This window comes from Streptomyces guryensis (assembly GCF_021261325.1).
Lineage (GTDB): Bacteria > Actinomycetota > Actinomycetes > Streptomycetales > Streptomycetaceae > Streptomyces > Streptomyces guryensis.
Genome location: NZ_JAJSBI010000022.1, coordinates 1 through 57,671 on the forward strand (window position 1 = coordinate 1; position 57,671 = coordinate 57,671).

Sequence of the window (57,671 nt, forward strand, 5' to 3'; positions counted from 1 at the left end):
GTGAGGGAAACGCCCGGTTACATTCCGAACCCGGAAGCTAAGCCTTACAGCGCCGATGGTACTGCAGGGGGGACCCTGTGGGAGAGTAGGACGCCGCCGAACAAAAATTGAGAAAACCCCCGTACCGTTATCGGTACGGGGGTTTTCTGCATTTCAGGACTTAGGTCTCGGGGCCTTTCATAAGGCCCCTCCTGTTACAGACGTCCCGCCGCCTTCAGTGCCAGATACGCATCTGCCAGGGCTGGCGCCAGTTCATCCGGAGTTTCGTCGACGACCGTGACTCCGGATCGGCGGAGCTGCTCCGCGGTGCGGTGGCGTTCACTTTGGGCCTGGGCGGCGGCTGCAGCGTCGTAGACAGCCTCGGTGTTTCCACGGGCGTTCGCCATACGGGCGATGTATGGGTCCGCTACCGATGCCATCAGAACTGTGTGGCGCTGGGTGAGTTGGGAGAGTACGGGAAGCAGGCCTTCCTCCACAGGCGCCGCGTCGAGGCTCGTGAGCAGCACGATGAGTGAGCGGCGCGGGGCTGTGCGGAGTGCGGTCGCGGTTAGGCCGCGGGCATCGAGTTCGACCAGTTCGGGTTCGAGCGTGGCCATCGCGTTGACCAGGGCCGGGAGGACGTCGCGTGCGGTGCGGCCCTGAACGAGGGCGCGGACCCGGCGGTCGTAGGCGAGCAGGTCCACCCGGTCGCCGGCGCGTGAAGCGAGTGCTGCCAGGAGCAGGGCTGCGTCCAACGAGGCGTCGAGGCGTGGGGCGTCACCCACGCGTCCCGCTGAGGTGCGGCCTGTGTCCAGGACGATCAGGATGCGGCGGTCGCGTTCGGGACGCCACGTGCGCACGGCGACTGTGGACTGACGGGCCGTGGCGCGCCAGTCGATGGAGCGAGTGTCGTCGCCCGGCACGTACTCGCGCAGGCTGTCGAATTCCGTCCCTTCGCCGCGGGTGAGCACGCTGGTGCGGCCGTCGAGCTCGCGGAGGCGGCCGAGTTTCGAGGGCAGGTGCTTGCGGCTGGTGAAGGGCGGCAGGACGCGTACTGTCCAGGGGACCTGGTGGCTGCCTTGGCGCGAGAACAGACCGAGGGGGCCGTAGGAGCGGATGGTCACTCGGTCTGCGTGGCGGTCGCCGCGGCGGCTGGGGCGTAGACGGGTGGTGGCGCGGCGGCGCTCGCCGGCAGGCACGGTCAGGTGGTGGCGCGAAGCCGCTACTTCGGTGCCGGGCTGCCAGCTGCTGGGGGGCCAGGCGTCACGCAGGCGGGCCCGGAGGAGACGGCGCGATGGATTGGTGACGGTGAGGGCCACGTCGGCGGTCTCGCCCAGGCGTACGGACGTGTCGCCGGAGCGGGTCAGGCCGAGGCGCCGTACCGGCGCTGCGAGGGCGAAGTCGCAGGCACAGGCCAGAGCCAGAGGAGCGTTCACGGCGAGGATGCCTGTCCAGCTGGGGTCCCAGATACCGACGGGGAGGGAGCCGAGGGCCGCGAGGAGCGCGGCGCGTCCGGTGAGGGCCATCAGCGGGGGACGGGGACGTGGGTGAGGATCGCGTTGATGACGGAGTCGGCCGTGACGCCTTCCATCTCTGCCTCGGGGCGGAGTTGCACGCGATGGCGAAGGGTGGGGAGGGCCAGGGCCTTGACGTCGTCGGGGATGACGTAGTCGCGGCCCGTGAGCCATGCCCATGCGCGCGAGGTGGCGAGGAGGGCAGTGGCGCCCCGTGGGGAGGCGCCCAGGGCCAGGGACGGTGACTCGCGGGTGGCCCGGCAGATGTCCACCACGTAGGCGGTGATTTCCGGGGAGATGGCCGTCTTGGCGACCGCGGCTCGGGCGGCCTCCAAGTCTTCCTGGCCTGCCACGGGGCGTACGCCGGCGGCGCGCAGGTCGCGCGGATTGAAGCCCTCGGCGTGGCGGGTGAGAACGTCGATCTCGTCCTGGCGGGAGGGCAGAGGGACCGTCAGTTTGAGGAGGAAGCGGTCCAGTTGGGCTTCGGGGAGGGGGTATGTGCCCTCGTACTCGACCGGGTTCTGGGTTGCGGCGACCAGGAAGGGGTCGGGGAGCGGGCGCGGGGTGCCGTCGACCGTGACCTGGCGTTCCTCCATGGCCTCGAGGAGGGACGACTGGGTCTTCGGGGGCGTGCGGTTGATCTCGTCGGCGAGAAGGAGGTTGGTGAAGACAGGGCCGGGCTGGAACGAGAACTCGGCGGTGCGACTGTCGTAGACCAGGGAGCCCGTGACGTCGCTCGGCATCAGGTCGGGGGTGAACTGGACGCGCTTCGTGTCGAGTTCGAGTGCGGAGGCGAGGGCGCGTACGAGCAACGTTTTGGCGACTCCGGGGACTCCTTCAAGTAGTACATGTCCGCGGCAGAGGAGGGCGACGACGAGGCCGGTCACGGCGGGGTCCTGGCCGACCACGGCTTTGGCGATCTCGGCGCGCAAAGCTTCCAGGGAAGCTCGGGCTTTGCCCGGGTCCCCGGTGTGCCTGGCGTTGTCAGTGGTCGGGTCCATCATGGACGGCGTACCTCTCTTTCGAGGGCGTCGAGTTGGTCGGCGAGGGCGACGAGGGCCGTGTCGTCGCTGGGTGGCGGGCCGAAGAGGAGTGAGTGCAGAGCCTGTCCGTCGCCGCGGAGATGGGCGGAGAGGACGGGGAGCAGGGCTTCGGGCGCGTGCGCCTGGGCGGCGGGGAGGCCTACGAGGGGGGCGAGGCGGATGCGGGTGGTGGAACGAAGAGCGGCGGCCGCGCGGTCGCGGGCGTTCGCCTTGCGGTAGAGGCGGGCGCGGCCTTCGACGGTTTCGGAGGCGCGGATCGCCACGGGAAGTTTTTCGGGCACGAGGGGGCCCATTCGGCGTGCCCGCCAGAGGGCGGCGAGGGCTGCCGCGACGAAGAGTTGCAGTGTGCCCCAGAGCCAGCCGGAGGGGAGCAGGTCGAAGAAGCCCTTTTCGCCGCCGGTGTCGGTGGCGGAGTTGTCGGAGAGCGAGGGGAGGTACCAGACCAGATGGGGGCGGGAGCCGAGGAGTTGGAGGGCGAGCGAGGCGTTGCCCTCCTTGTCGAGGTGGTCGTTGAAGAGGATGTCGGGCGCGCCGAGGACGACGGTGTCGCCGTCTCCGGGGGTCTCCGGAATGCGCAGAAGAGTGGCCAGGCGCTCGCTGCGGTAGCACTCGTCGGCGCCGAGGCGTGTGGTGGTGTAGCGGATGCCGCCCGTGTCTGCGGTGCCCGCTCGGCGGGCGGCGGGCAGTTGACAGTCGGGGGAGAGCGTCGAGTCGAAGCTGGTGGCGGGGTCCGCGGTGACGCCGGGGGCAAGCTTCTCGACGGCCGAGCTGCCCGGGGCGATGAGGACGGTGCGGCCACCGGAGCGGGCGATCGCGGAGTGCAGCCGCGTCTGTTGATGGCGCGTCAACAGGTCGGGGAGGGCGACCAGGAGTGTGCTGTTCGGGGCGGCTGCGGCGCGCGCCTCGTCCAGAGTGGTGACTACACGTGTGGACACGCCGCGGTCGGCGAGGAGGTCGGCGACGGCGCGGCTGCCGTAGGGGTCGACCGAGCGTGGGTCGAGTTCGCCGTGCCGCGTGTCGGAGCGGATCACGGCGATCACGACGGCCGCCGTCAGAAGGAGCACGACGGCGAGCGCGATGCCTCGTGCGCGGGTCCACACTTGGCGTGCCGTGGGCGAGGCCGAGGTGGACGGAAGCGTGGCCTCGGCTGTCATCCGGCGGCTCCCTGGCGGGCGTTGTGGGCCGTGCTGGGGCCGCTGCTCGCGAGCTGGGGCTTGGTGCGTTCGAGATCGCGGTCGAGTTCGGCCATGCGGTGGTACGACTGCTCGCTCGCCCTTCGGCCGCCGTATGTCACGTCGTCGAAGTCCCGGGCAGCGGCGTGCAGCCGGGCTCCGTGGTCGGGCAGTGCGTGGCCTGCTTCTGCGGTTGCCTCGTCCGCGGTGCGGCCGGGGCGGATGTCGAGGAGTGCTCGTTCCTCGAGGGAGCGGACGATGCCGCGCATGCGTTCCTGGACGGCTTGGTTCCAGTGGCCTTGGGCGGCGTGTGCGTCGGCGGCGGTGCGATGTTCGGCGGCGCTGCGGGGACGATCGTCGAACAGGACGGCAGACGAAGCGGGTTCACGCCGTGGTGTGCCCAGCCGCCACCACAGCGCGCCCAGCAACGAGAGGACGGTCACGATGACGACGACCAGGCCGAGTGTGCCTCCGGGCGTGGCGGCCGCGGCCGAGCCGAACAACTTGTCGACCCAGTCCCAGAAGGCGTTCAGGGCGCGCTGGAACAGGCTGGGGTCGTTCTCGTGGTACATGCGTTTCGACAGCTCGCGACGGGCTGCCTCACGTGCGGGATCCCGCGGGATCGTCACCGGCGGTTCGTCGCCGGAGTGCGCCAGCGACAGGACGGATGTGTTCCCGGCACGCAGCAGCGCCCGTACGGCCGACGCTGCGGCGCGCGGCAGGGCTGTGGGCACCGCTATGAGAACTCCCCCCGTCATGCTCACCGCATCAGCCCCCCGAGCCGGCGTCGGTGCCGTAGCCCTGGACACCGGCAGCGCGGGCCAGTTCGAGATCGAGGGCTTCGCGGCGGATGCGCTGGTCGATGTAGAGGAGCACGGTGACGCCGGCGTTGATCGGGAACGTGATCATGGAGCCGATCACCGAGCCGACCCCGCTGATGATGAGGAAGGTCCAGCCAAGATTGCTGCCTTCACCGTTGAGGAAGCCGACGACGCCCTCGCCGCCGAGTGCTGCGGCGAGGAACGTGAAGGGGATGACGACGATCGCCGAGATGATGTTCGCGATGATTCCGGCGAGCAACTGGATGCCGAAGACACGCCACCAAGAGCCTCGGACGAGCTTCACGGATCGGCTCATGGACTTCACGACGCCCTGTTTCTCCAGCATCAGTGCGGGCGACGCCAGGGAGAAGCGGATCATCAGCCACAGGGCGACGACGCCGGCGGCGATGCCGCCCAGGACGGCGAGTGCGACACCGCCGTCGGCGTTCCCGAAGACGGCCACGAGGATGCCGGGCAGTGCGCCCGCGAAGACGACGGCGGCGGCGATGAGGGGCAGCAGCAGGATCAGGCCGAACAGCTTCACGACCTGAGGGCGGGCGTCGCGCCAGGCCTCGCCGGTGGTCACGGGGCGGCCGAGGACCGCACGGCTCGTGACGGTGGTGAGCAGAGCGGTCGCGGCGACCGTGGCGATCAGAGAGATCAGGAGGACCGCACCGGAGCTGAGCATGGCCTCGCCCATGGCGCGGGTCAGTTCGCCCGGGGAGGAGCTCGGATCGTCGAGGGCCGCGGTACTGGTGTCGTTCAGCACCAGGCCCTGGAGCAGGATGACGAGGATCTCGGTAACGACCGCGACGGTCAGGGAGATGCCCAGCACCGTGCGCCAGTAGGTGCGCATGGTGGAGACGGCGCCGTCGAGGATCTCGCCCACGCCGAGCGGGCGGAGCGGAATGACGCCCGGTTTGGCGGCGGGAGGAGGGCCGCCCCAGCCGCCACCCCATGCGGGGTGTCCGGGGGTGCCGTAGGCCCGGAAGCCGCCGGGACCGTGGCCGCCTGCGCCGGGGGGCGGCGGGGCGCCCCAGCCGGGGCTTGGTGGCGGGGGCGACGGCGCGGGCGGGCCGGAGCCCGCGGGCCCGGTGGGCGCGGACCACTGGCCGGGTGGCGGCTGCTGCTCGGACCACTGAGAGCCGGCGCTCTGCGGGTCAGCAGCGCCCTGCGGGCCGGGACCGGGCTGGTCCGCGGGCTCCGTGGGGCTGGGCCGGTCAGTGGGGTCGGCAGGCCCGGACGCGCCGGGCTCCTGCCCGTCGGACGGGGCAGATCCGGGCGAGGCCCAGCCCGGAGTGTCTTTCATCGTCGCTCCTTCACGGTGCCCGTCCGCGGTCGCGGCGGCAGGTTGGCAGACATCGTGCCATGGGGTGGTTGCCGAGGTACCGGCCGCGGTATGGGCTGCACACCTTCAATTGTCCGCCGGATACGGGGCAGACTGATCGCATGGCTGATCAGTACGCGCAATCCGGCGAAGACAGCAGGCCGACCGAGATACCGGCGATCCGCTGGGAGGAGCCACCCGAAGGCCCCGTACTGGTGCTGCTCGACCAGACGAGGTTGCCGGCCGAGGAGGTCGAGCGAGTTTGCACGGACGCGCCCGCACTGGTGGAGGCGATCCGGTCGTTGGCCGTGCGCGGGGCGCCGCTGCTCGGCATCGCGGGAGCGTACGGTGTCGCGCTCGCCGCCGCGCGCGGCTTCGACGTGGACGAGGCCGCTTCCGCGCTGGCGGGCGCCCGACCCACTGCGGTGAACCTCGCTGTCGGTGTGCGCAGGGCCCAGGCCGCCTACCGAGCCGAGTTCGCCAGTAGCGGCGACGCCGGACAGGCTGCGGTGGCGGCGCTTGCCGCCGCACGTCGACTGCACAAGGAGGACGCCGAGGCCAGTGCCCGTATGGCCGAGTGCGGGCTGGCGCTCCTGGACGAGCTGCTGCCCGGTGGCGGGCACCGGATCCTCACCCACTGCAACACCGGGTCGCTGGTGTCGGGCGGGGAGGGGACTGCCTTCGCGGTGGCGCTCGCGGCGCACCGCGCAGGGAAGCTGCGGCGGCTGTGGGTGGACGAGACGCGTCCATTGCTGCAGGGCGCTCGTCTGACCGCTTATGAGGCGGCGCGCAGCGGCATGGCGTACACCCTGCTCACCGACAGCGCGGCGGGGTCGCTCTTCGCGGCCGGCGAGGTGGACGCGGTGCTGATCGGGGCGGACCGCATTGCTGCCGACGGTTCGGTGGCCAACAAGATCGGGAGCTATCCGCTCGCGGTGCTCGCGCGGTACCACCATGTGCCGTTCATCGTGGTGGCACCGGTGACGACAGTGGACCTGGACACCCCCGATGGGGCGTCCATCGAGGTCGAGCAGCGGCCCGGCCACGAGGTGACCGAGGTAGCGGCACCTCAGGTGCCGGTGGCGGGAGCGGAGGCAGGAGGCGGGATTGCGGTGGCACCGCTGGGTACCCAGGCGTACAACCCGGCGTTCGATGTGACGCCGCCCGAGCTGGTGACCGCGATCGTCACGGAAGAGGGTGCCGTTTCGCCCGTGACGGCTGAGGTTCTTGCAGAGCTCTGTGCCAGGTCGCGCGAGGTGACGATCAGCTAATGGGGTGATGTCGGCTCGATCGATGCGAACGGGTCCGCTGCCTGCGGTCATCAGCCCGCGGGGCCGGGCTGGGTGGAGCGGTCCGTTCTCACATGCCAGTGCCTCGGACCATCCCGAGCTGCTGCTATGTCTGGCAGCGATCGCAGACGACGGGCTGGAAGTGGGCGGCCGGTCTCAAAGCCCAAGCTCCTCAGTCGGCTGAGGAGCTTGCCGCCGAGGGAGGGGGGCCTCGGCCCGGGATGTGCGACGTGCGGGGCGGCCAGGTGAGCGACGTGGGCAGGCATGCCTTTCGGGAAACCGCTCTTCAGATCCAGCACGGCAGCAGGTCACCTTCGCTCGGGCGAGAGCGCCCTGGGCCGACCGTATGGTCAGGCTCCGCCTACCCTGGGTAGCTGACATCCGTGTCTGACATCGACGTCGCGGGACAGGGGCAGACAGTGACGGTCGAGTACGACTATCGTCACGGGCCAGTGACGCTGCTCACCTGCACCTTCACCACCGTTATGAGAATGGGATGATGTCGTTTATGAAGGGACGAGTCCTTGTCGTCGACGACGACACGGCACTGGCCGAGATGCTCGGCATCGTGCTGCGTGGTGAAGGTTTTGAGCCGTCTTTCGTGGCCGACGGCGACAAGGCGCTGGCCGCATTCCGTGAGAGCAAACCGGACCTGGTGCTGCTCGACCTGATGCTGCCCGGGCGGGACGGCATCGAAGTGTGCCGCCTGATCAGGGCGGAGTCGGGTGTGCCGATCGTGATGCTCACAGCCAAGAGCGACACCGTCGACGTGGTGGTCGGGCTGGAGTCGGGCGCCGACGACTACATCGTGAAGCCGTTCAAGCCCAAGGAACTGGTCGCCCGGATCCGGGCGAGGCTGCGGAGGTCGGAGGAGCCGGCGCCGGAACAACTGGCCATAGGTGACCTGGTCATCGATGTGGCCGGTCACTCCGTGAAGCGGGAGGGGCAGTCGATCGCGCTGACGCCGCTGGAATTCGACCTGCTGGTGGCACTGGCGCGGAAGCCGTGGCAGGTGTTCACGCGTGAGGTGCTGCTCGAACAGGTGTGGGGATACCGGCATGCTGCGGACACCCGGCTTGTGAATGTTCACGTACAGCGGCTGCGCTCCAAGGTCGAGAAGGACCCGGAGCGGCCGGAGATCGTGGTGACCGTCAGGGGCGTCGGCTACAAGGCAGGGCCCAGCTGACATGTCCGGTGACAGTGCCGCTTCGGCGCCGGGGCCGGACAGGGCCGGCGCGGTGCGGCCTGTCGGCCGGAAGACGGCGGGGGCCCGCTGGGGCCGCCTGCTGGAGGGCGGGCTGCTGCAGGGCGGAGTCCAGGGCAGCCCGGTGCTCCGTTTGTTCATGCGCTGGGTCCGGCGGCCGTTGTTGCCCGTCATGCGGCTGTGGCGGCGGAACATCCAGCTCAAGGTCGTCGCCACCACCCTGCTGATGTCTTTGGGCGTGGTGCTGCTGCTCGGATTCGTCGTCATCGGGCAGGTGCGCAACGGGCTGCTGGACGCCAAGGTGAAGGCCTCGCAGAGTCAGGCCACCGGGGGGTTCGCGGTGGCCAAGCAGAAGGCCGACGAAGCAGCGGCCGGGACCAGCGACGACGGCACGGCGGGGGACGCGCGGCAGTCGCAGAACCTCACCTCGTGGATGAGCGACCTCGTGGAGTCCCTGTCCAGTGGTGGCCAGGGCGCCTTCGACGTGGTGACACTGCCCGCGGGTGACGACAACAGCGGCGGCGGGCGCGGGCCGCGTGCTTCCGGGTACGTCGATCCGTCGGCCAGCGTGCCCGAGGACCTGCGCGCGCGGATCAACGGCGACACGACCGCCGCCCAGAGCTACACCCGCATCTTCTACTACAACAACAACGAGTCGCAGCCGGCACTCGTCATCGGCAAGCAGGTCAACGACCCCAACGGTGACCCGTACCAGCTGTACTACCTCTTCCCGCTCACCCAGGAGGAGAAGTCACTGAGCCTGGTCAAGGGCACGCTGGCGACCGCAGGGCTCTTCGTCGTCGTACTGCTCGGGGCCATCGCCTGGCTGGTGGTGCGGCAGGTCGTCACACCCGTGCGGATGGCCGCCGGGATCGCCGAGCGGTTGTCCGCCGGGCGCCTGCAGGAACGTATGAAGGTCACCGGCGAGGACGACATCGCGCGCCTCGGCGAGGCCTTCAACAAGATGGCGCAGAACCTGCAGTTGAAGATCCAGCAACTGGAGGACCTGTCGCGGATGCAGCGGCGGTTCGTCTCGGACGTCTCGCACGAGTTGCGGACACCGCTGACGACCGTCCGGATGGCCGCGGACGTCATCCACGAGGCGCGGGAGGACTTCGACCCGGTCACCGCGCGGTCGGCGGAGCTGCTGGCCGATCAGCTGGACCGGTTCGAGTCGCTGCTCGCCGACCTGCTGGAGATCAGCCGGTTCGACGCGGGCGCGGCGGCCCTGGAGGCGGAGCCGATAGACCTCAGAGAGGTCGTACGGCGCGTCGTCAGCGGTGCCGAGCCGCTCGCCGAGCGCAAGGGCACACACATACGCGTGCTGGGCGACCAGCAGCCCGTCGTCGCCGAGGCGGACGCCCGGCGCCTGGAGCGAGTGCTGCGCAACCTCGTCGTCAACGCCGTGGAGCACGGCGAGGGCAAAGACGTCGTCGTCAAGCTCGCCGCAGCCGGCGGAGCGGTCGCCGTCGCGGTGCGCGACTACGGCGTCGGGCTCAAACCCGGTGAGGCCACGCGCGTGTTCAGCCGCTTCTGGCGAGCGGACCCGGCACGCGCGCGTACCACCGGCGGTACGGGCCTTGGGCTGTCCATCGCCCTGGAGGACGCGCGGCTGCACGGCGGCTGGCTGCAGGCCTGGGGCGAACCAGGCGGCGGCTCGCAGTTCCGGCTGACACTGCCGCGGACCGCGGACGAGCCGCTACGGGGCTCGCCGATACCCCTGGAGCCCAAGGACTCACGGCGCAACCGAGGCCTCAACGACGCCGGGCTGCCGCGCGGGGGCGGGGACAAGGCCGCCACCGTGCCCGTGCAGCCGGTCGCGGACCAGATACCGCCCCTGGCCTCAAGGCTGGCCGGCGGGGCCCCCACAGCCGACCCCACGGCACTGCCCGGGAACGGCGCGCGCGTGGTGCCCCGGCCGGCTTCCGGAGCGAGACGACAGAACGAGACACCCGGCGAGGACGGGGCCGAGGCCTCGAGCCGCCCGGACACCGTGCCGGAGGAGTCGAAGAAGCAAGGGGAGGCATTTCGTGGGCGCTGACCGCGAAGGGAGCGCCGGGCGCAGACCGATACGCGCGGCGGCGTACGCCGCCTGTGGCGTCGTGCTGCTGGCGGGATGCGCCTCGATGCCCGACAGCGGAGACCTGCGCGGCGTCGACTCCACACCGCGACAGGACACCCAGGTGCGGGTCTTCGCCATGCCGCCCCAGGCCGACGCCCAGCCCTCGGACATCGTCTCCGGTTTCCTCGAGGCGTTGACCAGCGACGATCCCAACTATTCGACGGCGCGGCAATACCTGACCAACGCGGCGTCACAGGCATGGAAGCCGGGGCTGTCCAGTACGGTCCTCGCCGACGGACCCGGCATCGACGCCAACCGCCTGGGCGGCCGGGAAGGCGGCGACGACCTCTCGTTCACACTGACCGGCACGAAGGTCGCGCAGGTGGACGAGCAGCAGGCGTACTCGCCCGCCGGCGGGCCCTACGACGCGCCGATGCATCTCACACGCGACAAGAAGACCAAGCAGTGGCGCATCGACAGGCTCCCGCAGGGCGTCGTCATGGGTAAGTCGGACTTCCAGCGCAACTACATGTCTGTCAACAAGTACTACTTCGCCTCGAACGCCGCGGCCGGGGCGACAGCGCAGCCGGCGGCCGTCGCCGATCCCGTGTACGTGCGCCGACGCGTTGACCCCATGACGCAGATGGTCCGCTCGCTCCTCAACGGGCCCACGAGCTGGCTCGATCACGTGGTGCGGACGACTTTCCCCACGGGTACGGCGTTGAAGGACGGCGTCACCACGCTGACGCCCGACGACCAGAACAAGCTGACCGTGCCACTGAACGAGAAGGCCCGCCGGGTCGGTCAGGCCCAGTGCAACGAGATGGCCGCCCAGCTTCTGTTCACGCTTCAGGACCTCACCCCGGCGGTGGACCAGGTCGAGCTGCAGTCCGGCAACTCGCGGCTGTGCTCGCTCCGCGAGGCCGAAGCCGCCGCGGTGCGCGGCTCGGTGCAGCAACCCGGCTACCTGTACTTCATCGACAGCAAGAACCGGCTCGTACGGATAGGCACCGGCAACAACAGCAGCACCAAGGCCGAACCGGTGGCCGGGGCACTAGGTGAGGGCGACAAGGAACTGCGCTCGGTCGCCGTGTCGCGCGACGAGGACAAAGCTGCCGCGGTCGCCGACGACGGCAAGGAGCTGTACGTCGCGTCGCTGGTGTCGGGCGGTTCGCTCGGTGGCCCCGTGCTGACCAGCCGCGGCAAGTCGGAACCGGACCGGCTGACGGCGCCCAGCTGGGATGTGTACGGCGACCTCTGGCTGGCCGACCGCGACCCCGGCAACGCCCGGCTGCTCCTGCTGGAACAGGGCAAGGGCGAGCCGCTCGTGGTGAAGATCCCGGAGCTGGACGGCCGTATCCAGGACGTCCGGGTGGCCGCCGACGGGGTGCGCATAGCGCTCGTGGTGGCGAAGGGCAACAAGAGCTCCGTGCTCATCGGACGGATCGAGCGGCAGCAGGAGGCCGGGGAGGACCGGCCGACTGTTTCGGTGCTCGGACTGCACACCGCGACACCGGAGTTGGGGGACGTCACGGCCATGTCGTGGGCCGGGGACAGCCGGCTCGTGGTGGTCGGGCGTGAACAGGACGGACTGCAGACCATGCGGTACGCGCAGGTCGACGGCTCCACACCGGAGGGACCGGCACCCGCGGCCCTGTCCGGCATCAAGGAGATCACCGCGGCCGAGTCCGACCGGCTGCCACTGGTGGCGTACTCGGAGGACGGGATCGTACGACTGCCGACCGGGGGCCAGTGGCAGAAGGTGACGGACGGGGTGGCGCCGGTTTATCCGGGGTGACGCTCTCGTGCGGGCCGGATTGAGGGACGGCCTTGTCCACAGGGAGTTTTCCACAGGGCTGGCCGGGGGGCTCGGGCGTTGGCAGAGTGGTGGGCATGCGGGGGTGGTGGCAGGACCTCACCGACCTGGTGCTGCCGGCCGAGTGCGGAGGCTGCGGGAGGTCTCGTACGGTGCTGTGCCCGGAGTGCCGTGCCGTCCTGAGCGGGGCCGCGCCGAGCCGGGTGCGGCCGGTGCCGGAGCCGCCCGGTCTGCCCGTGGTACACGCGGCCGCCCGGTACGCCGACGAGGTGCGGGCCACTCTGCTGGCCCACAAGGAACGCGGCGCGCTGGCCCTCGCAGCACCGCTCGGCACGGCACTGGCAGGGGCTGTGCGGGCGGGGCTCAAGGAGTGGGGCGGCCAGGCGGCTGCGGGCGGTGGCGTGCCCGTACTGCTCGTTCCCGTGCCGTCCGCGCGTGCGGCGGTGCGGGCGCGGGGCCACGACCCCGCGCGGCGGATCGCACTCGCGGCGGCGGGTGAGCTGCGGCGGACCGGGACCGCGGCCCGAGTCCTCGCCGTGCTGCGGCAGCGGCGCGCCGTGGCCGACCAGTCGGGGCTCAACTCCCGGCAGCGGCTGGACAATCTCGCGGGCGCCCTGGCAGTGGCTCCCGGCGGTGGCCGGCTGCTTCGCGGCGGTCCGATCGTGCTCGTCGACGACTTGATGACCACCGGCGCATCCCTGGCCGAGGCGGCGCGTGCCGTGCGATCGGCGACGGCGCCGGAAGAAAGGACGGGCGCGTTTGAGGGGAGAGAACAAGAGGCCGCCGCGCAACGGCACTTCTCGGGGCTGGTTTCGTACGACGAAGCAACTACGGCTGTGTACACGGCGGCTGTTTGGGAAGGCACAGGGGAACGAACGGCCGGCTCGGCGGACGAAGCGCACCGTCGTATGCACTCAGTGCCAGGAATGGCGGGCGCGGGCGGCGCAGGTGACGTGGTCTGCGCAGCCGTGGTCGCCGCGCCTCCAGATTCTTTCGAAATAAACCGGAACTGACTGCCAACTTGCATCGTTGCAGGTAATGAGAGGGTCAATTCACCTGAACGGAGGTACGCCGCGGTAGAGGGTGACGACATCCGTCCGGGCGAGATATGTTCGGTTGTGAGAGAAAGGCGCAGGCCACCGCTCTCGTACCCGAATGCCGTGCTGCGGGTTTTTCACAATCACCCGTCGCGGTGGAGTGGAGATCTTGTCCGCGGGGGAGGAGGTGGAAGTCACCGAGTCCGTAGGTTCCGGAGCTCGCCGGAGCCTGGTGCAAAAGGGAGATGCTCCGCCAGTGGAGCGGAGTGATCCGGGAACGGAGTTCTGCGTGGACATCGTCGTCAAGGGCCGCAAGACCGAGGTGCCCGAGCGGTTCCGCAAGCACGTGGCCGAGAAGCTGAAGCTGGAGAAGATCCAGAAGCTCGACGGCAAGGTGATCAGCCTCGACGTCGAGGTGTCCAAGGAGCCCAACCCCCGACAGGCCGACCGTTGTGACCGAGTGGAGATCACGCTCCGCTCCCGCGGTCCGGTGATCCGGGCGGAGGCGGCGGCCAGCGACCCGTACGCGGCGCTCGATCTGGCGGCGGAGAAGCTGGATGCCCGGCTGCGTAAGCAGCACGACAAGCGGTTCTCTCGCCGTGGCGCGCGCAGGATCTCGGCAGCCGAGGTCCCCGACCACGTCCCGGGCGCGGCGACGCTCAACGGGAACGGCCACCCCGTCCACGAGGAGGACCAGGACGGAGTGCCCACCAAGAAGATCGGCTCACTGGAGGTCAAGGGCGAAGGCCCCCTCGTCGTCCGAGAGAAGACCCACGTGGCCTCCCCGATGACCCTCGACCAGGCCCTCTACGAGATGGAACTGGTAGGACACGACTTCTACCTGTTCGTCGACTCCGAGACCAAGGAGCCCAGTGTCGTCTACCGGCGGCACGCCTACGACTACGGCGTCATCCACCTCAGCACCGACCCGATGGTTGCCCAGGCGCAGTCTCCCGCGCCCGGCGGCATCCTGGGCGGCTGACCCGCGCGGCTGACGGCTGAGCCGGTGCCCCTGGAGCGCCCCGTGCGCCCCCAGGGGCACCGGTGTGCGACCCCTTCACGAGCCGCTCTGTCACCGCGTTGTCGCCCAAGCATGGAATCATGGCGGCAATGGCCCAACCGGTGGGCCGTTGCCTTGGGTTGGCGATGGCACAGCACCACAGGCCACAGCCTTCAGGGGGAGGAACGATGGCGGACAGCTTCGGACCGATGCATGACGAGGATGCCGACGGCGGCGTCGTCGGCATGGGCCCGGACGCGGGCTCTCCACGCAAGGAGCCGATCAGAGTCCTTGTCGTGGACGACCACGCCCTCTTCCGCCGGGGCCTGGAGATCGTGCTCGCGGCCGAGGAGGACATCCAGGTCGTGGGGGAGGCCGGGGACGGTGCGGAGGCCGTGGACAAGGCCGCCGACCTGCTGCCGGACATCATCCTGATGGACGTACGGATGCCGAAGCGGGGCGGGATCGAGGCCTGCACCTCCATCAAGGAGGTCGCCCCCAGCGCCAAGATCATCATGCTGACGATCAGCGACGAGGAAGCAGACCTCTACGACGCGATCAAGGCGGGTGCGACCGGTTATCTCCTCAAGGAGATCTCCACGGACGAGGTGGCCACCGCCATTCGCGCGGTGGCCGACGGACAGTCCCAGATCAGCCCGTCGATGGCGTCGAAGCTGCTCACCGAGTTCAAGTCGATGATCCAGCGGACCGACGAGCGCCGTCTCGTGCCCGCGCCGCGGCTGACGGATCGCGAGCTGGAGGTCCTCAAGCTCGTCGCCACGGGAATGAACAACCGGGACATCGCCAAGGAACTGTTCATCTCCGAGAACACCGTGAAGAACCACGTGCGCAACATCCTGGAGAAGCTGCAGCTGCACTCCAGGATGGAGGCGGTGGTCTACGCGATGCGGGAGAAGATCCTCGAGATCCGCTGACGGCCCGGCGACCCCGGTCAGCGCATTGCCGCGATGAGTGCCCGGGTCACCTCCTTGGCGAGCGGCTCATGCAGCTCCGGAGCGTCCACGTGCTCCACGCGCACGCTCGTGCAGCCGACCCAGCTCGCCGCCTCGACCAGCGCCTCCGCCACGGCCGGCACCACCTTTGGGCCGTCCAGGGTCACCTGCCTGGCGACCAGTGTGGCGCCGTCGCGGGCCGGGTCGACACGGCCGACGAGGCGGCCGCCGGCGAGGACCGGCATCGCGAAGTAGCCGTACACCCGCTTCGGCCTGGGGACATAGGCCTCCAGGCGGTGGGTGAAGCCGAAGATCCGCTCCGTGCGCGCCCTCTCCCAGATCAGGGAGTCGAAGGGGGACAGGAGCGTGGTGCGGTGGCGGCCGCGCGGCGGCGTGTCCAGAGCCGCCGGATCGGCCCAGGCCGGTTTGGACCAGCCCTCGACCGTGACCGGGAGCAGGCCCGAGCCGGCGATCACCGCGTCGACCTGCTCGCCCTTGAGGCGGTGGTAGTCGGCGATGTCCGCGCGCGTGCCGACGCCCAGGGACTGGCCGGCCAGGCGGACCAGACGGCGCAGGCACTCCGTGTCATCCAGCTCGTCGTGCAGCAGTGCCTCCGGGATCGCGCGCTCGGCGAGGTCGTAGACGCGCTTCCAGCCGCGGCGCTCCACGCACACCACCTCCCCGTACATCAGCGCCCGCTCCACGGCGACCTTGGCGCCGGACCAGTCCCACCACTCACTGGTGCGCTTGGCGCCGCCCAACTCCGTCGCAGTGAGAGGGCCTTCGGCGCGGAGCTGCTTGATGACCTGGTCGTAGACGCCGTCCGGGAGGGCGTGGTTCCAGTGCGGACGGTTTCGGTAGGCGCGGCGTCGGAAGGCGAAGTGGGGCCACTCCTCGACGGGGAGGATGCACGCGGCGTGCGACCAGTACTCGAAGGCGTGCGGGTCGGTGGAGGACGCCTTCCAGTAGGCGTCCTCCACCTTGCTGCGGCCCACCGCGCCGAGGCGGGCGTACGGGATGAGCTCGTGGGAGCGCGCCAGCACCGAGATCGTGTCCAGCTGGACCGCGCCGAGGTGGCGCAGGACGCCGCGGACTCCGGCCCTGCGGTCGGGTGCGCCGAGGAAGCCCTGGGCGCGGAGGGCGATGCGGCGGGCTTCGTCTGCCGAGAGGTCGGTGGCGGAGGGCGGGGTCGTCATGGTCCGCACGATAGGAGCCGGCACTGACAATGCGGGGTGACCTGCGAATTCGTCACTGGGTGCCCGGTGTTGAGGCGGGTGCGGGGAGATATGGCGCCGTCGACGGCAGCCCCAGGTCCGACGGCAGCAGGGCACCCACCCAGGAGTCCCGGCGCACGCCCTGGTGGATGATCGCGGAGCGCAGGACGCCCTCGACGACGAAGCCGGCGCGCTCCGCCACGGCGCGGGAGGCGGTGTTGCCGACCTCCGCACGCCATTCCACGCGGTCGACAGACAGTTGGGCGTACGCCCAGCGGCAGACCTCGACGACGGCCTCGGTGACATAGCCGTTGCCGCGGTGCTCCTTCGTGCCCCAGAAGCCGATCTCGGCCATGCTCAGCGAATGCATGGTGAGACTGAGCATGCCTACGAGTTCCTCCCCTTCGGGGAGGAACAGCGCGAAGGTGAGTATGGAACCGTTCGCCCAGCCCTTGGGGGCGAGTTCCTGGGTGAAAGTCCGCGCGTGCTCGGCGAGGTAGGGCGACGGAATGGTCGTCCAGCGCTGGATGTCGGGATCCTGGGCGGCGGCGTACACCGCGTCGGTGTCCTGGGGACCGACCGTGCGCAGGAGCAGCCGGGAGGTCGTGAGTGTGACGGGTTCCATCGGCTGATTCTCCTCGGAGGTCCGACGCGGACGCCATCTTTTCGCCGTGCGTGAGCGCGTGATCACAATTCGCGCAATTCGTGGGCTTGATGCGGCACCATCCGCAGGGCCCGTCCGTTGTCCCCTTTGAAGAAGATTTGAAGCGGTGCGCGGCGCCTTCTGCGGTCGTCGTACCGGCAGGCCTCCCGGCTTGGTGGGGTCCTCGCATACGATGGCCGTTGCTCAGCAAGTCAAATGGAAACCGACCGTCCCAGGCCCGACCGGCAAGGAGACCAACCCCCGTGTCCGTCCTCTCGAAGATCATGCGTGCAGGCGAAGGCAAGATCCTGCGCAAGCTGCACCGCATCGCGGACCAGGTCACGTCCATCGAAGAGGATTTCGTCGACCTCTCCGACGCCGAGCTGCGGGCCCTCACCGATGAGTACAAGCAGCGGTATGCCGACGGAGAGAGCCTGGACGACCTGCTTCCCGAAGCGTTCGCCACCGTCCGTGAGGCCGCCAAGCGTGTCCTCGGGCAGCGTCACTACGACGTGCAGATGATGGGTGGCGCAGCCCTCCACCTCGGCTATGTCGCCGAGATGAAGACCGGTGAGGGCAAGACCCTCGTGGGCACGCTGCCCGCGTATCTGAACGCCCTCTCCGGGGACGGCGTTCACCTGATCACGGTCAACGACTACCTGGCCGAGCGCGACTCCGAAATGATGGGCCGCGTCCACAAGTTCCTGGGCCTGACCGTCGGCTGCATCCTCGCCAACATGACGCCGGCCGAGCGCCGCCAGCAGTACGAGTGCGACATCACGTACGGCACGAACAACGAGTTCGGCTTCGACTACCTGCGCGACAACATGGCGTGGTCGAAGGACGAACTGGTGCAGCGCGGCCACAACTTCGCCATCGTCGACGAGGTCGACTCGATCCTCGTCGACGAGGCCCGTACGCCGCTGATCATCTCCGGCCCGGCCGACCAGGCCACCAAGTGGTACGGCGACTTCGCCAAGCTGGTCACCCGCCTGAAGAAGGGCGAGGCGGGCAACCCGCTCAAGGGCGTCGAGGAGACCGGCGACTACGACGTCGACGAGAAGAAGCGCACGGTCGCCATCCACGAGCCGGGCGTCAGCAAGGTCGAGGACTGGCTGGGCATCGACAACCTCTACGAGTCGGTGAACACCCCGCTGGTGGGTTACCTGAACAACGCGATCAAGGCCAAGGAGCTCTTCAAGAAGGACAAGGACTACGTCGTCATCGACGGCGAGGTCATGATCGTCGACGAGCACACCGGCCGTATCCTCGCCGGCCGCCGTTACAACGAGGGCATGCACCAGGCCATCGAGGCGAAGGAAGGGGTGGACATCAAGGACGAGAACCAGACGCTCGCCACGATCACCCTGCAGAACTTCTTCCGTCTCTACGGCAAGCTCTCCGGCATGACCGGTACGGCGATGACCGAGGCCGCCGAGTTCCACCAGATCTACAAGCTCGGCGTCGTCCCGATCCCGACCAACAAGCCGATGATCCGCATGGACCAGTCGGACCTGATCTACCGCACCGAGGTCGCGAAGTTCGAGGCGGTCGTCGACGACATCGCCGAGAAGCACGAGAAGGGCCAGCCGATCCTCGTCGGTACGACGTCGGTCGAGAAGTCCGAATACCTCTCGCAGCAGCTCTCCAAGCGCGGCATCCAGCACGAGGTGCTGAACGCCAAGCAGCACGACCGTGAGGCGACCATCGTCGCCCAGGCCGGACGCAAGGGCGCCGTGACCGTCGCCACCAACATGGCCGGTCGTGGTACCGACATCAAGCTCGGCGGCAACCCCGACGACCTCGCCGAGGCGGAGCTGCGTCAGCGCGGCCTCGACCCCGAGGAGCACATCGAGGAGTGGGCGCACTTCCTGCCCGACGCCCTGGAGCGTGCCGAGAAGGCCGTGAAGGCGGAGTTCGAAGAGGTCAAGGAGCTCGGCGGGCTCTATGTCCTGGGCACCGAGCGGCACGAGTCGCGGCGTATCGACAACCAGCTGCGCGGCCGTTCCGGCCGTCAGGGCGACCCGGGCGAGTCCCGCTTCTACCTCTCGCTCGGCGACGACCTGATGAGGCTCTTCAAGGCCCAGATGGTCGAGCGCGTGATGTCGATGGCGAACGTCCCGGACGACGTGCCGATCGAGAACAAGATGGTCACGCGAGCGATCGCGTCCGCCCAGTCGCAGGTCGAGCAGCAGAACTTCGAGACCCGTAAGAACGTCCTGAAGTACGACGAGGTCCTCAACCGCCAGCGTGAGGTCATCTACGGCGAGCGGCGCCGCGTCCTGGAGGGCGAGGACCTGCAGGAGCAGGTCGTGCACTTCATGGACGACACGATCGACGCGTACATCTCCGCGGAGACCGCCGACGGCTTCGCGGAGGACTGGGACCTCGACCGGCTGTGGGGCGCCTTCAAGCAGCTCTACCCGGTGAAGGTGACCGTCGAGGAGCTGGAGGAGGCGGCCGGCGACCGGGCCGGTCTGACCGCCGAGTGGATCTCCGAGTCCATCAAGGACGACATCCACGAGCAGTACGCCTCGCGCGAGGCGCAGCTCGGCTCCGAGATCATGCGTGAGCTGGAGCGCCGGGTCGTGCTGTCGGTCCTGGACCGCAAGTGGCGCGAGCACCTCTACGAGATGGACTACCTCCAGGAGGGCATCGGCCTGCGCGCGATGGCGCAGAAGGACCCGCTGGTCGAGTACCAGCGCGAGGGCTTCGACATGTTCACCGCGATGATGGAGGGCATCAAGGAGGAGTCCGTCGGCTACCTGTTCAACCTGGAGGTCCAGGTCGAGCAGCAGGTCGAGGAGGTCCCGGTCGAGGACGCCGAGCCGGTCGACATGGAGAAGCAGGACGCGGTGCCGGCGCAGGCGGGCGGCCGCCCGGAGATCCGCGCCAAGGGCCTGGACGCTCCGCAGCGCCGGAACCTGCACTTCTCCGCGCCGACCGTGGACGGCGAGGGCGGCACGATCGAGGGCGACTTCGTCGGTGACGAGGAGCCGGTGCGCTCGGAGGCCGACGGTCTGACGCGCGCGGAGCGGCGCAAGCAGTCGAGGAGCGGGCGCCGCCGTAAGAAGTGAGCAGCTGCGCCGTAGCGGCTTGAAGGGCCGGGTCACCTCAAGGTGGCCCGGCCCTTCGGCGTACGGCGGTGCCGACTGGAGGCAGTGCTGGACCGGTGGCCCTCCGGTCGGCTAGTCGTCACCGGTGGAGCGCGGCGGGCGCGGGCCGCCGAGTTCCACCGCCGTGCAGCGCCAGCGCAGGTCCTGGCCTCGTTCCAGGCGGAAGGCCATGGCCCGCAGCTGGTCGCCGGCGCCGATACGGGCGAAGGCCTCGACGGCACCGGGACGGGCTTCGTAGTAGCCGATGTCGCGGACGACGGGGCGTGTGCCGCGGGTGCGCAGGGGGCCGCGTTCGGCGAGCCAGGCCAGTTCGTCGTAGGCCCGGCCCGCGGTGTGCCGCAGCATCGAGTGGACGGGGCGCTGACCGCTCAGCACCGCGAGGAGAAGGTCGGCGAAGACGTCGGTGGGGCGGGGCTGGAGGACCGGCCGGAGGTGCGCACTGGCGTGGACGGCGGTGCACGGCGGGTGGTCGGCTGTGGTCCCGGCGGCTGGGGCAAGAGCGGTTTCCCCCGGGGCGGGCGCCTTGTCGGGCGGCGCCTGGGTGGTGGCGCGGGCCGCCGCGACGGCAGGTGCGCCCGGAGCCGCAGTGGTGTCGGAGGCGGGCGCCACGGCGGCCTGCCCGCCGGGAGCCGCAGTGACGGTCGCGGTGCCATGGGACGGCGTGGCCGGTCCTGGCGGGAGGCCCGGCGCGTTGAGGGCGGTGGTCAGGCTCCTGGCCGGAGCGGCAGGAGCTGTGGGCGGGCGGTTGTCGGCGGGCCCTGTGACGGTGGAGAGGCCGTCGGCCCGCGAGCCCCGCGGGCGGCCGCCGCCCGCGGCGGTGCGGGCCGGGGTTCCGCCCGGGATGCGGGGCGGAGCGCCGCCGGGGCGGCGGGAGTCGCGGCGGCCGGGAGGGCGGGCGCCGGGCTGGTGCTGCGCCCTGGTCATGATCTTGTGCATGTGCGTCCCCGTTCGGTGAGCCGGGTTGATACCGGTCGGTAACTTGGTGTTGGGGATCTTTTACGGGGCAAGAGGTGGCGACAGCAAGGACACAGGGAGCCGGGTCGGAGTGGTCGGAATCTTCACCTATCAGGGTGATGGAGGGGGTGTAGAACCCCGTGATCACGGGGGTGCGCCGGGTGAATTCCCAGGCCTGAAGTGGACGCCTCCGGGCAGGTGGGCGGGGACTCGAAAGGGGACTCCCGCACGTATCCTGAAGGCCCTCCAGGAGGCGCGTGAACGCGCCCAGCAACCGACCACGAAAGCGGCCAGCCATGCGTGTCTACGTCCCCCTGACCCTCTCCGGTCTCGCCGAGGCGTACAAGACGGGAGAGCTGGGGGCAGGGCCGCTCGTCGCGTACGCCGTCACACCCGCCCTGCGCGAGTGGTACCTCTCCGACGACATCGAGGAACTGGAGTACGCGGCCCTCAACCGCGCCGCGCTGGCCTCCCTCCGGCTGCTGGCCGCGGACCCCGGGGCGGTACGTCGCCGGGTCGTGGTGGCCGTCGACGTGCCCGACAGTGCCGCGTCCGCCGACCCTGACCGGAGTCTCGACCCGGCCGCGCTCGGCGAGGTACGAGTGACCGGGACCGTGGCCCTGGCCAAGGCCGCCGCCGTGCACGTCGACCTCGACGACGCGGAGGAGGCCGTGGCCGCCGCGGCCGGGGCGCTCGGGGCGGCCGACCGCGGGGACGACGACGCACAGTTCGTGGTGGACGGGGCCGAGGACCACGAACTGCTGTGGTACGCGACGCAGGAGATCCCCAACCTGGTCGGGCTCGGGGGCTGAGACTGAGCCCTTCCGGGCCCTCCCCAGTCGGCCCAATGGCGTTCTGACCTGCGGAGCTCTTGATTGTCAGTGGCGGCGGGTACGTTTTTGGCATGGGGAAGCAGACAGGGGCGCACATTGTCTGGGACTGGAACGGGACGCTGTTCCACGACAATGACGCGATCATCGGGGCCACGAACGCGGCCTTCGCCGAGCTGGGTCTTGAGTCGATCACGATGGAGCAGTACCGCGCGCTGTACTGCGTGCCGGTGCCGAAGTTCTACGAGCGGCTCATGGGCCGACTGCCGACGGACGCCGAATGGGAGGTCATGGACGAGACCTTCCACCGGTACTACGCCGAGCACCGGGTGCGCTGCGGGCTGACCGAGGGGGCGACGGAGTTGCTCGCCGGATGGCGGTCGGCGGGCCGCAGCCAGTCCATCCTGAGCATGTACACGCACGACGAACTCGTTCCGCTGGTGCGGGGGTTCGGGATCGAGGCGCACTTCATACGCGTCGACGGGCGGACCGGGCCCTCGGGGGGCAGCAAGGCGGAGCACATGGTGCGGCACCTGGCCTCACTGACCGGAGTGGACCCGGCTCGTACGGTGGTGATCGGCGACGCCGCCGACGATGCGGTGGCCGCGCGGTATGTGGGGGCGCGGGCGGTGCTGTACACCGGCGGGTCGCACGGTCGGGCCAGCCTTGAGGTGGTGGGGGTGCCGGTTGTCGACACTCTGCGGGATGCGGTTGCTGAGGCGGAGCGGTTGGCTGCGTAAGGGGCTGCGGGGCTGAGGCGGTTTCGCGGCGGCCGGTACTGGGGCTGGGCGGGGTGGGTCCGCTTGCCCGCGCCTGCGGGCTGCCGCCTTTCTTCGGGTCGGGATCCGCCCCAGCGGCACGACTGCCCGCAGGGGCACGGAGTGGTCTGCAAGCCCGCAGATGACACGGAGTGGTCTGCAAGCCCGCAGATGACACGGAGTGGTCTGCAAGCCCGCAGACGATACGGAGTGGTCTGCAAGTCCGCAGGCGATGGCATGGGGCGACTGCCCGCTGGCTGGGCCGCAGGGTCAGGTCACCGGTGCCTTCGCTCGCAGTACCGTCAGGAATTCCCGCATCCAGGCCGGGTGGTCAGGCCAGGCGCGGGAGGAGACCAGGGCGCCGTCGACCACTGCCTCGGCGTCCTGGAAGGTGGCGCCGGCGGCCTGCATGTCGGGTTCCAGGGCGGGGTACGCCGTGACGCGGCGGCCGCGCAGGCCGTCGACCGCGGCGGTGAGCAGGGGGCCGTGGCAGATCTGGGCGACCGGCTTGTCCGCGTCGAAGAAGGACTTGCAGATCTTGCGGAGCTCGGGGTCGTTGCGGAGGTACTCGGGGGCACGGCCGCCGGGGATGACGAGAGCGGCGTACTGACCGGGGTCGACCTCGGCGAAGGCGAGGTCGGCGGGCCAGGTGTAGCCGGGCTTCTCGGTGTAGGTGTCGAAGCCGGGTTCGAAGTCGTGGACGACGAACTGGAGCTGCTTGCGGGCGGGGGCCGCGATATGGACGTCGTAGCCCTCCTCGCGGAGGCGCTGGTAGGGGTACAGGACCTCGAGTGACTCTGCTGCGTCGCCGGTGACGATGAGGATTTTCGCGGTCATGTCGGGCGGCTCCCCTCGGGCGGGCATGCGCTGTCAAGGGCAACGTGCCTCCTGGGGGTGGTTTTGCCAAGGGGGCCGGTCGTTCAGGAGCAAGGGGGATCAGATGAGGGGTCCGTGTCGTCGGCCCGCACGACTGTGGGGCCTTTGCCCCTGTGCAGAGTGTCAAAGTTCCACCCCCGGTTTTGTACACATACGGCTCATGACGGGCCCCCCGTACTGAGCGATAGCCTTGTGGCGTGATCAGCGCGATAGTTCGCGGGGGCACCGTTGCCCCTGCCCTGCGCCCGGTGTGCACGGACCATCTCCGTGACCGGGCGGCGGTCGCTGGTCTTCGCGGGCAGGAGGGGGCCGGAAGGGCTCCCGGGATGCCATTCACCCCCTGGACGCGGGCGCTGCGGAGAGCAGCGTCACACCCTCGGGGCAGCTCAAATATGGCTCATATCTGCCCGCTCATCTCACCTTGCGGCATAGCGTCGAAGCAGACCGGAGAACCCGGGCCGTGGCGTCGAGCCGCAGGGGAAGAGACCGTACTTCCTTCTACGTCACGCAACGGCGCGCGACAGGAGCCAGAGGACAATGCAGACCAAGCTGGACGAAGCCAAGGCCGAGCTGCTCGAGAGGGCCGCCCGGGTAGCTGAGAACAGCCCGGTCGGGGGGCACCTACCGACCGGGACGACGGACGAGAGTACTCCTGACCGGGACACCGTGCTCGCGTTCCTCCAGCGCTACTACCTGCACACCGCCCCGGAGGACCTCAACGGCCGCGACCCGGTCGACATCTTCGGAGCCGCGCTCTCGCACTACCGGCTGGCCGAGAACCGCCCCCAGGGCACGGCCAGCGTGCGGGTCCACACGCCCACGGTGGAGGAGAACGGGTGGACGTGCAGCCACTCAGTCGTCGAGGTCGTCACCGACGACATGCCCTTCCTCGTCGACTCCGTCACCAATGAGCTGACGCGACAGGGACGTGGCATCCACGTCGTCATCCACCCGCAGATCACCGTCCGCCGCGATGTCACCGGCAGGCTCATCGAGGTGCTCGGCGCGCAGCCCGGCGTCGACCTGCCGCACGACGCGCACACCGAGTCCTGGATCCACGTCGAGATCGACCGTGAGACCGACCGGGACGACCTCAAGCAGATCACCGCCGACCTGCTGCGCGTGCTGTCCGACGTCCGCGAGACCGTCGAGGACTGGGACAAGATGCGGGACGCGGCGCTGCGCATGGCCGACGAGCTGCCCAAGGAGCCCGTCGCCACCGACCTGCGCGAGCAGGACATCGAGGAGGCCCGCGAGCTGCTGCGCTGGCTGTCCACCGATCACTTCACCTTCCTCGGCTACCGCGAGTACCAGCTGCGCGAGGACGACTCGCTGGCCGCCGTGCCCGGCACCGGCCTCGGCATCCTGCGCTCCGACCCGCAGCACGCCGGGGACGACAGCCACCCGGTGAGCCCGTCCTTCGAGCGGCTGCCCGCCGACGCCCGCGCCAAGGCCCGCGAGCACAAGCTCCTGGTCCTGACCAAGGCGAACAGCCGTGCCACCGTGCACCGGCCCTCGTACCTGGACTACATCGGGGTCAAGAAGTTCGACGCGGACGGCAACGTCGTCGGCGAGCGCCGCTTCCTCGGTCTGTTCTCCTCCGCCGCCTACACCGAGTCGGTGCGCCGGGTCCCGGTCATCCGCCGCAAGGTCGAGGAGGTCCTGGAGCGCGCCGGCTTCTCGCCCAACAGCCACGACGGGCGCGACCTGCTGCAGATCCTGGAGACGTACCCGCGCGACGAGCTCTTCCAGACGCCGGCCGACGAACTCGAGTCCATCGCCACCTCCGTGCTGTACCTGCAGGAGCGCAGGCGGCTGCGCCTCTACCTGCGGCAGGACGAGTACGGGCGCTACTACTCCGCCCTCGTCTACCTCCCGCGCGACCGGTACACCACCGGCGTCCGGCTCAGGATCATCGACATCCTGAAGGAGGAACTCGGCGGAACCAGCGTCGACTTCACGGCCTGGAACACCGAGTCGATCCTGTCCCGCCTGCACTTCGTGGTCCGGGTCCCGCAGGGCACCGAGCTGCCGCAGCTGTCCGACGCCGACAAGGACCGTATCGAGGCCCGCCTGGTGGAGGCCGCCCGCTCCTGGGCCGACGGCTTCGCCGAGGCGCTGAACGCCGAGTGCGGCGAGGAGCGCGCCGCCGAACTGCTGCGCCGCTACAACAACGCCTTCCCCGAGGGCTACAAGGCCGACCACACCCCGCGTGCCGCGGTCGCCGACCTCGTCCACCTCGAGCAGCTCAGCGAGGCACAGGCCCACAGCGGCCAGGACTTCTCCCTCAGCCTGTACGAGCCGGTCGGCGCCGCCCCCGAGGAGCGCCGGTTCAAGATCTACCGCAAGGGCGAGGCCGTCTCCCTGTCCGCCGTGCTGCCGGTCCTCAGCCGGCTCGGTGTCGAGGTGACGGACGAGCGGCCGTACGAGCTGCGCTGCTCGGACCGCACCACCGCCTGGATCTACGACTTCGGCCTGCGCATGCCCAAGTTGCAGAACGGCAGCGGCGACTACCTCGGCGACGACGCCCGCGAGCGCGTCCAGGAGGCCTTCGCCGCCACCTGGACCGGCCAGGCGGAGAACGACGGCTTCAACGCCCTGGTGCTGAGCGCCGGGCTGAGCTGGCGGCAGGCGATGGTGCTGCGGGCGTACGCCAAGTACCTGCGGCAGGCCGGTTCCACCTTCAGCCAGGACTACATGGAGGACACCCTCCGCAACAACGTCCACACCACCCGGCTGCTCGTCTCGCTGTTCGAGGCGCGGATGTCGCCGGACCGGCAGCGGGCCGGGCGCGAGATCGTCGACGCGCTCCTCGAAGAGGTCGACGCGGCCCTCGACCAGGTGGCCTCCCTCGACGAGGACCGGATCCTGCGGTCCTTCCTGACCGTCATCAAGGCGACCCTCCGTACGAACTTCTTCCAGGAGGCGGCGGGCGGCAGGCCGCACGCGTACGTGTCCATGAAGTTCGACCCGCAGGCGATCCCCGATCTCCCGGCGCCGCGCCCGGCGTACGAGATCTGGGTGTACTCGCCGCGCGTGGAGGGCGTGCACCTGCGCTTCGGCAAGGTCGCGCGCGGAGGCCTGCGCTGGTCCGACCGGCGTGAGGACTTCCGCACCGAGATCCTCGGCCTGGTCAAGGCGCAGATGGTGAAGAACACCGTCATCGTGCCGGTCGGCGCCAAGGGCGGATTCGTCGCCAAGCAGCTGCCGGACCCGAGCCTGGACCGGGACGCGTGGCTGGCCGAGGGCATCGCCAGCTACAAGACGTTCATCTCGGCGCTGCTCGACATCACCGACAACATGGTGGCCGGCGAGGTCGTGCCCCCGGCGGACGTCGTGCGGCACGACGAGGACGACACCTACCTCGTGGTCGCCGCCGACAAGGGCACCGCGACCTTCTCGGACATCGCCAACGGGGTCGCTCAGACGTACAACTTCTGGCTCGGCGACGCCTTCGCCTCCGGTGGCTCGGCCGGCTACGACCACAAGGGCATGGGCATCACCGCCCGCGGCGCCTGGGAGTCCGTCAAGCGGCACTTCCGGGAGCTGGGCGTCGACACGCAGAGCGAGGACTTCACCGTCGTCGGCATCGGCGACATGTCCGGTGACGTGTTCGGCAACGGCATGCTGCTGAGCGAGCACATCCGCCTGGTCGCCGCCTTCGACCACCGGCACATCTTCATCGACCCGAACCCGGTCGCGGAGACGTCGTACGCCGAGCGGCGTCGGATCTTCGAGCTGCCGCGCTCCAGCTGGGCCGACTACAACACCGAGCTCATCTCCGCGGGCGGTGGCGTGTTCCCGCGTACCGCCAAGGCCATCCAGCTCAACTCGCACATCCGCGAGGCCCTCGGCATCGAGGGCAAGGTCTCCAAGATGACCCCGGCCGACCTGATGAAGACCATCCTCCAGGCCCCGGTGGACCTGCTGTGGAACGGCGGCATCGGTACGTATGTGAAGGCCAGCACGGAGAGCCAGGCGGACGTCGGCGACAAGGCCAACGACCCGATCCGGGTCGACGGCGCAGACCTGCGGGTCAAGGTCGTGGGCGAGGGCGGCAACCTGGGCCTGACCCAGCTCGGCCGGATCGAGTTCGCACGGCAGGGCGGCAAGATCAACACGGACGCGATCGACAACAGCGCGGGCGTGGACACCTCCGACCACGAGGTGAACATCAAGATCCTGCTCAACGGCCTGGTCGCCGACGGTGACATGACCGTCAAGCAGCGCAACAAGCTGCTCGCCGAGATGACCGACGAGGTCGGCGCGCTGGTCCTGCGCAACAACTACGCGCAGAACACGGCGATCGCCAACGCGCTGGCCCAGTCCAAGGACATGCTCCACGCCCAGCAGCGGTTCATCCGCCACCTGGTGCGCGAGGGCCACCTGGACCGGGCGCTGGAGTTCCTCCCCACCGACCGTCAGATCCGCGAGCGCCTCAACTCCGGCCAGGGCCTCACCAGCCCGGAGACCGCCGTCCTGCTGGCGTACACGAAGATCACGGTCGCCGAGGAGCTGCTGCACACCTCGCTGCCGGACGACGCGTATCTGCGCGGTCTGCTGCACGCGTACTTCCCGACGGCGCTGCGCGAGCAGTTCGCCGACCGCATCGACGGCCACCCGCTGCACCGTGAGATCACCACGACCGTCCTGGTCAACGACACGGTCAACACGGGCGGTACGACCTATCTGCACCGGCTGCGCGAGGAGACCGGCGCCTCGCTGGAGGAGATCGTGCGGGCGCAGACCGCGGCGCGGGCGATCTTCTGCTCGGCACCGGTGTGGGACGCGGTCGAGGACCTGGACAACCACGTCGAGGCCGCTGTGCAGACCCGGATCCGGCTGCACTCGCGCCGCCTGGTGGAGCGCGGCACGCGCTGGCTGCTCAACAACCGGCCGCAGCCGCTGCAGCTCGCCGAGACGGTCTCGTTCTTCGCCGAGCGTGTCGAGCAGGTCTGGCAGCAGCTCACCAAGCTGCTGCGCGGAGCGGACCTCGAGTGGTGGCAGCAGATCCACGACGAGCTGACCGGCGCCGGCGTCCCGGACGAGCTCGCCACCCGGGTGGCCGGGTTCTCCTCCGCCTTCCCGGCGCTCGACATCGTCTCGGTGGCCGACCGCATGGGCAAGGAGCCGCTGGACGTCGCCGAGGTCTACTACGACCTCGCCGACCGTCTGCACATCACCCAGCTCATGGACCGCATCATCGAGCTGCCGCGCGCCGACCGCTGGCAGTCCATGGCCCGCGCCTCCATCCGTGAGGACCTGTACGCGGCCCACGCGGCGCTGACCGCGGACGTCCTGGCGGTGGGCAACGGCACCTCGACTCCCGAGCAGCGCTTCAAGGCCTGGGAGGAGAAGAACGCGGCGATCCTGGGGCGGGCGCGCACGACCCTGGAGGAGATCCAGAGTTCGGAGACGTTCGACCTGGCCAACCTGTCGGTGGCGATGCGCACGATGCGGACGCTGCTGCGGACGCACTCGTAGCGGGCGGTACGAAAGCGAGGTGCCCCGAGCCGACCGGCTCGGGGCACCTCGCTTTCGTGGCGGTGGTCAGGCCGCCTTCGGCTTGTCCGCCCCGCCGGTGAACTCCTCGTAGGCCTGCATGACCTCTTCGGTCGGGCCGTCCATGCGCAGTTCGCCGCGCTCCAGCCACAGCACGCGTTCGCAGGTGTCGCGGATCGACTTGTTGTTGTGGCTGACCAGGAACACCGTGCCCGCCTGCTCGCGCAGTTCGCGGATGCGTTTCTCGGAGCGCTTCTGGAAGGACCGGTCGCCGGTGGCGAGCGCCTCGTCGATGAGGAGCACGTCGTGGTCCTTGGCGGCGGCGATGGAGAAGCGCAGGCGGGCGCCCATGCCGGAGGAGTACGTCCGCATGGGGAGGGTGATGAAGTCGCCCTTCTCGTTGATGCCGGAGAAGTCGACGATGCCCTCGTAGCGGTCCCTGATCTCCTCGCGGGACATGCCCATGGCGAGGCCGCCGAGGTAGACGTTCTTCTCGCCGGTCAGGTCGCCCATCAGGGCCGCGTTGACGCCGAGGAGAGAAGGCTGGCCGTCGGTGTAGATGCTGCCGTTCTCCACCGGCAGCAGGCCCGCGACCGCCTTCAGCAGCGTCGACTTGCCGGAACCGTTGGTGCCGATCAGACCGACCGCCTCGCCCTTGTACGCGACGAAGGACACGTTCTTGACGGCGTGCACCGTGCGTACGCCGGCCGCCTTCTCGGCCTGCTGGCGGCGCAGCATGCGGTTGAGGGCGGCGGTCGCGGAGCCGCGCCCCGCGCCGGTGCCGTTGACCCGGTAGACGATGTCGACACCGTCGGCGACGACGGTGGGGATGCGTTCGATGCTGTGCTCAGCCACGGCCGTACGTCTCCTCAGCCTTCCAGAAGTAGATGAAGCCGCCGACTCCGGCGAGCAGGGCCCAGCCGGCCGCGTACAACCACACATGGTGCGGCAACTGCTTGGCGTGGAAGCTGTCGATCAGCGCGAAGCGCATGAGGTCGATGTAGACGGCGGCCGGCTGGGCCTGGAGCACCGGCTCCACCCAGTGCGGCAGGCCGCTGTGCTTGCCGGCCAGCTTGTCGATGCTCCACATCACACCGGACACATACATCCAGGTGCGCAGGACGAAGGGCATCAGCTGGGCGATGTCCGGGGTCTTGGCGCCCATCCGGGCCATGATCAACGACATGCCGGTGTTGAAGGTGAACTGCAGGACCAGCGCCGGGAACGCCAGCAACCAGGAGAACGCGACCGGCACCCCGAAGCAGAGCAGGATGACGACCAGCGCGGCCATCGAGAACAGCAGCTGCTGCAGCTGCTGGAGACAGAAGGAGATCGGCAGCGCGGCCCGCGGGAAGTGCAGCGCCCGGACCAGGCCGAGGTTGCCGGAGATCGCGCGGGTGCCCGCCATGATCGAGCTCTGCGTGAACGTCCAGATGAACACGCCCGTGACCAGGAACGGGATGTAGTCCGGCACGTGCCGCTTGGTGCCGAGCAGGACACCGAAGATGAAGTAGTACACCGCAGCGTTCAGCAGCGGGGTCATGACCTGCCAGACCTGACCGAGCTTCGCCTGGGCGTACTGTGCGGTGAGCTTGGCCGTCGCGAACGCCGTGATGAAGTGGCGCCGGGCCCACAGCTGCCGCACGTACTCGGGCAGGGAGGGGCGGGCACCGCTGACCGAGAGGCCGTGGCGGGCGGCGAGGGCCGCGAGGTCGTCGTCGGCCGGGGCCGGCGTCGGGGGCGGTGTGTCGAGGACCTGGCTCACATCCGCTGCTTTCACTCGGGGGGAGGGGGTGCGGGCGGCCGGCCCGTTGTCCGGCGTTTCCTTACATTTCTCTTACGTCGGGACGGGACCGTATCGTCGCAACGCGAGCGTAGGCCGCATTGGCGTCGGAACGCAACCGTTTCGTCGTGACGTGTTCGTCGGTTGGGTCGTCGGAGCGACACCGTTTCGCCGCAACGCCTCCGCGTCAGGACGGAACCGTTTCGTCGCAACGCCCTATGCTGGTCCGCATGACGACGAACGCCGAGGAGCCCCAGACGCGTCCGCGCCGCCGGCCCCCTGCCGGGGCGGCCGTACTCCGGGAGGATGTGACGGAAGCCATCCGCGCGGCCGTCTTCGAGGAGCTCGCGGCGGTCGGCTATGCGCGGATGTCCATCGAGGGGATCGCGCGCCGCGCGGGCGTCGGCAAGACCGCGGTCTACCGCCGCTGGCGGTCCAAGCTGCACCTGGTCCTCGACGTCGTCTCCGCGATCGCGGTGATGGGCCTGCCGACGCCGGACACCGGTTCGCTGGAGGGTGACCTGCGGCTGCTGTACGAGGTCACCTCGCGCGCCCTGCGGCACCCGGTGGCCTCGCAGATCATCCCGGACCTGCAGGCCGAGGCGGCTCGCAACCCGGAGATCGCCGAGGCGATGCAGAAGACCCTGCGCGAGGGGCAGGAAGGTGTAGCGCTCAAGATCATCGTGACGGCGGCGCAGCGTGGTGAGGTCAGCGGGGAGCTCGACGAGGACCTGGCGCTCGACCTGATCTCCGGGCCGCTCTACTGGCGCTCGGTGGTGATCCGCAGCCCGAAGCTGCCGAAGGGGTACCTGGGGGCGTTGGCGCGGGCCACCGCGGAGGCCCTCAAGGCACTGTGAGTATGCTGCGGTCCCCGGCCGCCGGTGGCCGAAAGGCGGCCCGAGTCGCCGCTGGTGGTGAGCGGGTCTGACGCGGAACTGCCGTGAGAGTCGTGATCGCCGAGGACAACGCCCTGCTACCTGAGGGCCTGGTCCTCCTGCTGACGTCCGCAGGGCACGAGGTCGTGGCCGTCGTCGGCACCGGGCCCGAGGTCCTGCCCGCCCTCCTGGAGCACCGTCCCGACGCCGCCGTGCTCGATGTGCGCATGCCGCCCGGCTTCCGTGACGAGGGTCTGCGCGCGGCGCTCGAGGCACGCGCCCGGATCCCCGGGCTGCCGGTGCTGGTGCTCTCGCAGTACGTCGAGGAGTCGTACGCCGCAGAACTGCTGACCGGGGGCGCGAGCGGGCTCGGCTGTCTGCTGAAGGACCGGGTCGGCCGGGTCGACGAGTTCCTCGACGCGCTGGAGCGGGTGGCTGCCGGCGGTACGGCGCTCGACCCCGAGGTCGTCACCGAACTCCTCACCCGCCGCAGGGGCTCGCCGCTCGACTCGCTCACGCCACGCGAGCGAGAGGTCCTGGTGCTGATGGCCGAGGGTCATGACAACGCGACCATCGCCGAGACCCTCGTCGTCACGGAACGCGCGGTCCACAAGCACATCGGCGACATCTTCCCCAAACTGGGCCTGCCGCCGAGCGACAGCGGCCACCGCCGGGTGCTGGCCGTACTGACGTATCTGAACAACCAGTGGCTTCAGGCGCCCGGTGACCTCTGTCTGCGGGCGCGTCGTCGCGTCGTAGCCGGTCGCGCCCGGGTGGCGGAGCCGTGAATCGACACGGTCCCGCGCCCCTTCAGGGCTGGCACCCCCGCGCGGTGCCTAGCCCCGCGCAGGGCTGGCACCCCCGCGCGGTGCCTAGCCCCGCGCCGCCCCCGGATGCACCCGTACCCAGCCCTCCCAGGCCGACGTGATCATGTCCTGGACGTCGTGTTTGGGCTTCCAGCCGAGTTCGGTGGTCGCGCGGTCGGCTGAGGCGACGACTCGGGACGGGTCGCCCGGGCGGCGAGGGGTCACCGTCGGGGGGCGGTCGTAGCCGGTGATCGCGTTGATGTGGTCGATCATTTCGCGGACGGAGACGCCCTCGCCGCGGCCGATGTTGAGGGTGAGGTGGCGGCCCGGTGAGGACTGGAGCGTGCGGGCGGCTGCCACGTGGGCTTCGGCCAGGTCCACCACGTGGATGTAGTCGCGGACGCAGGTCCCGTCGGGGGTTTCGTAGTCGTCGCCGAAGATGCGCGGGGGTGCGTCGGCGGTGAGCTTCTCGAAGACCATGGGGATCAGGTTGTGGACGCCGGTGTCCGCGAGTTCGGGGCTCGCGGCGCCCGCCACGTTGAAGTAGCGCAGGGAGGCGGTGGAGAGGGCTGTCGCGCGAGCCGTCGCGCGGACCATCCATTCGCCGACCAGTTTCGTCTCGCCGTACGGCGACATGGGCAGGCAGGGCGTCTGCTCCGTGACCAGGGACTCGTCCGGCATGCCGTACACCGCCGCGGAGGACGAGAACACGAAGGACGGCACGCCGGCCGTCGTCACCGCCTCCAGGAGGACGCGCAGGCCCTCGACGTTCTCCCGGTAGTAGTGCAGGGGCAGGTCCATCGACTCGCCCACCTGCTTCTTCGCCGCCAGGTGGATGACTCCGCTGACGTCGTGGATCGCCAGGGCGCGCGCGACCCGCTCGCCGTCCAGCGTCGATCCCACCACCAGCTGCACGCCACGCGGGACGCGTTCGGCGATGCCCGTCGACAGGTCGTCGTACACCACGGTCCGCTCGCCCGCGTCGATCATCGCCCGGACGACGTGCGCCCCGATGTAACCGGCGCCGCCGGTGATCAGCCAGGTCATGTGCGGCCGTCCCCTTCGTCATGTGGCCCGTGGTGGTGCGTGACAGTGAAGCAGGCAAGTGGTGCAGTGCCGCGCCGGCAACGGCTTCCTATGCCCCGGAGTGCTCGGGAAGGCGGTGGGCGACCGGGCCCGGTTCGCGCGCGGGCGCCGCAGCCACGGGCGCGGGGCGGGTGGAGCGCCACAGTCGGATGAGCGACAGCACGGCGGCCGCGGCGAGCAGCCCGTTGCGGGCGAGCATCAGCGCGCAGCCCGGCCAGGTGCAGGCGATGACCTGGCTGTAGAAGAGCGGATAGGCGACGGTGCTGAGCGCGGTCGCGGCCAGCACCAGGGCGGCCACCGGGCGCTGCACGGTGTGCCGCGAGGTCAGGCACACGGCGGCCAGGCCCAGCAGCCAGATCATGTACTGCGGGCTGATCACCCGGCTGGTGACGGTGAACAGCAGGACGGCGCTCAGCGCCGCGTCGTACGGCGTCGCGGGCGTCCAGCGCCGGGCCCGCAGCCGCCACAGGAGCAGCAGTGCGAAGGCGACCGCCGTGAGCGCGAGGCAGACGTGTGCGACGGTCCGCACGTGCGGACCCGTGAACTCCATGGCGCCGTACTGGTAGCGGACCTGCCCCGACCACCCGGCGTGCGTCGCGAGGGCGAGCGCCGTGCCGCCGAGCGACTCGATCTGCACGCCTCGCCCGCCCTGTTGCCGCAGGAAGTCGAAGGGGTTGGCGAACAGCGCCGCGAGGACCGCGAGCGAGCCCGCCCCGGTGACGGCGGCCCACGCCCACGCCGAACGCGTCGTACGCCCCCTCGGTGTGCCCAGCAGCACCAGCGCCGGCCACACCTTCACCAGGGCGCCGAGCGCCGCGAACACCCCGCCCGCGCGCGTGGAGCGCGGCAACGTCAACAGGGAGATGACGGCGAAGGCTGTCACCTGTACGTCGTAGCGGGCGAGCGGGACGTGCAGGAGGAGCGGGAGGCCGCCCACCCACATCGCGGCCCCCAGGAGCGTGCGGCCGGGGCGGTTGCCCGCGATGGCCAGCGCCAGCGTGATCGCCGCGTCGGCGGCGAGGGTGAGGACGACGAACGCCTGGAAGTACGTCAGGCCCGGCAGCAGCGCGGGCGACAGCAGCACGGGGCCGGCGCCCGGCGGGTACTGCCACAGCGGGTCGTGGGCGGGGAAGGCGCCGTGCACGAGGATGCCGTACCAGTCGTGGTACAGGTGCCACACCTCCCGTGCGACCGAGCCCCCGCCGAGCCGGGGCGCCGCGTTGTGCGCGAGCAGCCACAGCATCAGCGCGCGCGTGGCGAGCCAGGCGGCGGTGAGGGCGAGGAGTCGGCGTTTTCCGGTGGTGGTCGTCACGGCTTTCGGCACGGTGGTCGTCACGGCGTTCATCACGGCGGATCGTAAGCCGGGCGAATGGTGTATGGCTGTTAATACACCGTCAATGCTCGGTAAGAGCCCGCCCACCGCACAAAATCAGCCGTGTGCTGAGCGAGGACGCGGGGCGGGCGAACCGTCGGTGGATGCGTGCGGAGATCGTCGCCGTGGCGGTTCCCGCCGCCGTCATACTCGCGATCGGTCTGTGGGGACTCGACCGCGGCGGCATGTGGGGCGACGAGAGCGTCACCTTCCTGGTCGGGCGGCGCACGGTGCCGCAGATCTGGCAACTGCTGCACGGTCTGGACGCCGTGCACGGCCTGTACTACCTGTTCATGCACGTCGTCCTCGCCGTCCACCCCGGTGAGGTCGTCCTCCGGCTCCCGTCCGTGTTCGGGGCCGCCGTGACCGCCGGCCTGGTCGCGGCTCTCGGTGTACGGCTGGTGCGGCCGCGGGTCGGGCTGTGGGCCGGGCTGCTGTACGCGATCACCCCGTTGACCGGCCACTACGCACAGGAAGGGCGCTCGTACGCACTCGTCGCGGCGGGTGTGGCGGCGGCGACACTGCTGCTGGTGCGGGCGGTGGAGGGGCGCTCGCGGCGCGTCTGGTGGTGGTACGGGGGTGTCCTCGCCGTGACCTGTCTGCTGCACGAACTGGTGGTGCTGGTGCTGTGCGCGCATGCCCTGACGCTGGTGCTCATGCGGGTGCGGAGAGGCGTATGGCTGGGCTGGGCGCGGGCGGCGGGGGTGGTGGGGGTCGTTCTGCTGCCCCTGGTGTGGGTGTCGCAGGAGCAGTCGGGGCAGGTGGGGTGGCTGGTGACGCCGGGCTGGGACCAGGCGGGACTGCTGGTGCGGGACTTCGCCGTCGGCCCGGACGGGTTGGTGTTCTGGGTGTCCGTCGCGCTGATGGCGCTGGGGCTCGGGGCGGGCCGGCTGGCGGCGGTGGCGCTCCCGCTGCTCGTGCTGCCGCCGGCGCTCCTGATCGCCGTGTCGCAGATCCGGCCGCTGTTCCACGAGCGGTATGTGCTGTACGCGTTGGCGGGGGCGCCGTTGTTGGCCGCCGCGGGCGCCGACTGGGTGGCCGGGGTTGTGGGGCGCCTGCGGCTGGGCGGTCGTCGTGTGCCCGCCCGCCCCCACTCTCGGCTTCGTCCGAGCGGGGGGACCCCCATCGCCCTGCGGAACGACTGCCCACACGACGACCGCCAGTGGTCCGGGCGCCGCCTGCCGTACGGCCGGCTCGGCACCCTCACCGGTGTACTGGCCGTCGCCCTCGCCTTCGTCCAGTGCCTTCCCCTCTACCGGCAGGACCGCTCCCCGGCACACCGCCCCGAGAACCTCGGTGCCGTCGCCGCCCGCGCCGCCCGTGACATCCGTCCGGGCGATCCGGTGCTGTTCCTGCCGTCGAACTGGCGGCTCACCGCACTGACGTATCCGAAGGCGTTCCGCAGGGCCCGGGACATCGCGCTGCGGGAGTCAGGGCCCCGGTCCGGGACGCTGAGCGGCATCGAGACCACCCCGGCGGAGCTGCGCCGCAAGCTGGCCGGCGTGGACCGGGTCTGGGTCGTCGGCCAGTCGAGGCTGCTGAGCTCGGGGCTGCTGCCGGCCGATCCGACCGAGCGCGTCAAACTCGCGGTGGTGGAGGAGCAGTTCATCGCCCGGGAGAGATATGTCAGCGGCCGGGTGACCTTCCTCCTCTACGTCCGCCGCCCCGCCGTCTCCGTCTCCGCCGCCGTGGCCGCGTCCAGCGCCGTGGTGAGTTCGTCGAGCCGGGACCGCAGCTGACGGATCTCGTCGACGTCGAAGCCCGTCGCCGCGACGATCCGGCGCGGCACCTGAACCGCCTGATCGCGCAGGGCGGCGCCCTCCTCGGTCAGCCGTACCTCCACCGAGCGCTCGTCGCGGGTGCTGCGCTCACGCCGTACCAGACCGGCCGTCTCAAGCCGCTTGAGCAGCGGGGACAGGGTGCCGGAGTCGAGGCGCAGATGCTCGCCCAGCTTCTTGACCGGCAGATCGCCGTGCTCCCACAGGAGCAGCATCACCAGGTACTGGGGATACGTGAGCCCGAGGTCCTTGAGGATCACGCGGTAGACGCCGCCGAAGGCGCGCGAGGCGGCGTTCAGGGAGAAGCAGATCTGCTGGTCGAGGCGGAGCCAGTCGGTGGTCGGGGTGTCGGGCGCGGTGGTCATGCGTCCAGGATAGCTCTTTGCGGGCCATTTAGTTGTGCGCAATTGAATTGTGTGCTCTACTTATGGCCGTGAGGCGGCCGCCAGAAGGGCCGCCGGAACACGACTTCGAGAGGGATGGTCATCCATGGACGCGCTCTACACCGCTGTCGCCACCGCCACCCACGGCCGTGACGGTCGCGCCTTCACCAACGACGGCAAGGTCGACGTCAAGCTCGCGCCGCCGGTGGAGCTGGGCGGCAACGGCGAGGGCACCAACCCCGAGCAGCTGTTCGCCGCCGGTTACGCGGCCTGCTTCGGCAGCGCCCTCGGTCTCGTCGGCCGCCAGGCGAAGGTCGACGTCAGCGACGCCGCGGTCACCGCCGAGGTGGGCATAGGCAAGCAGGGCGAGGGCTTCGCGCTCAAGGTCACCCTCCGCATCGAGCTGCCGGACACCGTGGACGAGGCGACCGGCCGCAAGCTGGTCGAGACCGCCCACCAGGTGTGCCCGTACTCCAACGCGACCCGCGGCAACATCGACGTCGACCTCGTCATCGAGTAGTCGGACAGCCGAGCAGCCGAGCAGTCGGGGTAACCGTCAGTTCAGCGAGTGAGCCCGCTCCGTCGCAGGAGCGGGCACCGCCGGGGCCGTTCGCGGCTCCGGCGTCTTCTCGCCCAGCAGCACCGTCCGTACGACCCGCTCGGCGGCCCGTCCGTCGTCGAACTCGCAGAACCGCTCCCGGAAGGCGGTCCTGAGGCCCGCCGACTCCTCGTCCTGCCAGGTGTCCGAGGCGAACAGCCACGCCAGTTCCCGGTAGGAACGCGACACATGGCCCGGCGCCTCGGCGGTGATGTCGAAGTAGGCGCCCCGGCTCGCCGCGTACGCGCCCCAGTCGTCGGCGTGGACCACGATCGGCCGGTCCAGGTTGGCGTAGTCGAACATCAGGGCCGAGTAGTCGGTGACCAGCACGTCGGATGCGAGCATCAGGTCCTCGACATGCGGCTCGTCCGTCGCGTCGACGAGCACGCCGCGCGCGTGCAGATCGGCGAGACCGAGCCCGCGCGCCGTGCCGGTGGCGAGGGTGGGGTGCAGACGGACGACGAGGGTGTGCCCGCCACCGAGGTCCGCGGCGAACCGCGCCAGGTCGATCCGGTCGACATGCCCGCCCCGGCGGTAGTCGCGGCGGGTCGGCGCATACAGCACGACCGTGTTCCCGGCCGGGATCCCGAGCCGCGCACGGACGGCCGCGCCGTGCTCCGCAGGCTGCTCGACCAGCACGTCGTTGCGTGGACTGCCCGTCCGCAGCGAGGTGAAGTGGCAGGGGTAGGCCCGGTCCCACACCAGCTCGGAGTGGCGGTTGGCGACCAGGCTCAGATCCCAGCGGTCGGCGCGGTGCAGCATCTTCGGCACACTGAAGCCGTGCCGGGCGCCGGGCTTGTCCAGCAGGTCGGCGCCCATGTACTTGAGCGGCGTGCCCTGGTGGGTGTGCACATGGACCTGGCCGGGGCGTTTGACCAGGGAGCCGGGCCAGTTGACGTTGTTCACCCAGTACGTGGCCCGCGCCATGACCGCGTGGTACTCCCGCGAGCCCGGCGTCACATGGTCGATGCCGGGCGGCACCGAGTCCACCGCGTCCTCCCGGACCACCCACACACCGCGGATGTGCGGCGCGAGTTCGCGGGCCTTGGCGTGGATGGCGGCCGGGTCACCGTGCACCCCCGCGTGATGGCCGGCCGAGTAGACGGCCAGCCGCGGATCGAGCGGAAGCCTCGACTGGGCCACGTACCAGGCGCGCTGGGCCGCCGCCGACGCCCTGCCCACCGTCCGCCGCTTGCCCGCTCCGGCGATCCTGCGCAGACCGCGGGCCCCGCGCAGTGCCGCGTACGAGACGTAGGGCGAGGACGCCAGGAGCCGCATCTCGGTGCCGCGCGGACCGTCCGGCGGGATGAAGTCCTCGGGGCAGTGCGTGCGGTGGAAGGAGCGCATCTCGCGGTAGAAGGCCGAGCGGTCCGACGGGGTCACCCGGTCCTCGCGGGCGATCACGAACAGCATGTGGTCCAGGGCCCGTTCGAAGAGCAGGGGGCGCGCCCAGGCGAGGTCGTCGCGCTCCTCCAGGAACGCGAACAGGCCCTCGTACTGCGGGAAGATGTCGAAGTGCCGGCGCCCCGGCGTCCTGGTGATCGCGCCCTGCCGGCGCTGCCGGTACTCGACGCCGATCCGGTTGAGACAGGCGATGCGGTCGGCCAGCACCATCGAGCGGTAGGTGACCGGCGCGTCCTCGTACAGGCCGGGCGCGTACTGCAGTCCGTGCTCCTGGAAGAAGGCCCTCCGGTACGCCTTGTTCCAGGCGACCAGGAACAGATGGGCGTACTGCGGGCTCTCGCGGAGGCTGAAGACGTCCTGGCCGGCGGCAGCCAGCAGGGGGGAGGCGTCGCTCGGGCCGCCCCGGCCCCACCAGTGGGTGCGCACGTGGTCGAAGACCAGGATGTCCGGGTCCTCGGCCGACTTCAGCCGGTCGGCGACCGCGGCCAGCAGGCCCGGTGTGTAGTGGTCGTCGCTGTCGAGGAAGAGGACGTAGTCGCCGCGCGCCTCGGCCAGCCCGGCGTTGCGGGCCCGGCCGAGGCCGACGTTCTCGGGCAGGTGCAGCACCCGCACCCGCTCGTCGCGCTCCGCGTACTCGTCGAGGATCGCGCCGCAGCCGTCGGGCGAGCGGTCGTCGACGGCGATCACCTCGAAGTCGGGGTACGACTGTCCGAGCACCGAGTCGATGCACTCGCGCAGGAAGCCCTGCACCTTGAAGACGGGGACGATGATGCTGAAGCGGGGCACGGGTTTCAGTTCCTCACAAGGGCGGGGACCGGGGCCGGGGTGCGCTCGGCGAGCGGGATCACGGGCGGGATCGACTCGGGCGGCTCGCCCAGCAGCACCCGGCGCACGACGCGCTCGGCGGCGCGTCCGTCGTCGAACTGGCAGAACCGCTCACGGAAGGCGGCCCGTGCCGCGGTGGACTCCTCTCCCGCCCAGGAGCCGTCGCGGAAGACGCGGGCCAGTTCGCCGGGCGTGCGGGTCACCGGCCCCGGCGGGTGCTCCATCAGGTCGAAGTAGACGCCCCGGGTCTCCCGGTAGACGTCCCAGTCGTCCGCGTAGACCACGACGGGCCGGTCCAGGTTGGCGTAGTCGAACATGATCGACGAGTAGTCGGTGATCAGCGCGTCCGCGGCCAGGCACACGTCCTCGGAGGAGCGGTGCGCGGTCACGTCGATGATCCGGCCCGTACTCCGCGCCCCGCCCTGGTCGTAGAAGTAGTGGGCGCGCAGCAGCACGACCACGTCCTCACCGGCCTCCTCGCAGAAGGCCTCCAGGTCCAGGCCCGTCTCGAAGCCCGTGTGGTAGTCGCGGTGGGTGGGCGCGTACAGGACGGCCGTCTTCCCCTCGGGGATCCCCAGCTCCCGCCGGATACGGGCCACGTCGTCCGCCGTCGCCGTGTAATAGACGTCGTTGCGCGGATAGCCGTACTCCAGCGTCTCGTGCGCGGCAGGGTAGGCCCGCTCCCACATCTCGGTGGAGTGGCGGTTGGAGGTGAGGTTGTAGTCCCAGCGGTCGATACGGGCCAGCAGCTTGGCGAAGCTGCCGGTCGCCGAGGCCACCACGGGGTACGTCGACTGGTCGACGCCCATCTTCTTCAGCGGCGTGCCGTGCTGGGTCGACAGATGCACGCTGCCGCGGCGCTTGACGACGGCGTCCGCGAAGTTGGCGTTGTTGACGAGGTACTTTGCGGCGGCCAGCACGTCCCAGTACTTCGTGCTGCCGATGACCGCGTACTCGATGCCGTCCGGCATGGTGTGTTCCTGATCCGGCTCGACGAGGAACACCGAGCGCAGATGCGGGGCGAGTTCGCGGGCCTTGGCGTGGATCGCGGCCGGGTTGCAGGCATAGCCGCGGCCCCAGTAGGCGCAGTAGACGACGAGGTTGGGGTCCAGCGGGCGGCGCAGGTTCCGCGCGTACCGCAGGCGGGTGCGCACCATGTGGGGGCGCGGCAGACGCTCGGCCGCCTTCGCCGCCGCCTGGTTGGCCTCCCGCAGGGCACGGAACGCCGTGTACGCCCCGGCCGCCAGCAGCCGGTGCTGCAGTCCCAGGCTCCCGGGCGGCGTCCGGTGGCCGACGGGACGGTGCCGGCGGTACAGCCTGCTCGCCAGCCGGAAGAAGGCACGGCGCCTGCCGGACAGCCGCCGGGGATGGGCGGCGGTCTTCAGTACGGCCGCGAAGAGCTGCTCGAACAGGGGGCCCGACCGGTCGCAGGGCAGGTCCAGTTCGGCGGCGCGGGTCAGCACCAGATCGGTCTGGGCGAGGAGTTCGAGGTGGTGCTCCCCGGGCAGGGCGAGCCGGCTGCCCTGTCTGCGCACCAGATGCCGTACGACGACCTGGCGCAGCACCGCGGCCTTCTCGGCCGCCAGGGTGACCAGGCCGCCGAAGCCCACATCGGTGAAGTGGCCCTCGGGGAAACCGATGTGCTGTTCGACCAGGAAGGCCCTTCGGTAGGCCGCGCTCCACGCCGGGAGCTGCACGCCCGTCAGCTGGGGCACCTGCTCGGGGGAGAAGGCACCCGCAGGTGTCCTCGGCAGGAGCAGCGCGGCCGGATTGGTCGGCTCGCCCTCCCACCAGGGGACGCGCTCGTGCTCGATGTACAGCACGTCCACGTCACCCGTCTCGGCCAGGCGGGCGTCCAGCGCCGCCAGGGCACCGGGCACGAAGGTGTCGTCGCAGTCGAGGAACAGCAGATAGGTGCCGGTCGCCGCCCGCATCCCGGTGTTGCGCGCCCCGGACAGACCGGCCGTGGGGGGCGAGTGCACCGGGGTCACCCGGGAGTCCCGCTCGGCGTATCCGTCGACGACGTCCGCCGCGGGCGTCTCGGGGCCGTCGCAGACCGGGATCAGCTCGAAGTCGCCGAAGGACTGCGCGAGCACGGAGTCCAGCGCCTGGGACAGCCGGCCTGCCACCCCATGGGACGGGACGATGATGCTGAAGCGGGGCATGCTGCTCTTTCTGTCGGTGTTCTTGCGGGGACCCGTGTACCTCTCAGCGGAGGCGTCCCGGCCGCCCGGTGGGACGCCACGTGGACGGCCGGCTCGGTGTGGGCCGCGACGGGCTGGAGGGCATGCGAACTCCCCGGGGTGAGAACGGCGTTCAGAGGCTGTCGGTGACGGTCAGCGGACCACCGGGTTGCGGCACGCTGGCTTGCGGGGAGCGCGCGAGGGCCGCCGCCGCGGAGGGCACGGGGTGGCGCTCGGCGAGCGGGGTCACCGGCGGCAGGTCGGTCTCGCCCAGCACGACACGGCGTACGACACGCTCGGCTGCGCGTCCGTCGTCGTACGGGCAGAAGCGCTCGCGGAAGGCGGTCCGCAGCTGGATGGAGCGGGAGCCGCGCCAGTGGCCGGTGGCGAAGATGTCGACCAGCTCGTCCTCGCTGCGGGCGACCGCGCCCGGCGGGAGGGCACGCACGTCGAAGTAGGTGCCGCGGGCCGCCTCGTACGCCGCCCGGTCGTCGTCGGTGGCGTGGATCACGATCGGGCGGTCCAGGCCCGCGTAGTCGAACATCAGCGACGAGTAGTCGGTGAGCAGGACGTCCGAGGCCAGGCAGAGGGACTCGACGCCCGGGTGGCCGGTCACGTCGATGATCCGGGCGCTGCGCGGGACGGGGCCGTGGGTGCGGGCGAGGACGACGTAGCGGGGGCCCAGGCGGCGCAGGACGCGTTCCAGGTCCAGCGGGGAGCGCTGGGTGCGGCGGTGGTCGCGGTGGGCGGGGGCGTAGAGGATCGCGACGCTGTCCTCGGGGATGCCGAGGGACTCGCGCAGCCGGGCGACGTCGTTCGACGTGGCCTTCTGGAACACGTCGCCGCGCGGGGAGCCGTATTCGAGCGTGGTGTAGCCGCCCGGGTAGACCCGCTCCCAGGTGAGGGTGGAGTGGCGGTTCGCCGACAGGACGTAGTCCCACTTGTCGACGTCGTCGAGGAGCCCTTCGAAGTCCAGGTCACGCGCTGCGGCCGGGCGCTCCTGGAGGTCGAGGCCCATGTGCCCGAGCGGGGTGCCCGCCAGGGTCTGGACCAGGATCTGCCGGCGGCGCTTGACCAGGCGGGGCTCGAAGCCGGTGTTGCTGACGAGGTACTTGGAACGGGCCAGGGCCGTCCAGTAGGCGGCCGTGTCGGGGCGGCCGAGCCAGGCCGTGCGGATGTGCGGCGCGAAGGTGCGGAAGGCCTCCTCCAGGGCGCCCGGGTTGCAGCCGTGCTCGCGGCCGTCGTACGCGGTGAAGACGGCGCGGTCGGTGCGCAGCGGCAGCCGCAGCTGGATGCGGTAGTGCAGACGCAGCGCGGTCGCCCTGGCGGAGCGCAGGAGTTTGACGGAGAGCTTGACCGTCCTGCGGCGCAGGGCCGCCGCCAGTTGCAGTGAGCGGTAGGTCCGGTGCAGGCCCCAGCGGACCAGGGCGTGGCGGAGGCGGGAGCCCAGCGGGACGGGCGGGCCGGGGACGCGGTAACGGCGGTAGTGGGCGCGGGCCCTGCGCAGGAACTCGGCGTGCGAGCCGCGCGGCAGCCGGTCGCGGCGGGCGAACACCTTCGTCACGTGATCGATCATGCGGCGGAACAACACCGGTCGCCAGCGGGCGAGTTGGGGGTGCGTGTCGAGGAACGCGAAGACACGGTCGTACTGGTCGAAGAGGTCGAAGTGCTTACGGCTGGTGGTGCCGAGGATGTTGCCCTGGCGGCGCTGCCGGTAGTGCACGCACACCCGGTCGAGCGTCGTGATGGACTCGGCGGCCATCAGTACCGGGAACGTCCACGGGGTGTCCTCGTAGTAGCCGGGCGGAAAGGTGAAGCCCTCGCGCTCGACGAACTCCCGCCGGTACGCCTTGTTCCAGGCCACCATCAGCAGCTTCAGCAGGCCCGGGCGGTCCTCCAGACGGAAGGGGGCCGCGCCCTGCTCGGTGAGCTGGTCCGCGACGACATTGCGGACCGTTTCGCCCGACCAGTACGTGCGCGCGTAGTCGTAGACGACGACGTCCGGCTCGCCCGTCTCCTTCAGGCGGTCGGCGATGGCGCGCAGGGCGTGCGGGGTGAGGGTGTCGTCGCCGTCCAGGAAGACCAGGTAGTCGCCGCTCGCCCGCTCCAGGCCGGCGTTGCGGGCGCGGCCCAGGCCTTGGTTCTCGCTCAGGTGCAGGGGCTGGACGCGCGGGTCGCGGGCCGCGAACTCGTCGATGATCTCGCCGCTTCCGTCCGGCGAGCAGTCGTCGACCGCGATCAGTTCGAGATCGGGATACGACTGCGACAGCACCGATTCCAGGCATTCGTGCAGATACGCCTGAACCTTGTACGCGGGGACGATGACACTGAACCTGGGCAAGGCACATCCATGGGGTCGGCGCGGACGACGGGGCCTTGCCCGGGAACGGCCGATGGAGTGACTTGGTTACGGTGCCTGCGGCATACGGGGGATCCTGGGTGAACGGAAGGGGGCGGGACCGTAACGCCCCACCCCCTCCATCACGTTGTCTCCCAGGGCTATTTGACGGCTCCCGCCATCACTCCGGAGACGAACTGCCGCTGGAACGCGAAGAACACCACCAGCGGGATCACCATCGAGATGAACGCGCCGGGTGCCAGTACGTCGATGTTGTTGCCGAACTGCCGTACCTGCTGCTGCAGGGCGACCGTCAGCGGCTGCGACTCCGCGTTCGAGAACACCAGCGCCACCAGCATGTCGTTCCACACCCACAGGAACTGGAAGATGCCGAGGGACGCGATCGCCGGCGCGCCCAGCGGCATGACGACCGTGAGGAACAGCCGGGTCTCGCCGGCGCCGTCCAGCCGTGCCGCCTCCAGGAGTTCACGCGGGATCTCGGCGAAGAAGTTCCTGAGCAGGAAGATGGCGAACGGCAGTCCGAAACCGACGTGGAAGAGGACCACGCCGATGATGTCGCCGAAGATCCCGATCCTGCCGAAGAGATCGGCGAGCGGGATCAGGGCCACCTGGACCGGCACGACCAGCAGCGCCACCACGACCAGGAACCACCAGTCACGGCCCTTGAAGTCCATCCAGGCGAAGGCGTATCCGGCCATCGCGCCGAGGATCACCACGAGGAGGGTGGCCGGCACCGTGATCCAGATGGTGTTGAACAGTGCGTGGGTGATCGCGTCCTTCTCCAGGAGCGACTGGTAGCTCCTGGCGGTCAGTTGGCTCGGCGCGGTGAACACCTTCCACCAGCCCGAGGTGGCGATGTCGGTCGGGTCGCGGAACGACGAGACCAGCAGGCCGAAGGTGGGCACCAGCCAGAACAGGGCGACCAGGATCAGGAAGATCCGCATCACCCCGCCCGCCGCGCCGCTCGCCACCCGCGTGGCGACGGAGCGCTTGGCGCGCACGGTCGTGTCGAGGGCGGTCACCGCTGACGCTCCTTCCTCAGCCGGCGGATGTTCACGAACATCACCGGCAGCACGAGCAGCAGCAGGATGACGCCGATCGCGCTGCCCACGCCCTCGTTGCCGCCGCCGCCGAAGGACGACAGGAACAGCTGCAGGGCAAGGACGTTGGCGTCGTCCTGACTGGGTTGCGGGGCGATGATGTAGACTAGGTCGAAGATCTTCATCACGTTGATCATCAGCGTGATCAGGACGACGACCAGAACGGGTGCGAGCAGGGGGACCGTGACCCTTCTGAACACCTGCCACTCGTTGGCCCCGTCCACCCGGGCCGCCTCCAGCAGGTTGCGGTCCACGCCCGCCAGGCCCGCCGCGATCAGCACCATCGCGAAGCCCGCCCACATCCACACGTACGCGCCGATGATGGCCGGGGTGACCAGCGTCGGGCCGAGCCAGTCGATGCCGTTGTACGGAGCCGAGAAGTTCGAGGCGGGCAGCCGCAGTCGGGCCCCGTCGGCCTTCGCCGGGAGGGTGAAGGTGCCGTCGGCGCCGCTCTTGGCGGAGGCGACCACCTTGCCGCCCTTCACGGCCTCCACCTTGACGCCCTTCAGCGCCTTCTCACCCGGGTCGACCTTGCCCTTCGTGCCGCCGCCGCCCAGCTTGAAGTCCAGCCAGACGGTGCCGGTGACGCCCGAACCGCTCGCCGCCCGCGCGTTCTCGGGGGTGCCGGGCAGCCTGTTGGGCGCGATGCCGACCAGGGGCAGCAGGGCCGGGGTGCCCGCGTGCACGGTGCCGGTCGTCGTGAACGCGCCACCGCCGGACGGCTTGAGATCGGTCGCCGTCTCGTTCGGCCGTGCGCCCGGATACACCGACGACGACACGAAGGTGTCGTGGATGGACTTGGCGACCGCGTTTGCGGCGCCCAGATGGGGGTCCTGCTCGTAGACCAGCCGGAAGATGATCCCGGCCGCGAGCATCGAGATCGCCATCGGCATGAAGACGATCAGCTTGAACGCCGTTCCCCAGCGCACCCGTTCGGTCATCACGGCGAAGATCAGACCGAGCGCCGTGACGAGTGCGGGCGCGACCGCGACCCAGATCGCGGTGTTGCGTACGGCGGTCAGAGTGGCGTCGTTGCTGAAGATGTCGCCGTAGTTCTTCAGCCCGACGAAACCGGAGCCGTCGGCGTCGTAGAGACTGCGCCAGACCGAGTACCCGATCGGGTAGACCACGAGCGCCCCGAGGAGCACGAACGCGGGCAGCAGGAACAGCACCGCCACCCACAGCCGTGTCCCCGTGACGCTCTTGCGCGGCGAGACGGAGGGCGTCGGCAGTGCGCCGGCGCCCCCCGTCGAGTTCGCTACGGACGTCATGGCCGCGCCGTCAGCCGGCCGCGTACGCCTTGGCCGCGTCGGCCTCCAGCTTCTGCTGGGCGCCGGCGACGTCCTTCGGGTTCCTCAGGAAGTCCTGCAGGTCCTTCCACTCGCCGATGCCGGCCGTGCCGCCGAAGGCGGCCGGTGCCTGGTCGGACATGTCGAAGCGGAAGTTGTCACCGGCCGCGAGCAGCTGCTTGGCGATCTGGGCGGTGATCGCGTCCTTGTACTTGGACTGGTCCATCTCCTTGTTCGGGGAGAGGATGCCGCCCTGCGCCGCCCAGATCTCCGCCGCGTCGGTGGAGGCCAGGAACGTCAGCAGCGCCTGGGCGCCCTTGTTGTCCTTCAGCGCCACGGCCACGTCACCGCCGCTGACCACGGGGGCCTGGGAGCCGACCGCCGGGAACGGGAACACCTTCGCGTCCGTGCCCAGCTTCGCCTTGGTGTCGCCGTTGATGTTCGCGGCCACGAAGTCGCCCTCGAAGACCATCGCCGCCGGGGTGGAGCCGGAGAAGGTCTGTGTGACCGACTTCGGGAACTCCGTGTTCAGCGCGCCCTTGGTGCCGCCCGCGATCAGGTCGTTCTTGCCCCAGAGCTGGGCGAGCGTGGTGAGCGCGTCCTTGACGGACGGGTCGGTCCACTTGATCTTGTGCGCGGCCAGCTGGTCGTACTTCTCGGGGCCCGCCTGGGAGAGGTAGACGTTCTCGAACCAGTCGGTGAGCGTCCAGCCGTCCGCGCCGCCGACCGACACGGCGGGCGAGCCGGCGTCGGAGAGTGTCTGCGCGGTGCTGAGGAAGTCCTTCCACGTCTTCGGCGCCTGCGTGATGCCCGCCGCCTCGAAGGCCTTGGTGTTGTACCAGACCAGGGACTTGTTGGCGGCCTTGGCGTAGACGCCGTACTGCTTGCCCTTCCAGGCACCGAGGTCGCCCCAGCCCTTGCTGAAGTTCTTCTCCAACTGGGCCTTGGCGTCGGCGCCGAGCGGCTTGAGCCAGCCCTTGTCCGCGAACTGGTGTAGCACGCCGACCTGGGGGAGGAACGCGACGTCCGGCGGCTGGCCGCCCTGGATCTTGGTACCGAGGAACGTGGAGGTGTTGTTGCCCGTCGGCACGAAGTTGACCTTGGCGCCCGTGCGCTTCTTGAACTCGTCCATGACCTTCATGAAGTTGTCCTGCTCGGCGCCGGTCCAGACGGCGGCCACCTCCAGCGTCTGGCCGTTCAGTTTGGGCAGCTTGACGGAGCCTGAGCTCCCCGAGCTGCCACCGTCGTTGCTGCTCTTGTTGCCGCCCCCGCCGCAGCCCGTGAGTGCCAGCGCGAGTGCTGCCGCCAGGAGGGCGGCTGCGGGTTTGGCGGCCCTGCGTGTCCGGTTCTTGCTGCTCGTGCTGCGCATCACTGCCCCGTTCTCCGTTCTTCGTCGAACGTCGAGCGCTGTCCCGTGTGATCTGGTCTACGCCCGCGGGAATGGGTCGGCAAGTGTGCGTCCCGTGTCAACCGGGGATTCGTGACCGCGTCGTGACCGGGTGTTCGGCGTTGGTGCGACCGTTGCTGGGGCTGCCGCCCCCGGACCTCCGCTGTCGGCCTGAACGGCCTCGTCCTCAAACGCCGGACGGGCTGGTTCTGCCCAGCGGAGCTAAAGCAGTGAAGGCACTTCCGTCGCCGAGACCTCCCGTGCTGCTCGCTCCAGGGCGCTGGCCAGTAGGGCCAGGTCCGTCGGGCCGTTGCCCAGTTCTCGTACGGGTCGGCGGGTCGGGGGGTCGCCCATGCGCTGCCAGTCCAGGGGGACGACCGTGGGGCGGAGTGTTGCCGTGCGGGGGATACGGCCCGTCACGCGACCGCCCTGGAAGGGGGTTGCCCTGCCGTCGGGCCGGGTCAGGCTGCCGCGGCCCGGTGCCGGTTCGTCGGGACCGGCGCCCGGGGCGTCGAGGGTCACCCGGAGGGTGGCCTTCCGGGCCGGTTCCGTGTCCGTCGTACGGCCGCCGGGGGTCGTCGCGGCCACCAGGTGGACGCCGAGCCGCTCGCCCTCGCGGGCCACCGCCTCCAGCGCCCGCATGACGGAACCCGCGGCCGGGCGGCCGGGTGAGCCGAGTGCGGGGGAGACCAGGGCGTCCAGGTCGTCCACGACGACCACGAGCCGGGGGAGAGGCGGTGCCGCTTCGGTCTGCCGGCGCGCCGCTCCCGGACGCAGTCGCATCGTCGAGCTGGGCGGGGACTCCAGGTCGCCGTTGGCGTTCGTGCCGGTCGCCCGCTGGGACACCATCCGGCCGGACAGCTCCCGGCCCGTGTGCCACTCGGCGAACGCGGCGTGGCCCAGCAGCTCGGCCCGGCGCTTCAGCTCGGCGCTCAGGGCCTGCGCGAACTCCCGCATGCGGACGGGGTCGTTGGCGGTGAGGTGGGTCGTGACGTGCGGGACGTCCGTGCAGACCCGCAGGCCCTCGCCGCTTCCGGAGGGGGTGCCGCCGGAACCCACGCCGTCCCGGCCGTCCATCAGGACGATGCCCAGCCGGTCGGGGCGCTCGGCCGCGGCCAGCGAGGCGACCACGGCCCGCAGCAGCTCCGTACGTCCGCTGCCCGCCGGGCCCTCGATCAGCAGATGCGGGCCGTCGGCCGCGAGGTCCGCGCTGACCGGGCCGCGCGGACCGGCGCCGAGCACGGCCCAGGCCCGTCCGCCGAGCGATTCCGTGTCGTCCGCCGCGTCAGCCCAACGCGCCATCAGCGACGCCGGGGTGGCCCTCGCGAGCCCCAACTCGTCCAGCAGCCGCGCCGCTTGGGGCAGGGGCACGGACACACGTGCCTGCCGCCCCGTCCCGGAACCGTCCGTCCTGAGCGGCGCCAGCGCCCGCGCGAACCGCTCGGCCCAGGCGGGCGAGACGGCGTCCACGGCGGCCACGGTGCCGGGACCTATGGGGCCGGGGTGCGGGTGGTGTGCGGTGGCACCCGTCAGCGGGGCGGCTGCCGGGGTTATCGATGTGGGCATGGGCATCGTGTGCGTGTCGGTCGGTGCCGGCGCTTCCATGCGGTCGGCCGGGTCCGCCGCGGTCGGAGGCCGGTCCGCGGCCCCGCTTCCGGGGGTTCCGGGACCGGTGCGCGCCACCCGCATCAGCCGCAGAGCCGTCGCCACGTCCCCGCTCAGCAGCGCGACCGCGCCGCAGTCCCGGAACGCGGGTGCCACGGCGCACGCCGTCTCGTACGTCTCCGTCACCGGCGACGCGGGCGACGCCGAGACGGTCTCGGCGAGGCACACGACATGTATCCCTGCCCGCGGCCCCTCCAGAGCCAGCCGCGCCACCGCCTCCCGCACGGCGGCGCCCCCGGGGTCGCCGTCCACGACGACCACGGTGTACGGCCCGGCGAAGCCGTCCGCGTCCTCCGCGCCGTCGTCGCCACGCGCCCATGAGGGGCGCCGGGCGGCACTGCGGGCCTGTGAGTGGCCGCCGGACGGGCGTGCCGTCGGCCCTGTGCCGTTCCTTGCCTCCGTCTGCTGGTCCTCAAGGCGCCGGAGCAGCTCGTCGGTGCGGGTCGTGGCCTGCTCGCGGTCGTAGGCGAGGAGGAGGCGGCAGTCCTGGCCGTGGCCGGGGCTGAGGTGGGGGAGCCAGCCGAGCCAGGACCACTCGGCGGTGCGCTCCTCCAGCGGGCGGGAGCGGTCCGCGGCGATCAGGACGATCTCCAGGGCTTCGGGGGAGTGCAGCGCGGCGAGCTGGGCCAGCACCGCGCGGGCCAGCCCGGACAGCCGGGTGCGCGGGCCGGCCAGGCCCAGCGCCCCGGCCTCGCGCAGATCCGCGGTCACCGGCACCGCGGGCAGCAGTCCGGAGCCGTCGGGTGCCTTCCGGTCCGCCGTGCCGAGCCGCACCGTGAGCGCCTCCGGGTGCCCCGGCCCGCGCTCCCACAGCCGTGGGCCCGGGCCGAGCGCCGTCAGCAGCAGCGCCGCCGGGTCGGGCCAGGCCTCCGGGAGCTGGGGACCGGGGTGGGGGGCGGGCCCCGCCGTCGGGTCCGGGGTGTCGTCCTCGTCGTACACGTCATGCTCCGCCGCGGCCTGCTCGCCGCGGCCGCCGGCCAGCCGCCGCGCCCAGGCCGAGAGGCCCCCGCGCCTGCGCAGGCCCTGCGGTACGTCGGTCCCGCGGAGCGGGGTCCCCTTGCGGCTGCCCGTGCCGGGGGCGTCGATGTCGTCAGGTGCGGCGGACGCGTCCCATGCGACCGCGCCGAAGCGGCCCGCACGGGGGTCCCCCCGGTCGGGCGAAGCCGAGAGGGGGGGAGTGCCGCCGCTCGGTTCGGATGCTCTTGGGGCCTTCATCTCCATCCGCGGCGCCCCGCCCTGCTCGGGCACCAGCGGGGGTTCGGCGGAGTCGTGTCCCTGGGGAGCGGGCGCCCCGCGCGACGGAGTGGTGCCGGGGCCGCCGCCGTCGGCTACACGCGCGTGGGGCGTTGTTCCGGGCGCCGAGGCGCCGCTCGCCGGGGCCGCCGGTGTCCCGTCGGCGGTCTCCGCTTCGCGCTCGCCGCCGGAGGCCACCCGTACATGCCCCTCGCCGTCCGGAGCCGTCGGCACCCGGGCCCCCGGCCCTCCGGCCGGTACCACCCGCAGGGCCGACTCCCCGATACGGAGCAGTGCGCCCGGGTTGAAGCGCACCGGGCGGGTGCTCAGGCGGGTGCCGTCCAGGGTCGTGCCGTTCGTGGAGTCGAGGTCGGCGACCGAGACCTGGCCGTCCGCGGCGACCGTGACCGCGCAGTGCAGACGGGAGACGTCCGGGTCGTCGAGCGGGACGTCGGCGTCGGCGGAGCGGCCGATGCGGATCTCGCCGCCGTGCAGGAGGTGGACGCCGCCCGCGTCAGGACCCGCGATCACATGCAGCTGGGTCGGGGCGTCGTCCAGCTCCGGGTGGGGCTCGGGCTCGGCCGGGGCGCCCAGGGAGAGCACCGCGCCGTCGATCAACGGGGGCTCGCCGAGCGTGCAGCGGCGGTCGTCCAGGCGCTCCGCGCCCGCGTACAGCACCACCGCGCCGCCCGAGGCGCTCGCCTCACCCGCGACCGCCGAGGCCAGCGCCGACGCCACCGCGGCCAGGGCCGTGCCGGCGGGCGCCGTGACCAGCACGTCACAGCTCGCGGTGCGGCGGCCCGCACGGTCGGGCGGTCCCAGCGGGTCTACGACGGTCAGCCGGATCTGCATCGCCGTCAGCGGTCCCTTCTGCGCGGGTCTGCGCGGGCGCGGACTACCCCCACCCCACACGAGCACATCGGCCAGTACTGGTACTCCAGGCATCCTCGCACCTGCCACTGACAACACGCCCGTCCCTCGGGGGCAAGTGATCTTGATTGGTCGGCTCTGCCCGCAAAAGTGCCTGACAGATGACACAGCGCAGACCGCTTGAGATCAGTCACGCCCGCTTCGGGCAACCGGCGGACCAAGTCGAGCGTCTTTCCTTCGAACATGCACGGGGAGGCGTACGTAAGACGCTGGGACGGCGACAGGTCGGTGCCGCACACAGCGGCACTACAGTGGGTCGGAACGGTAAGCAAGCAGCAGGGAGCACATGACGTGCGGCCGGTAGGCAGCAAGTATCTGCTCGAGGAGCCGCTCGGTCGCGGCGCCACGGGCACCGTCTGGCGGGCCCGCCAGCGAGAGACCGCGGGGGCCGAGGCAGCCGTGCCCGGTCAGCCCGGCGAGACCGTTGCGATCAAGGTCCTGAAGGAAGAGCTCGCGAACGACGCCGACATCGTGATGCGCTTCCTCAGGGAGCGCTCCGTGCTGCTGCGGCTGACCCACCCGAACATCGTCCGGGTCCGCGACCTGGTGGTCGAGGGTGATCTGCTGGCGCTGGTCATGGACCTCGTCGAAGGCCCCGACCTGCACCGCTACCTGCGCGAGAACGGCCCCTTCAGCCCCGTCGCCGCGGCTCTGCTCACCGCCCAGATCGCCGACGCGCTCGCCGCCAGCCACGCCGACGGCGTCGTCCACCGCGACCTGAAGCCGGCCAACGTCCTGCTCAAGCAGGGCGGCGGCCAGATGCACCCGATGCTCACCGACTTCGGCATCGCCCGGCTGGCCGACTCCCCGGGCCTGACCCGCACCCACGAGTTCGTCGGCACGCCCGCGTACGTGGCGCCGGAGTCCGCCGAGGGCCGCCCGCAGACCTCCGCCGTCGACATCTACGGCGCCGGCATCCTGATGTACGAGCTGGTGACCGGCCGTCCCCCGTTCGGCGGCGGATCGGCCCTGGAAGTACTGCACCAGCACCTCAGCGCCGAGCCGCGCCGCCCGTCCACGGTTCCGGACCCGCTCTGGACGGTCATAGAGCGCTGCCTGAGCAAGAACCCGGACGAAAGGCCCAGCGCCGAGAACCTCGCGCGCGCCCTGCGGGTCGTCGCCGAGGGTGTCGGTGTGCACGCGAACGCCGCGCAGATCGCCGCCGCGGAGGCCGTCGGCACCCTGCTGGCCCCCGACCCGATGCCGGCCGCCGTCCCCGGTTCGGCCGACCCCACGCAGGTCCTGCAGCACGGCGCGGGCTCGTACGACCCGAACGCGGCGACCAGCTTCCTGCCGCACACCGGCGGGCCGGGCCCGGCGGGCGCCGCCGACCCCACCGCCGTACTCCCGAACACCGGGGCCGCGGACCCCACCGCCGTCATGCCGCCGGTGCCCCAGGGGCAGCCGGGGCAGCAGCCCGAGCAGCCGCACCCCTGGCAGAACCAGCTGCGCGCCGCCCGCGACCGCAACGAGCAGACACAGGTCCAGCAGTACCTCAACCCCGGCGAGGACCCGCTGCGCCGCCGCCCCCAGCGGCAGGTCGCCCGCCCGCAGCAGCAGCGGGCCCAGCAGCAGCCACCGCAGCAGGCGTACGGCTATCCGCAGCAGCAACAGCCGCAGCAGTACTCCCCGCCGCAGCACCAGCAGCCTCAGCGGTACGCGCCTCCGCAGCAGCCCCAGCAGCCCGCGCGGGAGCCCCGGCAGCCGCGGCAGCGCAGCGCCAACCGGATGAAGATCCCCGGGCTCGGCTGTCTGAAGGGCTGCCTGTTCACGATCGTCATCCTGTTCGTCGCGGGCTGGCTGGTCTGGGAGCTGAGCCCGCTCCAGGACTGGCTGCATACGTCCAGGGGTTACTGGCAGCAGCTGGCCCATATGTACAACACCGTGAGCGGCTGGATCGGGAAAATCGGCGACCTCGTCGGCAGCAAAGGCGGCAACTGAGCAGCGGGCTTGGTGATTTGTCGACACCTGGCGGGTGATTTCCGTCTCTGCGGTGAAGGTTGGCTCCTCGGACGCGTAGTTTTAGCGACACACGCGTCCCGTAGGAGCAGTCTTGGCACGGAAGATCGGCAGCCGGTACACCGCCAACCAGATCCTGGGGCGGGGCAGCGCCGGCACGGTGTGGCTGGGTGAGGGGCCGGAGGGCCCCGTCGCCATCAAGCTGCTGCGCGAGGACCTGGCCTCCGACCAGGAACTCGTCGGCCGCTTCGTGCAGGAGCGCACGGCGCTGCTCGGTCTCGACCACCCGAACGTCGTCTCCGTACGCGATCTGGTGGTGGACGGCAACGACCTCGCACTGGTCATGGACCTGGTACGCGGCACCGACCTGCGCACCCGCCTCGACCGTGAGCGCCGGCTCGCGCCCGCGGCGGCGGTGGCGATCGTGGCCGACGTCGCGGACGGCCTCGCGGCAGCGCACGCGGCGGGCGTCGTGCACCGCGACGTCAAACCGGAGAACGTGCTCCTCGACATGCAGGGCCCACTGGGCCCCGGCGGCTCCCACCCGGCCCTCCTGACCGACTTCGGCGTGGCGAAGCTCATCGACTCCCCGCGCCGCACCCGCGCGACGAAGATCATCGGTACGCCGGACTACCTGGCCCCGGAGATCGTCGAGGGCCTGCCCCCGCGCGCGGCTGTCGACATCTACGCCCTCGCGACGGTCCTCTACGAGCTGCTGGCCGGCTTCACCCCGTTCGGCGGCGGACACCCGGGTGCGGTGCTGCGCCGTCACGTCACGGAGACGGTGGTCCCGCTCCCCGGCATCCCGGACGAACTCTGGCAGCTCCTCGTACAGTGCCTGGCCAAGGCACCGGCCTCCCGGCTGCGCGCCTCGGAGCTGGGCGCCCGGCTGCGGGAACTGCTGCCGCTGGTCGCGGGGATGCCGCCCCTGGACGTGGACGAGCCGGACACGGAGCCGACGGAGGAGTCGGAGACGACGGCCGGGGAGGCCGCGGCTCCGGTCCGTGAACGGGTACGGCGTGGCGCGGTCCCCCTGGTACCGGGCGCGAAGCCGGCCGACTCCAACCGGGACACGCATACGTCGATGAGGGTCCCGGCACCGGACGAGCTGGCGGGGGGTGCCCGCGGGACGGCCCGGGTGCCGCGGGCGGCGGGCGCACCGCGGCCCGGGTCCGCCAGGCACCGCGCCGTGACGCGTCGGCGCCGGGTGGTGCTGGGGACGGCCGCGGCGGTACTGGTGGCGGCGGCCGGGGTGGGGACGTGGCTGGCGACTTCGGGGGACGACGCGGGGGCGACACCGCAGGACTCGAAGCACTCGGCACCGGCTTCGCCGTGAGCGGGGTTGTGCTGGTGCCCGGCGTCTGTCCCGGCCTGGGGTCGGTTCGCCCGCCCGGGCGTGCGGGTTGCCGCTGCGCGCGCCCGTGCCGCCCCTAGCGGCACGACTGCCCGCGGCTACGGCGCCGTAGCCGGACACGCACCGCTTGGCGGAGCCGTTACGCTGGAGGCGTGGCAGTCGTCGATGTATCCGAAGAGCTCAAGTCCCTCTCCTCGACCATGGAGTCGATCGAGGCCGTTCTGGACCTCGACAAGCTGAGGGCAGACATCGCCGTGCTCGAGGAGCAGGCGGCCGCGCCGTCCCTGTGGGACAACCCGGACGAGGCGCAGAAGATCACCAGCAAGCTGAGCCACCTGCAGGCCGAGGTCAGGAAGGCCGAGGCGCTGCGCGGGCGGATCGACGATCTCGCCGTGCTCTTCGAGATGGCCGAGGAGGAGGACGACCCGGACACCCGCGCCGAGGCCGAGTCCGAGCTCGCCTCCGTCAAGAAGGCGCTGGACGAGATGGAGGTCCGGACGCTGCTGAGCGGCGAGTACGACTCCCGTGAGGCGCTCGTCAACATCCGCGCCGAGGCCGGTGGCGTCGACGCCGCCGACTTCGCGGAGAAGCTCCAGCGGATGTACCTGCGCTGGGCCGAGGGCAAGGGCTACAAGACCGAGCTCATCGAGACGTCGTACGCCGAAGAGGCCGGCATCAAGTCGACCACCTTCGCCGTGCAGGCGCCGTACGCCTACGGGACGCTCTCCGTGGAGCAGGGCACGCACCGGCTCGTCCGGATCTCGCCGTTCGACAACCAGGGCCGCCGTCAGACCTCCTTCGCGGGCGTCGAGATCCTGCCCGTGGTCGAGCAGACCGACCACATCGAGATCGACGAGTCCGAGCTGCGTGTGGACGTGTACCGGTCCTCCGGGCCCGGCGGACAGGGCGTCAACACCACCGACTCCGCGGTGCGCCTGACCCACCTCCCCACCGGCATCGTCGTCTCCTGTCAGAACGAGCGGTCGCAGATCCAGAACAAGGCGACCGCCATGAACGTTCTCCAGGCGAAGCTGCTGGAGCGGCAACGCCAGGAGGAGCGGGCCAAGATGGACGCTCTCAAGGACGGCGGCAGCTCCTGGGGCAACCAGATGCGTTCGTACGTCCTGCACCCGTACCAGATGGTCAAGGACCTGCGCACCGAATTCGAGGTCGGCAACCCCGAGGCCGTGTTCAACGGTGAGATCGACGGCTTCATCGAGGCCGGAATTCGCTGGCGCAAGCAGCAGGAGAAGTAACCGCGCCGAGTGCCTTTGTCGACTTGGTAACTGCCGCCCCACGGGCGGCAGTTGCTGTTTGTCTGGGTTTTACATCACACTCACAGGTTCCAACTCGATGTAAACAAGACGCAAGTGGACATTGCGCACGCAACGCCCTTGACGTTGCTTTGAAAAATGGGAAGGGTAAAGCGCGGCATGCGTATCTCTGGGGCGCATGTGAACCGGGGGATTTTGCAGCGCAGTCACCTCCGTCGATCACGGCCCCCGAGCGCCGCCCAACTGACGAGCAGCTACTGGGGGTAGCAAACACATGACGAAGAAGACGCGGATCCGTGTCGCGCGGATCGCCGCGGGTGCCGTGATCGCCGCCGGCGCCTCGCTGACGGCTGCGGGTGTCGCATCCGCGGACGACTGCGGGATCCTGGGCATCTGCATCACGCCGGCACCGACCGACCCGGTGCCGACCGACCCGGCCCCGACGGACCCGGCCCCGACCGGCCTTCCGACGGACCCGGCCCCGACGGACCCCGCTCCGACGGACCCGGCCCCGACGGACCCGGCCCCGACCGACCCGGCCCCGACCGACCCGGCCCCGACCACTCCGCCCACCGGCAACCCGACCGACCCGGGCAACGGGAACGGCAATGGGAATGGCAACGGGAACGGCCACGGCCACGGGAACAACGGTGGTGGCAACTCCAACACCAACCCCGACGGCAACTCCGGTACCTCCACCCAGGACCAGGGCTCCTCGGTCCTCACCGACACCGGCTCGAACGCCTCGGCCCAGACCAAGGGCAACGGTCAGCAGCTCGCCGAGACCGGTGCCGGCCAGACGGCCTTCCTGATCGTCGGTGCCGCCACCATGATCGCCGGTGGCGTCGGCTTCCGCATTCTGCCGCGCCTCGTGGGCGGCCGTGGCGGTGCGGCTGCCTGACGGTGGCCGTGCGCACA

General features: G+C 70.7%; 40 protein-coding genes, 1 rRNA gene and 1 pseudogene. 20 read left to right on the top strand and 22 right to left on the bottom strand.

The genetic code is table 11. The annotated features are described in order from the left end of the window. A 5S ribosomal RNA gene (rrf, locus tag LJ657_RS33790) occupies positions 1–102 on the top strand; the annotation flags it as partial. 92 nt (positions 103–194) lie between these two features. On the opposite strand, the gene LJ657_RS33795 is transcribed toward rrf, so the two are convergent. From LJ657_RS33795 to LJ657_RS49130, 6 genes and pseudogenes are all read right to left on the bottom strand, one after another. Then, a complete protein-coding gene (locus LJ657_RS33795) occupies positions 195–1,505 on the bottom strand; it encodes a DUF58 domain-containing protein (protein WP_232652724.1) in 1,311 nt (436 codons plus the stop codon). Then, on the bottom strand, positions 1,505–2,494 hold the full coding sequence (locus tag LJ657_RS33800; protein ID WP_232652725.1) for an AAA family ATPase: 990 nt from the start codon (positions 2,492–2,494) through the stop codon (positions 1,505–1,507). Before LJ657_RS33800 ends, LJ657_RS33795 begins: the two co-directional genes overlap by 1 nt. Beyond that, positions 2,494–3,690 (bottom strand): DUF4350 domain-containing protein, encoded by a 1,197-nt coding sequence (locus tag LJ657_RS33805; RefSeq protein WP_232652726.1) that lies wholly within the window; start codon positions 3,688–3,690, stop codon positions 2,494–2,496. The genes LJ657_RS33800 and LJ657_RS33805 overlap by 1 nt, the downstream gene beginning before the upstream one ends. Further along, positions 3,687–4,472, bottom strand: coding sequence for a DUF4129 domain-containing protein (locus tag LJ657_RS33810; protein WP_232652727.1), 786 nt, complete (start codon positions 4,470–4,472; stop codon positions 3,687–3,689). Before LJ657_RS33810 ends, LJ657_RS33805 begins: the two co-directional genes overlap by 4 nt. A gap of 4 nt (positions 4,473–4,476) precedes the next feature. Next, positions 4,477–5,229, bottom strand: a complete 753-nt coding sequence (locus tag LJ657_RS49400; protein ID WP_443735571.1) for a DUF7847 domain-containing protein — start codon at positions 5,227–5,229, stop codon at positions 4,477–4,479. Then, positions 5,198–5,389, bottom strand: a pseudogene (locus LJ657_RS49130) (hypothetical protein); the annotation flags it as partial. The pseudogene LJ657_RS49130 and the gene LJ657_RS49400, both read right to left, overlap by 32 nt. 589 nt (positions 5,390–5,978) lie before the next feature. Between LJ657_RS49130 and mtnA the strand changes: the two are divergent. From mtnA to LJ657_RS33850, 7 genes are all read left to right on the top strand, one after another. Beyond that, positions 5,979–7,127 carry an S-methyl-5-thioribose-1-phosphate isomerase gene (gene mtnA, locus LJ657_RS33820; protein WP_232652729.1) on the top strand — a complete coding sequence of 383 codons (1,149 nt, stop codon included), beginning with the start codon at positions 5,979–5,981 and terminating at the stop codon, positions 7,125–7,127. Between the two features lie 514 nt (positions 7,128–7,641). Next, on the top strand, positions 7,642–8,331 hold the full coding sequence (gene mtrA / locus LJ657_RS33825) for a two-component system response regulator MtrA (RefSeq protein WP_016438163.1): 690 nt from the start codon (positions 7,642–7,644) through the stop codon (positions 8,329–8,331). Position 8,332: 1 nt separating this feature from the next. Continuing rightward, complete coding sequence (gene mtrB / locus LJ657_RS33830; protein WP_232652730.1) at positions 8,333–10,390, top strand: MtrAB system histidine kinase MtrB; 2,058 nt, start codon at positions 8,333–8,335, stop codon at positions 10,388–10,390. After that, a complete protein-coding gene (locus LJ657_RS33835; protein ID WP_232652731.1) occupies positions 10,380–12,209 on the top strand; it encodes an LpqB family beta-propeller domain-containing protein in 1,830 nt (609 codons plus the stop codon). Before mtrB ends, LJ657_RS33835 begins: the two co-directional genes overlap by 11 nt. A 95-nt stretch (positions 12,210–12,304) precedes the next feature. After that, positions 12,305–13,240, top strand: coding sequence for a ComF family protein (locus tag LJ657_RS33840; protein WP_232652732.1), 936 nt, complete (start codon positions 12,305–12,307; stop codon positions 13,238–13,240). A gap of 313 nt (positions 13,241–13,553) precedes the next feature. Beyond that, entirely contained in the window at positions 13,554–14,246 is a 693-nt protein-coding gene (gene hpf, locus LJ657_RS33845) for a ribosome hibernation-promoting factor, HPF/YfiA family (protein ID WP_232652733.1), read from the top strand. 206 nt (positions 14,247–14,452) lie between these two features. After that, the gene (locus LJ657_RS33850; RefSeq protein ID WP_232652734.1) at positions 14,453–15,199 is read left to right on the top strand and encodes a response regulator; all 747 of its coding nucleotides are present in this window, start codon (positions 14,453–14,455) and stop codon (positions 15,197–15,199) included. A 17-nt stretch (positions 15,200–15,216) separates the two neighbouring features. Here the strand turns inward: LJ657_RS33850 and LJ657_RS33855 are convergent, their stop codons facing one another. Further along, positions 15,217–16,413 carry a winged helix-turn-helix domain-containing protein gene (locus LJ657_RS33855; RefSeq protein WP_232652735.1) on the bottom strand — a complete coding sequence of 399 codons (1,197 nt, stop codon included), beginning with the start codon at positions 16,411–16,413 and terminating at the stop codon, positions 15,217–15,219. A gap of 52 nt (positions 16,414–16,465) precedes the next feature. Further along, positions 16,466–17,056 carry a GNAT family N-acetyltransferase gene (locus LJ657_RS33860; protein WP_232652736.1) on the bottom strand — a complete coding sequence of 197 codons (591 nt, stop codon included), beginning with the start codon at positions 17,054–17,056 and terminating at the stop codon, positions 16,466–16,468. Positions 17,057–17,337: 281 nt separating this feature from the next. On the opposite strand from LJ657_RS33860, the gene secA reads away from it, so the two are divergent. Beyond that, positions 17,338–20,151, top strand: coding sequence for a preprotein translocase subunit SecA (secA, locus tag LJ657_RS33865; protein WP_232652737.1), 2,814 nt, complete (start codon positions 17,338–17,340; stop codon positions 20,149–20,151). A 111-nt stretch (positions 20,152–20,262) separates the two neighbouring features. Here the strand turns inward: secA and LJ657_RS33870 are convergent, their stop codons facing one another. Further along, a complete protein-coding gene (locus LJ657_RS33870; protein ID WP_232652738.1) occupies positions 20,263–21,126 on the bottom strand; it encodes an Rv3235 family protein in 864 nt (287 codons plus the stop codon). Between the two features lie 314 nt (positions 21,127–21,440). Between LJ657_RS33870 and LJ657_RS33875 the strand changes: the two genes are divergently transcribed. Both LJ657_RS33875 and LJ657_RS33880 read left to right on the top strand, forming a co-directional pair. Next, on the top strand, positions 21,441–21,956 hold the full coding sequence (locus LJ657_RS33875; protein ID WP_232652739.1) for a DUF6912 family protein: 516 nt from the start codon (positions 21,441–21,443) through the stop codon (positions 21,954–21,956). A 92-nt stretch (positions 21,957–22,048) separates the two neighbouring features. Next, the gene (locus tag LJ657_RS33880; protein WP_232652740.1) at positions 22,049–22,714 is read left to right on the top strand and encodes an HAD family hydrolase; all 666 of its coding nucleotides are present in this window, start codon (positions 22,049–22,051) and stop codon (positions 22,712–22,714) included. A gap of 288 nt (positions 22,715–23,002) precedes the next feature. Here LJ657_RS33880 and LJ657_RS33885 read toward each other — a convergent pair whose 3' ends face one another. Further along, on the bottom strand, positions 23,003–23,569 hold the full coding sequence (locus LJ657_RS33885) for a DJ-1/PfpI family protein (RefSeq protein WP_232652741.1): 567 nt from the start codon (positions 23,567–23,569) through the stop codon (positions 23,003–23,005). A 576-nt stretch (positions 23,570–24,145) separates the two neighbouring features. Between LJ657_RS33885 and LJ657_RS33890 the strand changes: the two genes are divergently transcribed. Next, on the top strand, positions 24,146–29,092 hold the full coding sequence (locus tag LJ657_RS33890) for an NAD-glutamate dehydrogenase (protein WP_232652742.1): 4,947 nt from the start codon (positions 24,146–24,148) through the stop codon (positions 29,090–29,092). Between the two features lie 66 nt (positions 29,093–29,158). On the opposite strand, the gene LJ657_RS33895 is transcribed toward LJ657_RS33890, so the two are convergent. Continuing rightward, positions 29,159–29,983, bottom strand: a complete 825-nt coding sequence (locus LJ657_RS33895; protein WP_269787252.1) for an ABC transporter ATP-binding protein — start codon at positions 29,981–29,983, stop codon at positions 29,159–29,161. Next, positions 29,958–30,875, bottom strand: a complete 918-nt coding sequence (locus tag LJ657_RS33900) for an ABC transporter permease (RefSeq protein ID WP_232652744.1) — start codon at positions 30,873–30,875, stop codon at positions 29,958–29,960. The genes LJ657_RS33895 and LJ657_RS33900 overlap by 26 nt, the downstream gene beginning before the upstream one ends. Positions 30,876–31,123: 248 nt before the next feature. On the opposite strand from LJ657_RS33900, the gene LJ657_RS33905 reads away from it, so the two are divergent. Beyond that, positions 31,124–31,750 (top strand): TetR/AcrR family transcriptional regulator, encoded by a 627-nt coding sequence (locus LJ657_RS33905; protein WP_232652745.1) that lies wholly within the window; start codon positions 31,124–31,126, stop codon positions 31,748–31,750. An 83-nt stretch (positions 31,751–31,833) separates the two neighbouring features. Further along, entirely contained in the window at positions 31,834–32,556 is a 723-nt protein-coding gene (locus tag LJ657_RS33910) for a response regulator (protein WP_232652746.1), read from the top strand. 84 nt (positions 32,557–32,640) lie between these two features. On the opposite strand, the gene galE is transcribed toward LJ657_RS33910, so the two are convergent. Together galE and LJ657_RS33920 are read right to left on the bottom strand one after the other, a co-directional pair. Beyond that, on the bottom strand, positions 32,641–33,621 hold the full coding sequence (gene galE / locus LJ657_RS33915; RefSeq protein ID WP_232652747.1) for a UDP-glucose 4-epimerase GalE: 981 nt from the start codon (positions 33,619–33,621) through the stop codon (positions 32,641–32,643). Positions 33,622–33,709: 88 nt separating this feature from the next. Further along, entirely contained in the window at positions 33,710–35,005 is a 1,296-nt protein-coding gene (locus tag LJ657_RS33920) for a glycosyltransferase family 87 protein (protein WP_232652748.1), read from the bottom strand. Positions 35,006–35,097: 92 nt separating this feature from the next. On the opposite strand from LJ657_RS33920, the gene LJ657_RS33925 reads away from it, so the two are divergent. Beyond that, positions 35,098–36,771 carry a glycosyltransferase family 39 protein gene (locus LJ657_RS33925; protein ID WP_308117103.1) on the top strand — a complete coding sequence of 558 codons (1,674 nt, stop codon included), beginning with the start codon at positions 35,098–35,100 and terminating at the stop codon, positions 36,769–36,771. Here LJ657_RS33925 and LJ657_RS33930 read toward each other — a convergent pair. After that, the gene (locus LJ657_RS33930; RefSeq protein WP_232652749.1) at positions 36,684–37,175 is read right to left on the bottom strand and encodes a MarR family winged helix-turn-helix transcriptional regulator; all 492 of its coding nucleotides are present in this window, start codon (positions 37,173–37,175) and stop codon (positions 36,684–36,686) included. The genes LJ657_RS33925 and LJ657_RS33930 overlap by 88 nt on opposite strands. 124 nt (positions 37,176–37,299) lie before the next feature. Here LJ657_RS33930 and LJ657_RS33935 point away from each other — a divergent pair, with 124 nt between their 5' ends. Next, the gene (locus tag LJ657_RS33935) at positions 37,300–37,713 is read left to right on the top strand and encodes an organic hydroperoxide resistance protein (protein ID WP_232652750.1); all 414 of its coding nucleotides are present in this window, start codon (positions 37,300–37,302) and stop codon (positions 37,711–37,713) included. 36 nt (positions 37,714–37,749) lie between these two features. Here the strand turns inward: LJ657_RS33935 and LJ657_RS33940 are convergent, their stop codons facing one another. The 7 genes from LJ657_RS33940 to LJ657_RS33970 form a co-directional block, all read right to left on the bottom strand. Then, positions 37,750–39,981, bottom strand: a complete 2,232-nt coding sequence (locus LJ657_RS33940) for a bifunctional glycosyltransferase/CDP-glycerol:glycerophosphate glycerophosphotransferase (protein ID WP_232652751.1) — start codon at positions 39,979–39,981, stop codon at positions 37,750–37,752. A gap of 5 nt (positions 39,982–39,986) precedes the next feature. Beyond that, on the bottom strand, positions 39,987–42,185 hold the full coding sequence (locus tag LJ657_RS33945) for a bifunctional glycosyltransferase/CDP-glycerol:glycerophosphate glycerophosphotransferase (protein WP_232652752.1): 2,199 nt from the start codon (positions 42,183–42,185) through the stop codon (positions 39,987–39,989). A gap of 151 nt (positions 42,186–42,336) precedes the next feature. Continuing rightward, positions 42,337–44,544, bottom strand: coding sequence for a bifunctional glycosyltransferase/CDP-glycerol:glycerophosphate glycerophosphotransferase (locus LJ657_RS33950; RefSeq protein WP_232652753.1), 2,208 nt, complete (start codon positions 44,542–44,544; stop codon positions 42,337–42,339). A 158-nt stretch (positions 44,545–44,702) separates the two neighbouring features. Then, positions 44,703–45,584, bottom strand: a complete 882-nt coding sequence (locus tag LJ657_RS33955; RefSeq protein ID WP_232652754.1) for a carbohydrate ABC transporter permease — start codon at positions 45,582–45,584, stop codon at positions 44,703–44,705. Then, the gene (locus LJ657_RS33960) at positions 45,581–46,933 is read right to left on the bottom strand and encodes a carbohydrate ABC transporter permease (RefSeq protein WP_232652755.1); all 1,353 of its coding nucleotides are present in this window, start codon (positions 46,931–46,933) and stop codon (positions 45,581–45,583) included. Before LJ657_RS33960 ends, LJ657_RS33955 begins: the two co-directional genes overlap by 4 nt. Positions 46,934–46,943: 10 nt before the next feature. Continuing rightward, the gene (locus LJ657_RS33965; protein ID WP_232652756.1) at positions 46,944–48,320 is read right to left on the bottom strand and encodes an ABC transporter substrate-binding protein; all 1,377 of its coding nucleotides are present in this window, start codon (positions 48,318–48,320) and stop codon (positions 46,944–46,946) included. A gap of 240 nt (positions 48,321–48,560) precedes the next feature. Further along, positions 48,561–52,088: an FHA domain-containing protein gene (locus LJ657_RS33970; protein ID WP_232652855.1), complete on the bottom strand. Its 3,528-nt coding sequence runs from the start codon at positions 52,086–52,088 to the stop codon at positions 48,561–48,563. Between the two features lie 369 nt (positions 52,089–52,457). Here LJ657_RS33970 and LJ657_RS33975 point away from each other — a divergent pair, with 369 nt between their 5' ends. The 4 genes from LJ657_RS33975 to LJ657_RS33990 all read left to right on the top strand — a co-directional run bounded on the left by LJ657_RS33975 (position 52,458) and on the right by LJ657_RS33990 (position 57,654). Continuing rightward, positions 52,458–54,107 carry a serine/threonine-protein kinase gene (locus LJ657_RS33975; RefSeq protein ID WP_232652757.1) on the top strand — a complete coding sequence of 550 codons (1,650 nt, stop codon included), beginning with the start codon at positions 52,458–52,460 and terminating at the stop codon, positions 54,105–54,107. Positions 54,108–54,219: 112 nt separating this feature from the next. Beyond that, positions 54,220–55,461 (top strand): serine/threonine-protein kinase, encoded by a 1,242-nt coding sequence (locus LJ657_RS33980; RefSeq protein WP_232652758.1) that lies wholly within the window; start codon positions 54,220–54,222, stop codon positions 55,459–55,461. Between the two features lie 170 nt (positions 55,462–55,631). Then, positions 55,632–56,735, top strand: coding sequence for a peptide chain release factor 2 (gene prfB, locus LJ657_RS33985; protein ID WP_232652759.1), 1,104 nt, complete (start codon positions 55,632–55,634; stop codon positions 56,733–56,735). 292 nt (positions 56,736–57,027) lie between these two features. After that, the gene (locus LJ657_RS33990; protein WP_232652760.1) at positions 57,028–57,654 is read left to right on the top strand and encodes a hypothetical protein; all 627 of its coding nucleotides are present in this window, start codon (positions 57,028–57,030) and stop codon (positions 57,652–57,654) included. The last annotated feature ends 17 nt before the right edge of the window (positions 57,655–57,671 follow it).

Coding starts and splice junctions, on each gene's coding strand:
- LJ657_RS33795 (WP_232652724.1), bottom strand. CDS start 1,505: ATGGCCCTCACCGGACGCGCCGCGCTCCTCGCGGCCCTCGGCTCCCTC.
- LJ657_RS33800 (WP_232652725.1), bottom strand. CDS start 2,494: ATGGACCCGACCACTGACAACGCCAGGCACACCGGGGACCCGGGCAAA.
- LJ657_RS33805 (WP_232652726.1), bottom strand. CDS start 3,690: ATGACAGCCGAGGCCACGCTTCCGTCCACCTCGGCCTCGCCCACGGCA.
- LJ657_RS49400 (WP_443735571.1), bottom strand. CDS start 5,229: ATGGGCGAGGCCATGCTCAGCTCCGGTGCGGTCCTCCTGATCTCTCTG.
- mtnA (WP_232652729.1), top strand. CDS start 5,979: ATGGCTGATCAGTACGCGCAATCCGGCGAAGACAGCAGGCCGACCGAG.
- mtrA (WP_016438163.1), top strand. CDS start 7,642: ATGATGTCGTTTATGAAGGGACGAGTCCTTGTCGTCGACGACGACACG.
- mtrB (WP_232652730.1), top strand. CDS start 8,333: ATGTCCGGTGACAGTGCCGCTTCGGCGCCGGGGCCGGACAGGGCCGGC.
- LJ657_RS33840 (WP_232652732.1), top strand. CDS start 12,305: ATGCGGGGGTGGTGGCAGGACCTCACCGACCTGGTGCTGCCGGCCGAG.
- LJ657_RS33850 (WP_232652734.1), top strand. CDS start 14,453: ATGGCGGACAGCTTCGGACCGATGCATGACGAGGATGCCGACGGCGGC.
- LJ657_RS33855 (WP_232652735.1), bottom strand. CDS start 16,413: ATGACGACCCCGCCCTCCGCCACCGACCTCTCGGCAGACGAAGCCCGC.
- LJ657_RS33860 (WP_232652736.1), bottom strand. CDS start 17,056: ATGGAACCCGTCACACTCACGACCTCCCGGCTGCTCCTGCGCACGGTC.
- LJ657_RS33870 (WP_232652738.1), bottom strand. CDS start 21,126: ATGCACAAGATCATGACCAGGGCGCAGCACCAGCCCGGCGCCCGCCCT.
- LJ657_RS33875 (WP_232652739.1), top strand. CDS start 21,441: ATGCGTGTCTACGTCCCCCTGACCCTCTCCGGTCTCGCCGAGGCGTAC.
- LJ657_RS33880 (WP_232652740.1), top strand. CDS start 22,049: ATGGGGAAGCAGACAGGGGCGCACATTGTCTGGGACTGGAACGGGACG.
- LJ657_RS33885 (WP_232652741.1), bottom strand. CDS start 23,569: ATGACCGCGAAAATCCTCATCGTCACCGGCGACGCAGCAGAGTCACTC.
- LJ657_RS33890 (WP_232652742.1), top strand. CDS start 24,146: ATGCAGACCAAGCTGGACGAAGCCAAGGCCGAGCTGCTCGAGAGGGCC.
- LJ657_RS33905 (WP_232652745.1), top strand. CDS start 31,124: ATGACGACGAACGCCGAGGAGCCCCAGACGCGTCCGCGCCGCCGGCCC.
- galE (WP_232652747.1), bottom strand. CDS start 33,621: ATGACCTGGCTGATCACCGGCGGCGCCGGTTACATCGGGGCGCACGTC.
- LJ657_RS33920 (WP_232652748.1), bottom strand. CDS start 35,005: ATGAACGCCGTGACGACCACCGTGCCGAAAGCCGTGACGACCACCACC.
- LJ657_RS33930 (WP_232652749.1), bottom strand. CDS start 37,175: ATGACCACCGCGCCCGACACCCCGACCACCGACTGGCTCCGCCTCGAC.
- LJ657_RS33935 (WP_232652750.1), top strand. CDS start 37,300: ATGGACGCGCTCTACACCGCTGTCGCCACCGCCACCCACGGCCGTGAC.
- LJ657_RS33945 (WP_232652752.1), bottom strand. CDS start 42,185: ATGCCCCGCTTCAGCATCATCGTCCCGTCCCATGGGGTGGCAGGCCGG.
- LJ657_RS33960 (WP_232652755.1), bottom strand. CDS start 46,933: ATGACGTCCGTAGCGAACTCGACGGGGGGCGCCGGCGCACTGCCGACG.
- LJ657_RS33965 (WP_232652756.1), bottom strand. CDS start 48,320: ATGCGCAGCACGAGCAGCAAGAACCGGACACGCAGGGCCGCCAAACCC.
- LJ657_RS33970 (WP_232652855.1), bottom strand. CDS start 52,088: ATGCAGATCCGGCTGACCGTCGTAGACCCGCTGGGACCGCCCGACCGT.
- LJ657_RS33990 (WP_232652760.1), top strand. CDS start 57,028: ATGACGAAGAAGACGCGGATCCGTGTCGCGCGGATCGCCGCGGGTGCC.